Below are 56,470 nucleotides of genomic sequence, written 5' to 3'. Positions count from 1 at the left end.
GGTGGCGTCGGCCATGAGCAGCCCGTACGTCTCGAAGGGGTAGCGCCCGACCTTCTTCTCCATCCAGGCGATCTGGTCCGGCGTCTTCCTCAGCCACGGTTCGAGCGCCGCGCGGTGCTCGGTCGGCACGACGTCCCGTACCGGCAGCCCGTGCGGGCCGGTGCGGTGCAGCACCGTGGAGCGGCCGATGGACACCTGGGCCAGCTCGGTCGCCATGGGGTGCTGGGTCCGGTACGTCCAGGTGGTCGAGCCGCCGGTGCGGTCGACGCCCGCCGGCAGTCCGTTGGCGACGGCCGTGAGCCCGTCGGGCGCGGTGACGCGGAAGGTGAAGCTCGCCTTGTCGGAGGGGTGGTCGTTGCAGGGGAAGACCAGGTGGGCGACGTCGGCCTGGTTGGCCATGGCGAGGCCGTCGGCGGTGCGCACCCAGCCGCCCGGGCGGTCCTCGGCGTACACGGGATCGCTGCTGTGCCGCACGGTGATCCGCGTCCACTCGCCCTCGTCGAGGGCGTCCGCGGGTGTGACGACCAGGTCCTCGCCGGCCGTGGCGAAGTCCGCGGGCTCTCCGTCGACCTCGACGGAGACGACCTCGCCGTGGGCGAAGTCGAGGTTGACCCGGTCCAGGTCGGCCGTCGTCCGGGCGTCGATGGTGGTGACGGCCTTCAGCGGCTTGGTGTTGCTGCCCGAGTAGGTGAAGGAGAGGTCGTACGCCGTGACGTCGTAGCCGGGGTTTCCCAGGTGCGGGTAGAGGCGGTCGCCGACGCCGAGCGGGGCCGGCGGGGCGCTCGCGGCGATCAGGCAGACGGAGACGGCCGAGGCGAGCAGCGCCGCCGCCCTGAGTCGGCGGCGGGAGCGTACGCGGGGCCGTGGGTGCGCGGACTGAGGGGCGCGAGGGGTGCGAGTGGTGTGAGGGGTCTGCGGCATCCCTCACGGCTATCAGCGCGCGCGTGCCCCGCGGCGACGGCGCGCGCCCGGGGCACCCGAACGGGTACGTCCCGCTCAGGCCCCGGTGGGCTGCGGCTGGGACCTGCTGACGTCGTACACACCGGCCACGTCGCGCATCGCGCGCATCAGGGCGGGCAGCCGGGCCGCGTCCGGGAGCAGCACGGTGTAGGTGTGGCGGACCCGCTGGCGGTCCGGGGGCTCGACGGTCGCCGAGACGATCTCGGCGCCTTCGAGGGCCATGGCCTCGGTGAGGTCGGCCAGGAGGTGCGGGCGGCCGAACGATTCGGCGAGCAGGGTGACCCGGCACTCGGTGCTGTCGCCCCAGCGCACATCGACCTCGGGCCGCCCGGCGCTCTTCATGCGGGCCACGGCGGGGCACTCCGCGCGGTGCACGGTCACCACTCCCCCGCGGACGGCGAAGCCGGTGATCCGGTCCGGCGGCACGGGCGTGCAACAGCCGGCCAGGCGGACGGTCGCGCCCGGCGGGTCGACCAACACGTCGGGGGAACCGGAGCCGGAGCCGGGGCGGACCTCCGGCGCGTCGGCCGCCGGGCGGAGGGCGGGCGCGGGGGCGTCGTCGGCCGGGGCGGCGCTGCGGGCCGGAGTCCCGGCCGCTGCTTCTGCCTCTGCCTCTGCCCCTGCCCCTGCCGCCGCCTCGGTCTCCAGGTCGGCGGGCGTGGGTGCCGGACGCGCGGCGAGGCGGCGCTGGATGGCGATCCGCGCGGCGGGCGTGTGGGCGTGCTCCAGCCAGTCGCTGGAGGGCTCGGAGGCGGGGTCCTGGCCCATCAGGAGCTGCACGCCGTCGCCGTCGCGCAGCACCGTGCTCATGGTGGCCAGGCGGCCGTTCACTCGGGCGCCCATGCAGGCGTGCGCGTCCTCGCCGTACTGGGCGTAGGCGGCGTCGACGCAGGTGGCGCCCTCGGGGAGGCCGAGGGTGCCGCCGTCGGGGCGGAAGACGGTGATCTCGCGGTCCTGGGCGAGGTCCTCGCGCAGGGTGGACCAGAAGGTGTCGGGGTCGGGTGCGCCGCGCTGCCAGTCGAGCAGCCGGGAGAGCCAGCCGGGGCGGGTCGGGTCGGCGCGTTCGCCGTCGCCCGCGGTCTGCTCCTCCGGCGGCGTGGCGTAGGGGTTGCCGAGCGCGACGACGCCCGCCTCGGCGACCTTGTGCATCTGGTGGGTGCGGATGAGGACTTCGACGACCTGGCCGTCCCGCGCGCGGGCCACCGCGGTGTGCAGCGACTGGTACAGGTTGAACTTGGGGACGGCGATGAAGTCCTTGAACTCCGAGACGACGGGCGTCATACAGGTGTGCAGTTCGCCGAGGACGGCGTAGCAGTCGGCGTCCTCCTGCACGAGCACCAGGAGGCGGCCGAAGTCGGCGCCGCGGAGCGGATCGCGTTTGCGGGAGACGCGGTGCAGGGAGACGAAGTGGCGCGGCCGGATGAGGACTTCGGCGTTGATGTCGGCCTCGCGCAGCACCTTGCGGACGTCCTCGGCGACCTCGGCCAGCGGGTCGTCCGCGCGGGCGGCGTTCTCGTCGACCAGCTCGCGGGTGTGCTCGTACTCCTCGGGGTGCATGACCGCGAAGACGAGGTCCTCCAGCTCGGACTTGAGCGCCTGGACGCCGAGCCGTTCGGCGAGCGGGATGAGTACGTCCCGGGTCACCTTGGCGATGCGCTCCTGTTTCTCGCGGCGCATGACGCCGAGGGTGCGCATGTTGTGCAGCCGGTCGGCGAGTTTGATCGACATCACGCGGACGTCGTTGCCGGTGGCGAGGAGCATCTTGCGGAAGGTCTCGGGCTCGGCGGCGGCGCCGTAGTCGACCTTCTCCAGCTTGGTGACGCCGTCGACGAGGTAGCGGACCTCGGCTCCGAACTCCTCGCCGACCTGATCGAGCGTCACGTCGGTGTCCTCGACGGTGTCGTGCAGGAGGGAGGCGGTCAGGGTGGTGGTCTCCGCGCCGAGTTCGGCGAGGATCAGGGTCACGGCGAGGGGGTGGGTGATGTACGGCTCGCCGCTCTTGCGCATCTGGCCGCGGTGCGAGGACTCGGCCAGCACGTAGGCGCGGCGCAGCGGGTCGAGGTCGGCGTCGGGGTGGTGGGCGCGGTGGGCCTCGACGACGTGGCCGATGGCGTCGGGCAGCCGGCCGCGGGCGGTGGAGCCGAGCAGGGCGGCGCGGCCGAGGCGGCGCAGATCGATCCGGGGGCGGGCCTTTCTGCGGGCTCCCGCGGGCGCGACCGGGCCGACGCTCGCGGGCGTCACGGGGCCGGGGCTCGCTGGATTCACGGCCTCCGCGTTCATGGGCACCTCCGGCTGCGTAAACCGGCGGACGGGGTATCCCAGGGCGGACACGGCTCAGGGGATGGTGTCGGTCCCCCGTCCGGGCCGGTGCTTGATGCTATCGAGCCCACCACGTGCGGCCGACCGCCTCTCGCCGAGCGTGAAACGGATCACCCATTCGAGCGATGAGCCGAGGGTTTACGTTTTCGTACTGAGTGTCATGGACCGGGCTGTGGTTCACCCGGCCGTCGTGGTGGCGAGTACCCCTTCCAGCCATGCGGAGTCGAACTCTCCCTCCGCGACGATCACTGCCGGACCGGTCATCTCGATCTCGCCGTCGGTGCGCTCGGTGATCACCAGGGTGCCGCCGGGCAGGTCGACGGTGTAGGTCGCCGGGGTGCCGGTGACCGCCGGGTCGGCGCCGTCCCTGCGCGCGGTGGCGACGGCGACGGCACACGCGCCGGTGCCGCAGGAGCGGGTCTCCCCGGAGCCGCGCTCGTGCACGCGCATCGCGACGTGGCGGGGGCCGCGGTCGACGACGAACTCGACGTTGACCCCGTCCGGGTAGGCGGCGGCCGGCCCGACGGGCGGCGCCGTGTACAGGTCGCCCGCGTGGTCGAGGTCGGCGACGAAGGCGACCGCGTGCGGGTTGCCCATGTTCACGTTCCGCGCGGGCCAGTGGCGCTCGCCGACGCGCACCTCGACGTCGCCCTCGGGGAGCAGCGCGCGGCCCATGCCGACGGTGACGTCACCGTTCTTGGCGAGGTGCACGGTCTTCACGCCCCCGCGCGTGGCGACGGCGAGGTCTCCCTCGGTGACGTGCCCGGTGCGCTGGAGGTAGCGCGCGAAGACCCGCACTCCGTTGCCGCACATCTCGGCGACCGAGCCGTCGCCGTTGCGGTAGTCCATGAACCACTCCGCCTCGGCCGCCATGCCCCGGGCGTCGGGGTGCGCCGCGGACCGCACCACGTGCAGCAGTCCGTCGCCGCCGACGCCCGCACGGCGGTCGCACAGGACGGCGACGGCGGCCGGGGGCAGGTCGACGGTGTTCTGCGGGTCCGGGACGATCACGAAGTCGTTCTCGGTGCCGTGACCCTTGAGGAAGGCGATCCGCGTGCTCATTCCTCGATCGTACGGGTTGGGTACGACGAGCCGGGGGCGGGAGCGTGGGGGTGCGCGCGGGCGGGGGTCTCAGCCCCGCAGGCGGGCCACCCGCCACACGGCCAGGACGACGATCGCGACGACCGCCAGGGCGTAGACGGTGATCATCCGCCAGTCGGCACGGCGCCCGGATCCGCGCTGTGGGAGGCCGGGCCAGGTGTAGCCGACGCGGCGGGCGGCCATCATGCCCCAGCCGGCCGCGCACGAGCAGATCAGCAGCCCCAGCATGGCGATCACGGCGCCGCTGTCGCCGAAGTCGAAGGCGAGCGGGAAGGCGAACATCAGGGAGCCGACGGCGGCCAGGCAGACGATGGGCGCGAGCTGCCAGATCCGCAGTCGCCGCTGGGGGCGCAGCTCGACCTCGACCTCGTCCCCGTACATCTCGTCGGGCTCGGGGCCGTCGGCCGCCACGCCCTGCGGAGTCTCGTCGGGGCCGTCGGGGCTCAGAGCGGGTCCGTCCGGCTCCGGGCCACCGGGGCCGGCGGTGCCGTGCTCGGTGCTCGGTGCGGTGTCGCGAGGGCCGGCCTCCATCGCCACGCGCCCTCCCAACTAGGACTCACTCGGTCGATCGAAGCTCGATGATGGCACGCCGTCGGAGGCCGGGATGACGGCCGGGGCGTCCCGATGCCATCACGTGATCAGGCTGTAACCGGTCGTTCGACCAACGACAGGGCGAGCCGCGGAAGTTCCGTGCGATCCGCCACACCCCCACTCAACCAGTGCACCCGCGGGTCGCGCCTGAACCATGAATCCTGACGGCGCGCGAAGCGCTTGGTGGCACGGACGGTCTCCGCGCGCGCCTCGTCGAGCGTGCAGTCACCGGCGAGCGCCGTGAGCACCTGCTGGTAGCCGAGCGCGCGCGACGCCGTACGCCCCTCGCGCAACCCCCGCGCCTCGAGTGCGCGCACTTCCTCGACCAGTCCCGCCTCCCACATCCGGTCGACACGGAGGGCGATGCGCTCGTCCAGTTCGGGGCGCGCCACGTCGACGCCGATCTGCACGGTGTCGTAGACGGAGTCGTGACCGGGGAGGTTGGCGGTGAAGGGCCGGCCGGTGATCTCGATCACCTCGAGCGCGCGCACGATGCGGCGGCCGTTGCCGGGGAGGATGGCCCGCGCGGCCTCCGGGTCGGCGGCGGCGAGCCGGGTGTGCAGCACCCCCGAGCCCAGCTCGGCGAGTTCCTCCTCCAGCCGGGCCCTGACCTCGGGGTCGGTGCCGGGGAACTCCAGGTTGTCGACGGCGCCGCGGACGTAGAGGCCGGAGCCGCCGACGAGGACGGGCCAGCGCCCCTCGGCGAGCAGGGCGTCGATCCGCTCGCGGGCCAGCCGCTGGTACTCGGCGACGGACGCCGTGACCGTCACGTCCCAGATGTCCAGGAGATGGTGCGGGACGCCGCCGCGTTCCCCGGGTGTCAGTTTGGCGGTGCCGATGTCCATCCCACGGTAGAGCTGCATGGAGTCGGCGTTGACGACCTCGCCGCCGAGCCGCTGGGCCAGGAAGACGCCCAGATCGGACTTTCCGGCCGCGGTGGGTCCGACTACGGCGATGACACGGGGGGCGGAGGGTGCGCTGCTCACCGCACCAGTCTCGCAAACCCCGCACCTCGCCCCCGAACGAGTTACGTGACGGTCCGTGGCCGGGGTCGTTGCCCGTTGCGAGGTTCCCGCTCCCCGGACGGCCGGGGCGATGGCCCCGGCCACGCAATCGGACGCACCGGATGCCGCGGGATTTCGCCCGCACGAGTAACGTATGGAGTTGAAATGGGCGTTTTTGCACGGCTTCTCCGGAAGTCGAAGAACACCGAGGAGGCGTCGGCCGCCGAGACCGGGGCCGACGGCACGGAGACCGAGCGGGCCGCGGAGGAGAACACGGCGGAGGCCGCGGAGACGGCCGAGTCCGGCCCTCGGAACACCGCGGAGACCGACGAGGCCGCCACGGCCCCCGAGGCCGCCGACTCGGACGGTGTCGGCATCCCCAAGCAGCAGTCCGCCGGGGAGGCCGTCGACAACGAGACCGACAAGGGCGCCCGCACCTGACCGCCCCGTGAGGGAAGGCGAACCATGGGTCTCCTGGACAACTTGAAGGCCAAACTCGGACCGGCGAAGGGCAAGGTCTCCGACCTCGCGCAGCAGCACGAGGGCAAGATCGATCGCGGCCTCGACAAGATGGCGCGGACCGTCGACGAGAAGACCAAGGGCAAGTACAGCGACCGGATCCAGACCGGCACGGGCAAGGCCAAGGGTGCCGTGGACCGTCTCGCTCACAAGGACGAGGGAACGGGCGGAGGCGGCGGCACGCCGGGCAGCACCCCGGGCGGTACGCCACCGGCCGGACCCCCTCCGGCCTCCTGACCCGGCACTCCGGCGGGTCATCCTCGCCTCGGCGGACGGTCACGGAGCGGATCAGCGCGTCAGCTGACCGGCTCCGTGACCGTCCGCCGAGGCGCTGCCACGACTACGACTACGACCACGCGGCCGCGACGTACCCCACCCCGTACGGGGCGTCCTCGTACAGCAGCGTGCTCGACAGGCCCGTTCCCCCGGCCGCGCCCGCGAGGACCTGCCAGGGAGCCCGGCCGGACACCTTCAGCTCACGGGCGAGGGCGACGTCCAGCCCGGCGAGGGCGGTCACGTCCGCCGCGCCCAGCGCGCGCCCCGCCGCCGCGTCGAAGGGCGCCGCCCGCTCGTCGAGGTAGCCCGGCGCCTTGAGGGTGCGGCACGCGCTGGCGTCGCCGAGCACCAGCAGCGCCATCCGCCCGGCCCGCCCGGCGAGGTCACGGCCGACGGCGGCGCACCGCTCGGCGGGAAGGCCCTCCCCCACTCCGACGCCCTCGACGGGCGCGTGGGACCAGCCGGTACGCGCGAGCAGCCAGGCCCCGACGGCGAAGCCGTACGGCAGTTCGCTCCCGGCCGGCAGCGTTGCCTCCCCGGTGTCCGGGCCCAGCCGCACGTCCAGGTCCACGCCGAAGCCGCGGAACGAGCCCGGCGTCCCCTGCGGGTAGATCTCCGGCCCGGCCGAGTCCGCGGGTCCGACGACCACGAGCCGGTCGGGCCGGGCGGCGGCGAGCACGCCCAGCGCGTCCGTGCACGCCGCGCGGGCGGCGTCCAGCTCGGGTGCGGCGCCCGCGGCGACCTCCGGGACGAGGAGCGGCGGGCAGGGGCAGACGGCGGCGGCGACAAGCATGATCGGCAGCGTAACCCCGCGCCTCGCCCGGGGTCGCACTCCCCCGCGGTCAGTCGCAGCCGCAGCCGCTCGCCACGGCCGGCTGGGGCTCGGGCACGCCGATCTTCGGCAGGCCGAGCATCACGCCCGCGGGCTTGGCCTGCTCGGCCGCGTTGCGCTTCTCCCAGGCGTCGCCCGCGCGGGTGCGGCGCACGTCGAGGACCGCGCCCTCGGCGAGGAGGTGGTGCGGGGCGGCGTAGGTGATCTCGACCGTCACCACGTCGCCGGGGCGGACCTCCTGGCCGGGCTTGGTGAAGTGCACCAGGCGGTTGTCGGGGGCGCGGCCGGAGAGGCGGTGGGTGGTGCCGTCCTTGCGGCCCTCGCCCTCGGCGACCATCAGCTCCAGGGTGCGGCCGACCTGCTTCTTGTTCTCCTCCCAGGAGATCTCCTCCTGGAGGGCGACGAGGCGCTCGTAGCGCTCCTGGACGACCGCCTTGGGGATCTGGCCGTCCATCTCGGCGGCCGGGGTGCCGGGCCGCTTGGAGTACTGGAACGTGTACGCCTGGGCGAACCGGGCCTCGCGCACCACGTGCAGGGTCTGCTCGAAGTCCTCCTCGGTCTCGCCGGGGAAGCCCACGATGATGTCGGTGGTGATCGCCGCGTGCGGGATGGCGGCCCGCACCTTCTCGATGATCCCCAGGTAGCGCTCCTGCCGGTAGGAGCGGCGCATCGCCTTCAGCACCGGGTCGGAGCCGGACTGGAGCGGCATGTGCAGCTGCGGCATGGCGTTCGGCGTCTCGGCCATGGCGGCGATGACGTCGTCGGTGAAGTCGCGCGGGTGCGGGGAGGTGAAGCGGACGCGCTCCAGGCCGTCGATGCTCCCGCAGGCGCGCAGCAGCTTGCTGAACGCCTCGCGGTCGCCGATGTCGGAGCCGTAGGCGTTGACGTTCTGCCCGAGGAGGGTGATCTCCGAGACGCCCTCGGCGACCAGGGCCTCGACCTCGGCGAGGATGTCGCCGGGGCGGCGGTCCTTCTCCTTGCCGCGCAGCGCCGGGACGATGCAGAACGTACAGGTGTTGTTGCAGCCGACGGAGATGGAGACCCAGGCCGCGTAGGCGCTCTCGCGCCGGGTCGGCAGCGTGGACGGGAACGCCTCCAGGGACTCGGCGATCTCGACCTGCGCCTCCTCCTGCACGCGGGCGCGCTCCAGCAGCACCGGGAGCTTGCCGATGTTGTGGGTGCCGAAGACGACGTCCACCCAGGGGGCGCGCTTGACGATGGTGTCGCGGTCCTTCTGCGCGAGGCAGCCGCCGACCGCGATCTGCATCCCGGGCCGGCTCGCCTTCTTCGGGGCGAGGTGGCCGAGGTTGCCGTACAGCTTGTTGTCGGCGTTCTCCCGTACGGCGCAGGTGTTGAAGACGACGACGTCCGCGTCGCCGTCGGCGCCCTCGGCGGCGCGGACGTATCCCGCGTCCTCCAGCAGGCCGGACAATCGCTCGGAGTCGTGGACGTTCATCTGGCACCCGTAGGTGCGTACTTCGTAGGTGCGCGTGCCGCCCACTGTCTGGCTCCGGTCGATGCTGCTCATGGCAATAAGGGTAGGCGGTCGGCGGCGATGGCCCGGGCCGCCTGTGGACAACCCGGATCGGGGCTGGTCAGGGCTCGATCAGGCCCGCGCGGATCGCGTACCGGGTCAGCTCCAGTCGGTCGCGCACGCCCAGCTTCTGCAGGAGGTTGGCGCGGTGGCGTTCGACGGTCTTGGCGCTGATGAAGAGCAGTTCGCCGATCTCCTTGGAGGTGTGGCCCTCGGCGACGAGCTTGAGGATCTCCTCCTCGCGTTCCGTGATGGGCCGCTCCGGCAGGTCGCCGCCCCGGTCCATGCGGTCCAGGTAGGACCGGACGAGGGCGCGTTCGGCGCCGGGGTAGATGAACGGTTCGTCGCGCACGGCGGCCCGGCACGCCTCGACCAGGTCGCGGTCGGCGACGGACTTGAGGACGTATCCGCAGGCGCCGGCCTTGAGGGCCTCGAAGAAGTACTGCTCGTTGTCGTACATGGTCAGGATCAGGATGCGCAGCTCGGGCAGCCTGCGGGAGAGTTCGCGGGCCGCCTGGAGGCCGGTCATGCGGGGCATCGCGACGTCCAGAACGGCCAGGTCGACCTCGGTGGCCCGGGCCGCCGCGACCGCCTCGGCACCGTCACCGGCCTCGGCGACCACCGTGAGGTCCGGTTCGCCGTCCAGGATGAGGCGTACCCCGCGGCGTACGAGGGTGTGGTCGTCGGCGAGCAGGACGCGGATCGGGGGCCGTGCGGACATCAGGGGCTGTCTCCGGTTCGGTCTGCGGAACGCTCCCCGGGCGGGGTGGGGACGCGCAGGCGTACGTCGGTGCCCCCTCCGGGGGCGGGTTCGAAGTGGATCTCGGCTCCTATCAGCAGGGCCCGCTCGCGCATGCCCCGGATGCCGGCGCCCTCGGCGGCCGGGCCGAGACCGGTGCCGTTGTCGCGGACGAGTAGTTCGACACCGTCGGCAAGCGGACGCAGGCTGAGCGCGGCGTGGTCGGCGGCGGCGTGCCGGGCGGTGTTGGTCAGGCCCTCCTGGGCGACGCGGTAGAGCACCAGTTCCGCCTCCGGGGCGAGCGGGGGCAGGTCGCCGGGGACGTGGTGCTCGACGGACAGCCCGTGGTGGGTGAACTCGGCGGCGAGGGAGCGCAGCGCGCTGGGGAGGCCGAGTTCCTCCAGGACGCCGGGGCGCAGCCGGCGGGCGATGCGGCGGATCTCGTCGAGGCCGGACCGGGTGGCCTCCTGCGCCAGCGACACCTCTTCGCGCAGCTCGCCGGGGACCCGGTCGGCGACCCGCTTGAGCTGGAGGAGAACGGCGGTGAGGGTCTGGCCGACCTCGTCGTGCAGTTCGCGGGCGATGCGGTGGCGTTCGCGTTCCTGGGCCTGGAGCGCGCGGCCGGCGCCGGCCGCCCGTTCGGCCTGGAGCCGGTCCAGCATCGTGTTGTACGTGGCGATCAGCTGCGCCGCCTCGGCCGGTCCGGCGACCGCGGGGCGGGCGCCGGGCACCAGCAGGTCGGCGGTGGCCATGGCCCGGCCGAGCCGGTGCAGGGGGTTGAGGCCGATGCGCAGGACGACCGCGTTTCCGGCAAGGAGTGCCGCGAGGCCCACCAGCAGGATCAGTGCCTCGCCGGGCAGGACCGGCGTCGAGACGGTGAGCGGTCCCAGGAGCAGGGCGGTGGCGACGAACAGGCCCGCGGCGTTGAGCGAGAAGATCCGCCAGAAGAGCGACACGGTCCTCTTTCCGCTCCTCTCGGCTTCCGCGCACGACACCGCCGAGGCCAGCCTCCGCGCCCGCGACCGGCCGCGTATATCCGTCACGACACCCATATCGCCACCGTACGTGCGGATGACAGCATGGCGGGGCCGTGAGCACGTCACGTACGTGCGGGAAGTGCGGCAAGGGAAGCAAGACGAATGAGGGGAAAGCTCGTGTCAGCACCACGCCTGAGGGCGACGCCGCTGCCGGGTATCGGGGTCCAGTACGACCTGGTGACCCGGGATCACCGCCATCTGTCGGTGGTGGCACACCGCGACGGCGCCCGCACGGTGAACGTCTACCGGGCCGACGACCCCGACTCGTGCGCCCACTCGCTGCGGCTGACCGGCCCCGAGGCGGGCGCGCTGATCGACGCGCTGAAGCCCTCGCACCACAGCGCGAACCTCCTCTACACCACGGACCTGGGCCTGGTCGCCGAGCGGATCGAGGTGTCCGCCACCTCCCGCTGGAACGGGCGGCTGCTGGGCGAGACGTGCATGCGGACCGAGACCGGCGCGTCGATCGTGGCAGTGCTGCGGAGGGCCGAGGCGATCCCCTCGCCGGCACCGGACTTCCGGCTCGTGGGTGGTGACACCTTGATCGTCATCGGCACCCGTGAGGGCGTCGACGCCGCCGCGGCGATACTCGGGCAGGAGTGAGCCGGTGCACTCCGCGGTCCTCCTGATCGAGTTCGGTTCCATCATCCTGGGGCTGGGGCTGCTCGGCCGGTTCGCCGGGCGCTACCGGCTCTCCCCCATCCCGCTGTATCTGCTCGCCGGTCTGGCCTTCGGCGAGGGCGGGCTGCTCCCGCTCGGCGCGAGCGAGGAGTTCGTCGCCACCGGTGCCGAGATCGGTGTCATTCTCCTGCTGCTGATGCTGGGCCTGGAGTACACGGCCAGCGACCTCGTCACGAACCTCAAGTCCCACTATCCGGCCGGCCTCGTCGACTGCGCGCTCAACGCGGTGCCGGGTGCGGTGGCCGCGCTGCTGCTGGGCTGGGGTCCGGTGGCGGCCGTCGTCCTCGCCGGCGTCACGTGGATCTCGTCGTCCGGTGTCATCGCCAAGGTGCTGGGCGATCTGGGCCGGGTCGGCAATCGCGAGACGCCGGTGATCCTGAGCGTGCTGGTCCTGGAGGACCTGGCGATGGCGGTGTACCTGCCGATCGTCACCGCGCTGGTCGCCGGTGCCGGCCTGATGACCGGCAGCATCACGCTGGCGGTCGCGCTGGCCGCGGCGGGGCTGGTGCTCTTCGTGGCGGTCCGCTACGGCCGGCTCATCTCGCGGTTCGTCTCCAGTGACGACCCGGAGAAGCTGCTGCTGGTGGTGCTCGGCCTGACGATCCTGGTCGCGGGTGTGGCGCAGCAGCTCCAGGTGTCGGCCGCGGTGAGCGCCTTCCTGGTGGGGATCGCGCTGTCCGGCGAGGTCGCGGAGGGCGCGCACACGCTGCTGAGCCCGCTGCGGGACCTGTTCGCCGCCGTGTTCTTCGTCTTCTTCGGCCTGCACACGGACCCGGCCAGCATTCCGCCGGTCCTGCTGCCGGCCCTCGCGCTGGCGCTGCTCACGGCGGTGACGAAGATCGCCACCGGGTACTGGGCGGCACGGCGCGCCGGGATCTCCGTCAAGGGCCGCTGGCGTGCGGGCGGGGCGCTGGTGGCGCGCGGCGAGTTCTCGATCGTCATCGCGGGTCTCGCGGTCTCGGCCGGCATCGAGCCGTCCCTGGGCCCGCTGGCCACGGCCTACGTCCTCATCCTGGTCGTCCTCGGCCCCCTCACCGCCCGTTTCACCGAGCCGCTGGGGATGCGCCTGTTCGGCCGCCGCGACCGTCCCGACCGCCCGGGCGGCGGCGTCCCCGACGGGGCGTCCCGGACGCCGACGGGGGCGGAGGCGTCGGTCGGCGACTGACGGCGGGCTCAGCCGCGCGGGCCTCAGCCGCGCGGCGTCTCCGGCATGTCCGGTGTCCGCGGCGTCTCCGCCGCGTCCGGCGTCCGTGGCGTCCACCCCTGGCGGCGCAGGACGGCGGAGACGTCCGGTGCCTCGTAGTGGTCGCCCTTGAGGACCTTGCCGTCGGCGCGGCGGCTGACGCTGCCGTCGGGGCCGAGCTTGGTCATGTTGGAGCGGTGGATCTCGGCGATCACCTCGTCCAGGTCGATGCCGTGGACGAGGGCCGTGCCGTAGGCGACGTAGACGACGTCGGCCAGTTCGTGCGCGAGCCGGTCGAGCGGTCCCGTCACCGACACCTCCGCGACCTCGGCGGCCTCCTCGGCGAGCAGCTCACCTCTGTGCGCCGCCAGGCCGGGCGGGACCTCGGTCGGGGCGCTGCGGGCGTCCAGCCCGAAGGCGAGGTGGAAGGCGTGGACCAGGTCGGCGGGCGAGGTGTCGCTCATGCCGAGGACTCTAGCGACCGCCACCGACAACGGTCCCCGCGCTCCCGGGGCCGCGGTGTGAGCTCGGCCCTGGTCAGTGCCGGTGCGGGCTGGCAGGATCGGCCCCATGTCCACGCTGCTCTCCCGTATCGGCAGGCGCCGGGCCGCCCAGGGCGCGGTCGCCGGTGCCGTCGTGCTCGGGCTGCTGCTGTGGTGGCTGCTGCCGCTGGGGGAGAAGCCGCCGAGCGGGAGCATCACGTTCAGCACGGGCACCCGCGCGGGCGTCTACCAGAAGTACGGCGAGCTGCTCCGCTCCGAGCTGCGCAAGGACATGCCGGACCTGGACGTGCGGCTGATGACCAGCGCGGGCTCGCAGGAGAACGTCGAGCGGGTCGCGTCCGGAGAGGCCGACTTCACGATCGCCGCGGCCGACGCGGTGGAGACGTACAAGCTGGCCGGCCGTCCCGGGGCCGAGGCGCTGCGGGGCGTCACCCGCCTCTACGACGACTACGTGCAGCTCGTGGTGCCGACCGACTCGGACATCCAGTCGGTCGCCGACCTGCGGGGCAAGCGGGTCGCGATAGGGCTGCCCAACTCGGGCGTACGGCTGATCGCCACCCGGCTCCTGAAGGCCGTCGGCATCGATCCGGAGACGGACATCACGCCCCGCGCGGACGGCATCGACACCGGCCCCGGGCGGCTCGGCGACGAGCTGGACGCGTTCTTCTGGTCGGGCGGCGTGCCGACCGACGGGCTCAGGCAGATCGCGGAGACGTCCGCCTTCCGGTTCGTGCCGATCGGCGACGACCTCGTCACCGAGTTGCACGAGTCGGGCGGCGCGACCCGCTACTACCGCACCACCAACATGCCGGAGTCGGCCTACCCCACCGTGCAGAACGGCGCCGTGGTGCCGACCATGGCGGTGTCCAACCTGCTGGTGACCCGCGCGGACGTCGATCCGCGGCTCACCGAGTGGCTGACCCGGACCGTGCTGGACAGCCGCGACGGCATCGGGGCGCACGTCCACTCCGCGCAGCTGGTGGATCTGCGCACCGCGATCTACACCGACCCGCTGGAGCTGCACGAGGGCGCCCGGCGCTACTACCGGTCGGTCAAGCCGTAGGGCCGCTCGGGCTCCTTGGGCGCCGTGCCCGTCCTCGGCACCGTGACGGTGACCTCCAGGCCGTGCGGCGGGTGGTGGCCGAAGGAGATCGAACCGTCGCCCGCCGCGAGCAGCGCCCGGCAGATGGACAGGCCGAGCCCGGACCCCTTGATGTTCTGATGCCGGCCGCTGCGCCAGAAACGGTCGCCCACGCGCGCGAGCTCCTCGTCGGTGAGCCCGGGACCGTTGTCGGTGACGACGACGGTGGAGGCGTCCCCGGTGGAGGCGACCTCGATCCGGACGGTCTCCTCCGGCGGCGTGAACTTCACCGCGTTGTCGATGACCGCGTCCAGGGCGCTGGAGAGGGCCACCGGGTCGGCCCAGCCCGTGGTCGGCGGGCACTCCCCCACCAGCCGTACGCCCTTGGCCTCCGCCGTCGGCGCCCAGGCCGCCACCCGCTCGGCGGCCAGCGCGCCGACGTCGGTGACCTTCAGGTCGGCCTGGCTGTGCTCGGCCAGCGCCAGGTCGAGCAGGTCGTCCAGGACCCGGGCCAGGCGTTTGCCCTCGGCCTGGACGGAGGCGATCTCCTCGTTGCCGTCCGGCAGTTCCAGGGCGAGCAGTTCGATGCGCAGCAGCAGGGCGGCGAGCGGGTTGCGCAACTGGTGCGAGGCGTCGGCGACGAAGGCGCGCTGCTGCTCCAGCACGTCCTCCACGTGGTCGGCCATCTCGTTGAACGACACGGCGAGGCGTCTCAGCTCGGGTGGCCCGCCGGCCGGCGCGACCCGGGACTTGAGCCGCCCGGTGGCGATGTCGTGGGTGGTGGCGTCGAGGACCCGCACCGGCTTGAGCACCCAGCCGGTCAGCCGGAGCGCGGCGCCGACGGCGAGCAGCATCGCGGCGATCTCACCGGCGCCGATCACCAGCCAGCCGCGCAGGGTGCTCGACCGCATCGAGTCGGTCGGCGACTCCGTCACGACGACCGCGACCACGTCGCCGTCCCGGATGACGGGCGAGGCCACCACCAGCTGTCCGTCCTGCCAGGGCCACACCTGCCGCGGGTCGTGGCTGCGACGGCTGAGCAGCGCCTCGTCGAAGGAGTCGCGCACCTCGCCGGTCTGGGGCAGGAACCAGGTCGTCGGCGCGTTCGCCATCGGGATGTGGTTGCGGTAGAAGACACCCGCCTTGATGCCGTAGACCTCGTAGTAGCTGGTCAGCTCGGTCTGGAGGGTCTCCAGGCGTTCGTCCGTGCTCGTGGGGCGGGAGCCGCCCGGCACGTCCTCGGTGACGAACTGGGCGAGCGCGGCGAAGCGTGCGGTGTCGTCTATGCGGTCGATGACGACCTTCTGCTGCTCCGCGCGTGCGACGCTCACGCCGAGCGGAACGCCGAGCGCGAGCAGTACGGCCGCCATCAGGACGATGAGCAGCGGGAGCAGGCGTGTGCTCACCCGGCCCCGCTATCCGGTGGGCGCGACGAGGCGGTAGCCGACGCCGCGGACGGTCTCGATGAGCGCGGGCATGCGCAGCTTGGCGCGCAGGGAGGCGACGTGCACCTCCAGGGTGCGGCCGGTCCCCTCCCAGCTGGTGCGCCAGACCTCGCTGATGATCTGCTCGCGGCGGAACACCACTCCGGGGCGCTGGGCGAGCAGGGCGAGGAGGTCGAACTCCTTGCGGGTGAGCTGGACGACCGCTCCGTCCACGCTCACCTGGCGCGTCGGCAGCTCGATGCGCAGCGCGCCGAGGCGCACCACGGTCTCGGTGCTCCCGGTGGCGTCCTCCTGGGCGGTGCGCCGGCTGACGGCGTGGATCCGGGCGAGCAGCTCCCCGGTGTCGTACGGCTTGACCACGTAGTCGTCGGCACCGAGGTTGAGGCCGTGGATGCGGGAGCGGACGTCGGAGCGGGCGGTGACCATGATGACCGGCGTGCTGGTGCGCTTGCGGATCTTGCCGCAGACCTCGTAGCCGTCCTGGTCGGGCAGGCCGAGGTCGAGAAGGACGACGCCGAAGCAGTCGACCTCGGGGACGAGCGCCTGGAGCGCCTCCTCGCCGCTGCGCGCGTGGGTGACGTCGAAGCCGTGCCGTGCCAGGATCGCGGACAGGGCGGCGGCCACGTGGTTGTCGTCCTCGACGAGCAGCAGTCTCATCCGGGCTCCCTTCGGTTCATCGGCCGTACGCTCAGGACGCGTAGAAAGTGCGAAAGACGCGTGCACGCGCGTGCACGCCTTGTGCAGTGACGCTGATGCGGAGGGACCGCGTCAAGAGGTCTCCGGTCACGGCCGCTCGAAGTTATCCGGCCGATATGCGCCCTGCTCACAAGTGCTACGACTCGTGTCCGATTGCTATCGGATCGTGATGCTCAGATCTCCCTCAGATGTAGAGACGCAGAGTGTCCCGGGTCACTACTGTCCTCCGAAACCGAGGAGGACGGAGCCCGAGAGCGATGACCGAAGTATCGGTGGCCAAGGAAGACAAGGCCGCGACCGACGAACTGGTCGTCCTGAAGAGTGTCAACAAGCACTTCGGCGCGTTGCACGTGCTCCAGGACATCGACCTGACGATCACCCGCGGCGAAGTCGTCGTGGTCATCGGACCCTCCGGGTCCGGCAAGTCCACCCTGTGCCGCACCATCAACCGTCTGGAGACCATCGACTCGGGGTCGATCGCGATCGACGGCAAGCCGCTTCCCGCGGAGGGCAAGGAACTGGCCAGGCTCCGTGCCGACGTCGGCATGGTCTTCCAGTCCTTCAACCTCTTCGCGCACAAGACGGTGCTGGAGAACGTGACCCTGGGCCAGGTCAAGGTCCGCAAGGTCGACGCCAAGAAGGCCGAGGAGAAGGCCCGCGCGCTGCTCGACCGGGTCGGCGTGGGCGCCCAGGCGGACAAGTACCCCGCTCAGCTCTCCGGCGGTCAGCAGCAGCGCGTCGCCATCGCGCGGGCGCTGGCCATGGACCCGAAGGTCATGCTCTTCGACGAGCCGACGTCGGCTCTCGACCCCGAGATGATCAACGAGGTCCTGGAGGTCATGAAGCAGCTCGCGCGTGACGGCATGACCATGGTCGTGGTCACGCACGAGATGGGCTTCGCCCGCTCGGCGGCCAACCGCGTGGTGTTCATGGCCGACGGCCGCATCGTCGAAGAGGCGACGCCGGACCAGTTCTTCAGCAACCCGCGCAGCGACCGTGCCAAGGACTTCCTGTCGAAGATCCTGCACCACTGAGACTTCGTCTCCCGCGCCTGATCGTCAGATCGTCTGATCACAGCCAAAGGATGTTCACCATGAAGCTTCGCAAGGTCTCCGCCGCCTCGGCCGCCGTGCTCGCCCTCGCCCTGACCGCCACCGCGTGTGGCGGCGACGACAAGGACAGCGGCTCCTCCGGCGGTGACGGCAAGAAGATCACCATCGGCATCAAGTTCGACCAGCCCGGCCTCGGCCAGAAGACCCCGGACGGCTACGCCGGCTTCGACGTGGACGTCGCCACGTACGTCGCCAAGAAGCTCGGCTACACCGAGGACCAGATCGAGTGGAAGGAGTCGAAGAGCGCCGACCGCGAGACCATGCTCCAGCGCGGTGACGTCGACTTCATCGCCGCCACGTACTCGATCACCCCGGAGCGCCAGGAGAAGGTCGACTTCGCCGGGCCGTACCTGCTCGCCCACCAGGACGTGCTGATCCGCGCCGACGACGACAAGATCAAGTCGCCGGAGGACCTGAACAACGCGAAGCTCTGCTCGGTCACGGGTTCGACCTCGGCGCAGAACGTCAAGGAGAAGCTGGCGCCCAAGGCCAACCTGCAGAAGTACCCGACGTACTCCGCCTGCCTGAACGGTCTGCAGACCGGCGCCATCGACGCGCTGACCACGGACGACTCGATCCTCGCCGGTTACGCCTCCCAGTCGCAGTTCAAGGGCAAGTTCAAGCTCGGCGGCTTCAAGATGACCAACGAGAACTACGGCATCGGCGTCAAGAAGGGCAGCGACCTCAAGGCCAAGATCAACGACGCGCTCGAGGCCATGGTCGCCGACAAGGCCTGGGACAAGGCCGTGAAGGACAACTTCGGCCCGGCCAACTACAAGAACGAGCCGGCGCCGAAGATCGGCGACATCAAGAGCTGAGGCCGGGCCCGCCCCGGTGCGCCGCCCTCCGGAAGGGGCGGCGCACCGGGGCGGGCATCCCTACACGCGGAAGCGCGGGAGATCGTGTTCGACTTTCTTCAGGATTACGACCTGCTGGGAGCCTTCTGGACGACGGTGCAGCTCGCTGTACTCTCGGCCGTCGGCTCCCTGATCTGGGGCACCATATTGGCCGCCATGCGCGTCGGCCCGGTGCCGTTGATGCGCGGCCTCGGGACCGCGTACGTGAACACCGTGCGCAACATCCCCCTGACCGTCATCATCTTGTTCGCGTCCCTTGGGCTGAGCCAGACCCTGGGAGTCACGCTCGGCGGCGGCGACGACTTTGAGACCATCAACTTCCGGCTCGCCGTCCTGGGTCTGATCCTCTACACCTCGGCCTTCGTGTGTGAGGCTCTGCGCTCCGGCATCAACACCGTGCCCGTCGGTCAGGCGGAGGCGGCCCGGGCGATCGGGCTCAGCTTCGGCCAGGTGCTCCGCCTGGTGGTGCTGCCTCAGGCGTTCCGGTCCACCGTCGGCCCACTGGCGAACGTACTGATCGCGCTCATCAAGAACACCACGGTGGCCGCGGCCATCGGCGTCGCCGAAGCGGCGGCACTGATGAAGGACATGATCGAGAACGAGGCACAGCTGCTGCTGATCTCCGCGGTCATCGCCGTCGGCTTCGTGATCCTGACGCTGCCGACCGGCCTGATCCTCGGCTGGGTGGGCAAGAAGGTGGCGGTGAAGCGATGAGTTCCGTTCTCTACGACGCGCAGGGACCGCGCGCCAAGCGGCGCAACGTCGTGTTCACGGCCGTCTTCCTGGTCGCCATCGTGGCCCTCCTGTGGTGGGTGTACACGACCCTCGACGAGAAGGGGCAGCTCGACTGGGACAAGTGGAAGATGTTCTTCACCAGCGGCGAGCCCTGGTCGACGTACATCTGGCCCGGCCTGCAGAACACCCTGAAGGCAGCGGCGCTCTCGATGATCATCGCCCTGCCGCTTGGTGCCGTGCTCGGCATCGCCCGGCTGTCGGACCATGCGTGGGTACGGATCCCGGTCTCGGTCGTGGTGGAGTTCTTCCGGTCCATCCCCGTACTGGTTCTGATGATCTTCGGGCTCGCCCTGTTCGCCGAGTACACCAATGTCAGCTCGGAAGACCGTCCGCTGTACGCGGTCGTCACGGGCCTGGTGCTGTACAACGCCTCCGTCCTCGCGGAGATCGTCCGGGCGGGCATCCTCGCGCTGCCCAAGAGCCAGTCCGAGGGCGCCATGGCGATCGGGCTGCGCAAGGGCCAGTCGATGCGGCTGATCCTGCTGCCGCAGGCCGTCACCACGATGCTCCCGGCCATCGTCAGCCAGCTCGTCGTCATCCTGAAGGACACCGCGCTCGGTGGTGCGGTCCTCACCTTCCCCGAGCTGCTCGCGTCGGCCAACACGATGAGCGGCTACTACGGCGCCAACGTGATCGCCAGCTTCACCGTGGTCGCGGTGCTCTACATCGTGCTCAACTTCTCCCTCACCAGCTTCGCGAGCTGGCTGGAGCGCCGGCTGCGCCGGGCGAAGAAGTCGACCGGTGCGGTACTCAAGGCGGACGACGCCGGTATCCCCGGCGGTGCCGGTACCGGTGCCGGTGGCGCCAACTGACGACTGGTCGGTTTACCTGACCATCACGGAGGCAGTGGCATGATCGCCACTGCCTCCGTCACTTGACGCAAGCAGCGGCAATAGGTTGCATACGTTCTGTGACCGTGCACCCTGCTCCAACGTCCTGTTCACCTGCGTCCCCCGGGACACCGCCACGGGCAGGGGGCGCCGCACCGTGGACCCGGTGATCATCACCGGAGCGGGGCCCGTCGGGCTCACGCTCGCCCTGGCGCTGGCGCGGCAGGAGGTGCCCTGTGTCGTCCTCGACGAAGGGCCCGGCAAGGACGAACCACGCCCCGCCCGCACCGTCGTCCTGCGCGCGGACGCCGTCGCGCTCGTCGAGCGGCTGACCGGCGCGTCGCTGACGGGGCTGGGTTCCCGTTGGGCCGGATGGCGGTCCGTGCGGCGCAAGCAGGTGATCCGCGAGGTCGAGTTCGGCGACGCCGAGCCGCCGCCGCTGCACCTCGCCCAGCACGAGCTGACCGAGGTCCTGCGCACGGCACTCGCCCGCGAGTCACTGGTCAAGGTCGCGGTGGACAGCCGTCTGGACAGCGTCGAGCAGGAGAAGTCGGGCGTCACGGCGCACACCCGCGGCCCCGCCGGCACCTGGTGGCGCGGCAGCTACCTGGTCGGCTGCGACGGTCCCCGCTCGACCGTCCGCAAGCTCCAGGACATCCGCTTCCCCGGCCGTACGGCGGTGGAACGATACGCCGTCGCCGCGCTGCGCACCGAACTCCCCTGGGCCGACCAGGCGTTGCTGCACCGGATGCCGCCGTGGCGGATGTCCGGCCCGTCGGCCGGCGAGGTCGTGGCCCGCCCCCTGCCGGACGGCGTCTGGCGTCTGGACTGGCTGCTGCCGCCCGGCAAGGACCTGGTCACGCCCGAGCTGCTGGTGAACCGCGTCCGCGAGACCCTCACCGGCTGGTCCGGCGGCGCGCCGCCGGCGTACGAACTGCTCGACACCGGCGTCCACACCGTCCACCACAGGCTGGCCCGGCGCTGGCGGGTGGGGCGCGTGCTCCTCGCCGGGGACGCCGCCCACCTGCTGGGTGCCCTGGGCACACAGGGCCTGGAGGAGGGGTTGCTGGACGCCGACAACCTCGCCTGGAAACTCGCCCTGGCCTGGCATCACGGGCCGCACGAGGCGCTACTCGACAGCTACCAGACCGAGCGGCGCGCGGCGATCGCCGCGCGGCTGCGCGCCGCCGACCAGGTGCTCCCGCTGCTGCGCGGGGGCGGCGGACTGCGTGCGTACGTCCCCGGATCGTCCCGCGGCCACGACACGCTGCTGGCCGACGGTCACCTGGGGCGCGGCGCGCTGGGTGCGCCGGGAACGTACGCCGACTCGCCCCTCGCCCCCGCGGATCTGGCCGGAGCGGCGGAGGTCGGCACGGCGCCCGGGTCGCCGGTCACCGATGTGCGGGTCACGGCGGAGGACGGCACCTTCGTCCGGCTGCGCGACCGGCTCGGGCGCGGGGCGCTGCTGGTGGTGCTGATCGCGCCGGGCACGGGGGTGTGGGAGCGCAAGCACTGGGTGACGGCCGGGATCATGCCGCGGCTGGCGGCGGCGGTGACGGCGCTGCCCCACCGGGCCGAGCTGCTGGTCGCCGAGAGCTATCCCGGTGCCGCCGCGCACACGGTGCTGCTGGTGCGGCCGGACGGACACCTGGTCACGGCGCTGACCGGGGTGCGCCCGGCCGATCTGTACGCGGCCGCGGAGGCGACGCTGGGCGGGCCGACGGTCACGGCGGCGGCCGCGGCGGAGGAGAGAGGCGCGGGAGCTTCGGCCGGTTCCCGCTGACCGGGCGGTCGTCGTCCGCATGTTGACGGTGAGTTGACCGGTCCGCACCGTCATGGTCTACTCCGGATCGTGACCGACACCTGTGTGCGCCTGTGGCGGAGGGTCCATATGGACCTCGTCCGCTATGCGGGCTGCGTGTGTCGTCCGTCCTGCTGAATTCGCTTCCCTCTTCTTCGGGCGCGCCGCGTCCGTCGTCTGCCGACGGCTCGCCGCGCTCCCCCTCGCGAACTCCCAGGACGGTATCCGTGTCTGTCTCCTCCCCTGCCCCGGCCTCCCCCGCCGCGGCTCCGGCCGCTCCCACGCAGGCCGAACTTCTCGACTTCGCCCGGCGCACCGCCGCCGACGCCGCACTGATCGCCTCCCTGCCGCTCGACCCCGAGGGCCGCACTTGGGTGCGGCTGGAAGGGCCCGGTGGCAGCGAAGCCTGGCTGATCGGCTGGCCGCCCGGCACGGGCACCGGCTGGCACGACCACGCCGAGTCCGTGGGCGCCTTCGTGACCGCCGCGGGCGAGCTCAAGGAGAACGCGCTCGCCGCCCGCCTGCCCACCGACGGCTGGAAGACCCTGGAACTCGCCGACGACGTGGACCGGGAACGCCGGCTCCCGGCCGGCCAGGGTCGTGCCTTCGGCCGGCACCACGTGCACGAGGTGCTCAACGAGTCGCCCGACCGGCACGCGGTCTCCGTGCACGCCTACTACCCGCCCCTGCCGCAGATCCGCCGCTACAGCCGAGGTGGGCAGACCCTGCGCCTGGAGCAGGTCGAGCGCCCGGAGGACTGGCAGTGAGCGAGCCGACCGGGATAGACGAGCTGCTGGAGCGGGTGCGCGCCGGGTACCGGCGGATCGCTCCGCACGAGGCGTACGACGCCGCCGGGGCCGGCACGGCGCTGCTGGTGGACATCCGGTACGCCGCCCTGCGTGAGCGGGACGGCGTGATCCCCGGCGCTCTGGTGGTCGAGCGGAACGAGCTGGAGTGGCGGCTGGACCCGCGGGGCAGCCACCGGCTTCCCGAGGCCACGGGCCATGACGTGCGGGTCGTCGTGGTGTGCAACGAGGGGTACGCCTCCAGCCTGGCGGCGGAGTCGCTGCACCGGCTCGGACTGCACCGGGCCACCGATCTGGTCGGCGGCTTCCAGGCCTGGCGCGCGGCGGGGCTGCCGGTGACGGCCGCGGTTCAGTAGTCGACGGGGCAGTACAGGGGTGCCGTGTCCGCGTTGCCCTTGGTGACCAGGCGGATCGGTGTGTGGTCGACCTTCTCCGCCGTCCTGCCTCGCAGCAGGGCGATGGTGTTGCGGACGGCCAGTTCGCCGGTGTTCCCCGCCGAGTTGGAGACCGTCGCGGAGAACCGGCCGTCCTTCAGCGCGGCCAGGGCCTCGTCGGTGCCGTTGACCGTCACGATCCTGACCCGGTCGGCGCCCGCCGCGTCGAAGGCTTCGCGGGCGGCGAAGGCCATCTGCTCGTTGGCGACGAAGGCGTAGTCGAGGCCGGGATGGGCCCGAGCCATCCTGTCGGCGACCTCCCCGGCCGTCTCGGCGTCGAACATGCCGGGCTGCTCGGCGACGACTTCGGCGTTGTCCGGCAGGGCGTCGGTGAAGCCGCCGACCAGCAGGTCGGAGGCGGCGCCGGGGGCGCCCGCGACGATGCCGACCTGCACGTCCCGGCCGGCCGCGTCGTCGGCGACCCAGCGGGCGTCCAGCCGGCCGACGGCCTCCAGGTCGACGACGACCGCTCCCAGGATGTCGTCCGGGTCGGTGCTCACGGAGGTCAGGAAGACGGGGACGTCCGCCTTCCGGGCCTGCTCGATGTCGCGCTTCAGGGCGTCCGTGTCGACGGTCTGCAGGATGATCGCGTCGACCTCGCGCTCGATCATGTCGGCGATGTTGGACAGCTCGGTCGCCGCGTCCTGTTCGGAGTTGGCGGTGACCAGCCTCGCGAAGTTGTTCTTGGCCGTGATCTCCACGGACCGTTGCAGGCAGGTGTGGAACGTGCTGTCGCCGCCGTTGACGAACCCGAGGGTGAGCGGCCCGTCGTCCGCGGAACCCGGCCCGGAGGAGTGGAGACCGCAGCCGCTCAGCAGCAGGCCGACGCAGAGGGGCAGAACGTGTGTCGCTCTTCGGCGGCGCGCGGGCTTGGGCATGGCGGGGCCGCCTTTCGGGCGTGCTGGAGGGTGTCCGCGGCTCGGGCGGTCACGCGACGGCGCAGACGGTACCGCCGTGCGGAAGGTGTTCACCCCGCCGGGAGCGCAAGGTATTCCTGCGCGATCGTCGCCCCGCGCGGCGGCGACCGTGACGCGTCAGAACCCGTCCTCGCCGAGGAACTCCGTGTCCTCGCCCTCTTCCTCCAGTGCCTGGCGGACCACCCGCAGGGCCATGCCCTCGGGGTAGCCCTTGCGGGCCAGCATGCCCGCGAGGCGGCGCAGTCTCTTGTCGCGGTCGAGCCCTCTGGTGGCGCGCAGCTTCCGGGCGACCAGCTCGCGTGCGGTCTCCTCCTCCTGCTCGGAGTCGAGCTGGGAGACCGCCTCGTCGATGAGGGTGGCGTCTACGCCCTTGGTCCGCAGCTCCCTTGCCAGGGCCCGCCGGGCCAGGCCGCGGCCGTGGTGCCGGGACTCCACCCAGGCTTCCGCGAAGGCGCTGTCGTTGATCAGGCCGACCTCCTCGAACCTGGACAGCACCTTTTCGGCCGCCTTGTCGGGGATCTCCCGCTTGCGCAGGGCGTCGGCGAGCTGGCTGCGGGTGCGCGGGGTCCCGGTCAGCAGGCGCAGGCAGATCGCCCGTGCCTGCTCGACCGGGTCCCGCGGAGGTTCCCCCTTCTCGGCCCTCGACGAGGAAGTGGCACCTCCGTCCTCGGCGAACGGCTCCGCACGCCCGCGCCGCCGGCGTGTGCCGTCCTTCGCACGGGCCCGTCCGCCCCTGCGGCGCGCCTCGCCGTCACCTTGGCGCGCCTGGCCGCCGTCGGGTGAGCCGACGGCGGACTGTTCCGTCTCGTACGGGGCCGCGGTCGCCCCGTACGCGCCGTCGCTCGTCCCGGCGGAGCCGTTGGCGTACTCGGCCCAGTCGGTTCGTCGTGTCACGGGTCAGCTCTTGGCTGCCGCGGCCTTGGACTTGGTGGCCTTGGCGGTCGCGGGGGCGGGCACTGCCGGTGCGGCGTCGGCCGGGGCGGCGTCCGTACCCGGCTCGGCGGCGGGCTCCTCGGGACGCACGCCGACGCCCAGCTTCTCCTTGATCTTCTTCTCGATCTCGTTGGCCAGGTCGGGGTTGTCCTTGAGGAAGTTGCGCGCGTTCTCCTTGCCCTGGCCGAGCTGGTCGCCCTCGTACGTGTACCAGGCGCCGGCCTTGCGGACGAAGCCGTTCTCCACGCCCATGTCGATCAGGCCGCCCTCGCGGCTGATGCCCTGGCCGTAGAGGATGTCGAACTCGGCCTGCTTGAACGGCGGCGCGACCTTGTTCTTGACGACCTTGACGCGGGTGCGGTTGCCGACCGCGTCGGTGCCGTCCTTCAGCGTCTCGATGCGCCGGATGTCGAGTCGCACCGAGGCGTAGAACTTCAGCGCCCGGCCACCGGTCGTGGTCTCCGGGGAGCCGAACATCACGCCGATCTTCTCGCGGAGCTGGTTGATGAAGATCGCGGTGGTCTTGGACTGGTTGAGCGCGCTGGTGATCTTCCGCAGGGCCTGGCTCATCAGGCGGGCCTGCAGACCGACGTGGCTGTCGCCCATCTCGCCCTCGATCTCCGCGCGCGGGACGAGCGCGGCGACGGAGTCGATGACGATGAGGTCGAGGGCGCCGGAGCGGACCAGCATGTCCACGATCTCCAGGGCCTGCTCGCCGTTGTCCGGCTGGGAGAGGATCAGGTTGTCGATGTCGACGCCGAGCTTCTTCGCGTACTCGGGGTCGAGGGCGTGCTCCGCGTCCACGAACGCGACCTGGCCGCCGGCCTTCTGCGCGTTCGCCACGGCGTGCAGGGTCAGGGTCGTCTTGCCCGAGGACTCGGGGCCGTAGACCTCCACGACCCGGCCGCGCGGGATGCCGCCGACGCCGAGGGCCACGTCCAGCGCGGTCGATCCGGTCGGGATGACCTCGATGGGCTCGTTGGTCCGGTCACCCATGCGCATGACCGCGCCCTTGCCGAATTGCCGTTCAATCTGTGCGAGCGCGGCGTCGAGGGCCTTCTCGCGGTCGGTTCCTGCCATGGGTTCCACCCGGTTTGCTTGATTCGATCGCTTCACGTCGAAGACGCTAATGCCTGCCACTGACAATGCCCCGCGACGCGGGTCCGGCCTGTGGATAACTCGGGCGCTTGTCCGTCCAAACCCTGTCGAATCACCCGTCATGAGCCTCGCCGGAGCCTCCATGAGAATGGATGTTCGATTTTCGTGTCAAGCGCACCACGCGGCACTTCCGAGCGTACGTCCGCCCGCACCGGCGGGGGCCTGAACCGGCCGCGCGCACCGAGGTGGACGCTCAGGCGGAGGGGCCGCTCCCGGTCCCTTCCGGTCCGGGGCGTCCCAGTTCCTGCCGCCGGGTCCACAGTTTGCGCATGCGCGTGGTGCCGCCCGGCCCGGACGGACGGTTCCGGCGCCCGTGGACGCGGGGGTCGTCGGTGACGTCGTAGCGCTTGACGTACGCCCCGAGGAACGCCTGGAGCGTGGCGATCGCCGGGATGGCGATCAGCGCGCCGACGGCGCCGAGCAGCGCGGTGCCCGCGACGACCGAGCCGAACGCGACCGCCGGGTGGATGTCCACGGTCTTGGAGGTCAGCTTCGGCTGCAGCACGTAGTTCTCGAACTGCTGGTAGATCACCACGAAGATCAGGACCCACAGCGCGTACCAGGGATTGACCGTGAAGGCGATCAGCATGGGCAGCGCGCCCGCGAGGTACGTGCCGATGGTGGGGATGAACTGCGACACCAGGCCCACCCAGACGGCGAGCGCGGGGGCGTAGGGCACCTCCAGGACTTCCAGCAGTACGTAGTGCGCCGCACCGGAGATCAGCGCCATCAGACCGCGCGAGTACAGGTACCCGCCGGTCTTGTCCACGGCGATCTCCCACGCGCGCAGCACCTCGGCCTGCCGGGCGGGCGGCAGGACGGAGCAGAGCTTGCGGCGCAGCCGGGGGCCGTCGGCGGCGAAGTAGAACGAGAAGAGCAGGACCGTCAGCAGCTGGAAGAGGCCGCCCAGGACCTGGGTCGACACGTCCAGGACACCCGTGGCGCTGTTCTGCACGTAGTTGCGCAGCCAGTCGGAGCGCAGCAGGCCCTCCTGGATGTCGACCCGCCGCAGATCGGTGTGGAAGTGGCCGTTGACCCAGCTGATCACCGAGTCGAGGTAGTCCGGGAAGTCCTCGACCATCTTGACGATCTGGCCCGCGAGCATGGACCCGAGCAGCGTGACGAACCCCGCGGCGGCGACCAGCACGGCGAGGAAGACGAGGAAGGTGGCGAACCCCCGGCGCAAACCGCGTCCGGCCATCCAGCTCACCGCGGGTTCGATGGCGAGCGCCAGGAAGAACGCGATAAGGATGTTGATCAGCAGGCTGGTGAGCTGGTGGAAGGCCCAGCTGCCCAGCTGGAAGGCGGCGATGAGCGCGAGGGCCAGCACCATGGCGCGCGGCAGCCAGCGCGGCATGCGGGCGCCCGGACCCGCGGGCCCCGCGGCGCCGTCGGCCGGGGGGCCGGAGGGCGGCGTCGGGCCGGGCAGGGGAGCGTGCTGCCGGGGCGCCTGCCCGGTCTCGTCAGTGGATGCCACGGAGCAAGTCTCGCCCAAGCCACGGACCCCGAATGACCGTCCGGTGGTCTTCGCGCACCGTCACCGCTGTTCCCGCGGCACGTCCATGACGGTGCAGACCACCCGCCACACCTCCTTGGCGTCCCAGCCCGCGTCCAGCGCCCCGTTCACCGTGCGCCCGCCCAGCTCCGTCATCACGTGATCGCGCGCGAAGGTGTCGGCGTACCCCGGACCGAAGTGATCCGCCATCCGCTCCCAGAAGACCGTCAACCGCATGACACCAGTATCCCGCCCCTGAGAGTGGGCCCTGAGCCGGGACCGGGTACGCGGACCGCTTTCCGGCCTACGGTCTGTGCCATGGCCGAATCCGGAGCTTCCGCACTCACCCCGACCCCGCGCACGCCCGCGCACGCGCCCGCGTCGCACTCGTCGCTCGCACGCGCGGAGCAGTTCGTCTGGCTCACGGCGCGCGTACTGGAGCAGCGCCTCTTCGCGTACCACTTCCGGGGTGGCGACGCCGGTCCGGTGGAGACCGCGCTGGACGCCTACCGCAACGAGGACGGCGGGTACGGCCACGGGCTGGAGCCCGACCTGCGCGGCCCGGTCAGCCGCCCGCCGCACACCGCGCGTGCGCTGCGCGTCCTGGACGCGGTCGGACGCTGTGGCGGACAGCGCGTCGAGCGGATGTGCCGCTATCTGACCTCCGCGTCCACGCCGGACGGCGCCCTGCCCGCGGACCCGCCGGGAGGGGGCGGGTATCCGGCCGCGCCCTCCGGGCCCGTCGTGGACGGCTCTCCGGGCGAGCTGCTCGCCACCGGTCCGGTGGTGGGCCTGCTGCACCGCAACGAGGTCTGGCACGCCTGGCTGTTCCGCGCCACGGACTTCTGCTGGCGGGCGGCCGAGTCGCTGCAGACCCCGCACCCGTACGAGGTCGAGGCCGCCGTGGCCTTCCTGGACTCCGTCCCCGACCGCCCGCGCGCGGAGGCGGCGGCCGGCCGGCTGGGCCGCCTGGTGCGCGATCAGCGGCTCGCCGTGCTGGACCCGGACGACCTCGGCGCGCACCCGGTCTCCCCCGGCCGTGCCCCGGGCGGGCACCGCTTCCCGCACGAATACGCGAGGCACCCGCACTCCCTCGCGCGCGCGTGGTTCACGGACGCCGAGATGACCCGCTCCCTCGACTTCCTCGCGGCGGAGCAGGAGGACGACGGCGGCTGGCCCCTGCGCCGGCCCCGCCAGGCGCCCGCCCCGGCGCTGGAGGCGCGCCCCGCGGTGACGCTGGAGGCCCTGCGCACGCTCCGCGCGTACGGCCGTGCCCTCGGCTGACCCCGGTCAGCCGCCCAGGGCCCGTACGCCCGCGGTGACCACCACGGCGGCCGCGACCACGAGGAGGAACGGCGCGCGCAGCACCAGTGCCACGGCGGCCGCGGCGACTCCCGCGGCCCGTGCGTCCAGGACGAGCGCCTGGCCGTCGGCGAAGGTCTGCTGGGCGGTGAGCGCCGCGAGGAGGGCGACGGGCAGCAGGGCGGCGAGCTTGCGGACCAGCGGCCGCTCCAGGGCTCCGGCGGGCACGAGCAGCCCGGCGAGCTTCACCACATAGCAGCCCACCGCGGTCCCGATGATCGCGATCCAGACGTTCACCGCTCTCCCTCCCCCGCGGACGCCTCGCGGTCGTCACGGTTCTCGACGGCTCCTCCCGCGCGGCGTCCGCGCGCCCACAGGACGAGCGGCGCCGCCAGTGCGGCCACCAGTACGGGCACACCGGCCGGCAGCACCGGCAGCAGACCGAGCCCCAGGAGTACGGCCAGGCCGGCGACGGTGCGCTCGGTGGTGCTCTTCAGCATCGGCGCGAGCAACGCCAGGAAGACCGCGGGTCCGGCCGCGTCGAGCCCCCAGGCGGCGGTGTCTCCGATGGCCTCCGCGCCCAGCGCGCCGAGCAGTGTGGTGAGGTTCCACAGCAGGTAGAGGGTGAGTCCGGTGACGGTGAACCCGATCCGGACGCCGCGCCGCGTGGGCTGGGCCAGGGCCACGGCGGTCGTCTCGTCGATGACCCATTGCGCGGCGAACGGCCGCACCGCGCGCGGGAGGGCCAGCAACTGGGAGAGACGCAGTCCGTAGAAGGCGTTGCGCACGCCCAGGAAGAAGGCGCCCGCAGCCGCCGTGAGCGGGTTGCCGCCGGCCGCGAGCGCCCCGACGAGCGCGAACTGGGACGCTCCGGTGAACACAAGAAGGCTGAGCGCGCAGGTCTGGGCGAGGGTGAGTCCGCTGCCGGCCGAGGTCACCCCGAAGGCGAACCCGGACAGTCCGACGGCGACGCCGACTCCGAGGGCGTCCCGTACGACGGCGGCGTCGGGCTTGCTCTCGACGGCTCCGGTCTCGGGAAGGGCTGTCTGTTCTGTCACGCCTCGGACGGTAGGAGCAGGCGGCGCCGCGCGTCTTGTACGTTCTTGCGCTCCCGCTGGTAGGCGCCGGGCGGCACGCCCACGATCCGCGCGAAGTGCCGGTTCAGGTGCGGCTGGTCGGTGAACCCCACGGCGACGGCGGCCTCGGCCGGTGACGTCCCGGTGTCGAGCAGCCGCCGCGCGCGGCGCACCCGGGCGTCCGTCAGCCAGGTGTGGGGCGGCATGCCATAGGCGTCCCGGAAGGCCCGCAACAGTGCGAACGGGCTGGTGCCGAGCTCCCCGGCGAGCCGCTCCAGGCTCGGCGGTTCGGCCATCCGCTCCTCCAGCACGGCACGCGCGCGTGCCGCGACCCCGCCCCCGGCCGTCGGCACCTCCCGGCGGGGCAGCGGCCCGCCGTTCAGCCGCAGCAGCCGCGTCACCGCGACCCGGAGCAGGGTGTCGGCGGCGAGCGCGTTCCCCTCGTCGGCGGCCCGCAGCACGCGGTGCACCAGCTCGGCGGCGTACGGGTCGTCGAGGACCGGCCGGACGAACCCGGGCGTCCCGCGCATCGTCGTCGTCTCCGCCGCGATCCCGGCCACCAGCTCCGGCGCCGGGTAGACCGCGCCGTACCGCCACCCCTCCGGCACCCCGGCCCGTCCCGTGTGCGGGGTGTCCGGGTTGACCAGGGCCAGTGACCCCGCCCCGGCGTACTGGTCGCCTCCGCCGTGGTGGAAGACCTCCACGCCGTCGGCTATGGCCGCGATGACGAAGTGCTCGTGCGTGTGGCGTACGAAGGTCTTCCGTATGTACCGGGCCCGCAGCAGGTCGACGTCGGGGAGCTCCTCGTACTGCCAGTGCCGTGCCCGCTCGCCCTTTCCCGCCATGCCCCCATTCTCCGTCACCGGGCCGCGGCCTCCACCGACGGCCCCGCACCTGCCCCGCCGCCCGGCCGTCCGCCCGGCTCGGGCCGATTGTCAGTGGCGGGGTGCACGATGGATCCATGGTCAGCTCCGCGCACCGAGCCCTGGACGGCTTCTCCCCCGCGACCCGCGGTTGGTTCACGGGTGCCTTCTCCGCGCCCACCGCCGCACAGGCGGGGGCGTGGCAGGCGATCTCCGCGGGCTCGGACGTCCTGGTGGTCGCCCCCACCGGCTCGGGCAAGACGCTGGCCGCGTTCCTCGCCGCCCTGGACCAGCTCGCCTCGACGCCCCCGCCCGCCGACCCCAAGAAGCGCTGTCGCGTCCTGTACGTCTCCCCGCTCAAGGCGCTGGCCGTCGACGTCGAGCGCAATCTCCGCAGTCCGCTGACCGGCATCCGCCAGGAGTCCGTCCGCCTCGGCCTGCCCGAGCCCGAGGTCAAGGTCGGCATCCGCTCGGGCGACACCCCGGCCGCGGAGCGCCGCGCCCTGTCCACCCGGCCGCCGGACATCCTGATCACCACCCCGGAGTCCCTGTTCCTGATGCTGACGTCGGCCACGCGCGAGGCGCTGACCGGCATCGAGACGGTGATCCTGGACGAGGTGCACGCGGTCGCGGGGACCAAGCGCGGCGCGCATCTGGCGCTCACCCTGGAGCGGCTGGACGAGCTGCTGCCGAAACCGGCCCGCCGCATCGGTCTGTCGGCGACGGTCCGCCCCGTGGACGAGGTCGCCCGGTTCCTCGCCCCGCGCGGCAGGGTGGAGATCGTCCAGCCGGAATCGGGCAAGGAGTTCGACCTGTCCGTCGTCGTCCCGGTCGAGGACCTGGGCGAGCTGGGCGGCTCCCCGGTCGCGGACAAGGACGAGGGCGCCGAACGGCCGTCGATCTGGCCGCACGTCGAGGAGCGGATCACCGACCTGGTCCAGTCGCACCGCTCCACGATCGTCTTCGCGAACTCCCGGCGCCTCGCCGAGCGCCTGTGCAACAGGCTCAACGAGATCGCGTACGAGCGCGCGACCGGCGAGCCCCTGGACGAGCACCACTCCCCCGCCGACCTGATGGGCGGCTCGGGTGCCGCCCAGGGCGCCCCGCCCGTCATCGCCCGCGCCCACCACGGGTCGGTCTCCAAGGAGCAGCGCGCACTCGTCGAGGAGGACCTCAAGGCCGGCCGGCTGCCCGCCGTGGTGGCCACCTCCAGTCTGGAGCTGGGCATCGACATGGGCGCGGTCGACCTCGTCGTCCAGGTCGAGTCGCCGCCCTCCGTCGCCTCCGGACTCCAGCGCGTCGGCCGCGCGGGACACCAGGTCGGCGCGGTCTCCACCGGCGTGGTCTTCCCCAAGTACCGCGGCGACCTCGTGCAGTCGGCCGTCGTGACCGAGCGGATGCGCAGCGGCGAGATCGAGGCCCTCAGGATCCCGGCCAACCCGCTGGACGTCCTCGCCCAGCAGCTCGTGGCGATGACCGCCCTGGACACCTGGCAGGTCGACGACCTCCTCACCACCGTCCGCCGGGCCGCCCCGTTCGCCTCGCTCCCGGAGTCCGCCTTCACCGCCGTCCTGGACATGCTCGCGGGCCGCTATCCCTCCGACGCCTTCGCCGAGCTGCGCCCGCGCGTGGTGTGGGACCGGGTCGCCGGCACGGTCACCGGCCGCCCCGGCGCGCAGCGCCTCGCCGTCACGTCCGGGGGCACGATCCCCGACCGCGGGCTCTTCGGGGTCTTCCTGGCGGGCGCCGATCCCAAGAAGGGCGGCGGCCGGGTCGGCGAGCTGGACGAGGAGATGGTCTACGAGTCCCGCGTGGGCGACGTCTTCACGCTCGGCACCAGCTCCTGGCGGATCGAGGACATCACGCGCGACCGGGTCCTGGTCTCGCCCGCCCCGGGGGTCCCGGGCAGGCTGCCGTTCTGGAAGGGCGACCAGCTGGGCCGCCCGCTGGAGCTGGGACGCGCGCTGGGCGCCTTCCTCCGCGAGGTCGGCTCCCTCTCCAAGGAGGACGCGCGGCTGCGCCTGGTCACCGCCGGCCTCGACGCCTGGGCCGCGGACAACGTCCTCGCCTACCTCGACGAACAGCGCGAGGCCTGCGGTCACGTCCCCGACGACCGCACCATCGTCGTGGAGCGTTTCCGCGACGAGCTGGGCGACTGGCGGGTCGTGGTGCACTCCCCCTTCGGCGCCCAGGTGCACGCCCCCTGGGCCCTCGCCCTCGGCGCCCGCCTGACCGAGCGGTACGGCATGGACGCCCAGGTGATGCACGCCGACGACGGCATCGTGCTGCGCCTGCCGGACGCCGACCTGATGAGCCTGGACCTCCTCGACCAGGACCCTTCGAAGCCGGGCCTGGAGTACGACGCGGAGCAGGCGCCCGTGGGCGCGGCCGACGTCGTCTTCGACAAGGGCGAGGTCGACCGGGTCGTCACCGACCAGGTGGGCGGTTCGGCGCTGTTCGCCTCCCGCTTCCGCGAGTGCGCCGCCCGCGCGCTGCTGCTGCCGCGCCGCAGCCCCGGCAGGCGGACCCCCCTGTGGCAGCAGCGCCAGCGCGCCGCGCAACTGCTGGAGGTGGCGAGCGAGTACGGCTCGTTCCCGATCGTGCTGGAAGCGGTCCGCGAGTGCCTCCAGGACGTCTTCGACGTACCCGGCCTGGTCGAGCTGATGGGCGATCTGGAGGCCCGCAAGGTGCGGCTGGTCGAGGTCACGACCGCGGAGGCGTCCCCGTTCGCCCGGTCCCTGCTCTTCGGCTACGTCGCCCAGTTCCTGTACGAGGGCGACTCACCGCTCGCCGAGCGCCGGGCCGCGGCGCTCTCGCTGGACTCGCGGCTGCTGGCCGAACTGCTCGGCCAGGCGGAGCTGCGGGAGCTGCTCGACGCGGAGGTGCTCACCGAGCTGGAGCGCGAACTCCAGTGGCTGACCGAGGACCGGCGCGTCAAGGACCCGGAGGGCGTCGCGGACCTGCTGCGGCTGCTCGGTCCGCTCACCGACGCCGAGCTGGCCGAGCGGGGCGCCGAGCCGCAGTGGGCGCCGGAGCTGGCCGGAGCCCGCCGCGCGATCAGTGTGCGGATCGCGGGCGCCGACCACTGGGCGGCGATCGAGGACGCGGGCCGGCTGCGCGACGCGCTGGGCACCGCGCTGCCCGTCGGGGTGCCCGAGGCCTTCACCGAGCCGGTCAAGGACCCCCTGGGCGACCTCCTCGCGCGGCACGCGCGTACCCACGGCCCGTTCACGTCGGTCACCGCGGCGGCCCGCTTCGGCCTGGGCGTGGCGGTCACCGAGGGCGCGCTGCAGCGGCTCGCCGGGGCAGGCCGGGTCGTGCAGGGCGAATTCCATCCGGCCGGCATCGGCCAGGAGTGGTGCGACGCGACCGTACTGCGCAGGCTGCGCCGTCGTTCCCTGGCCGCGCTCCGGCACGAGCTGGAGCCGGTGCCGCCGGCCGCGCTCGGGCAGTTCCTGCCCCAGTGGCAGCACATCGGCAAGGGGCACGCGCTGCGCGGCATCGACGGCCTGGTGCGCGCGGTCGAGCAGTTGCAGGGCGCCTCCGTACCCGCGTCCGCCCTGGAGAAGCTGGTCCTGCCCTCCCGGGTGGCGAACTACAACCCCGCGATGCTGGACGAGCTGACGGCCGCCGGTGAGGTGGTGTGGGCGGGAGCGGGTTCACTCCCCGGCAAGGACGGCTGGGTCTCGCTGTACCTCGCGGACGCCGCCCCACTGCTGTTGCCGCCCGCGCATCCGCTGGAAACGACCGCCCTGCACGAGTCCGTGCTGAGCGCCCTCTCGGGCGGGTACGGCATGTTCTTCCGGCAGATCGGCGACCAGGTCCGCGCGACCACCCACCCGGAGGTCACCGATCCGCAGCTGGCCGACGCCCTGTGGGACCTGGCGTGGTCCGGACGGCTGACGAACGACACCCTCGCGCCCCTGCGCTCGCTGCTGGGCTCCGGTCGCACCGCGGGCTCCACCGCCCACCGCGCCAAGCGCGCGGTGCCCCGGGGCCGGTACGGCTCGCTGACCGCCGCCGCCCGCCCGGTCTCCCGCACCGGTCCGCCGACCGTCGCGGGCCGCTGGTCCCTGCTGCCGGCCCGCGAGGCGGACGGCACGGTGCGTGCCCACGCCCTGGCCCGCACACTCCTCGACCGGCACGGCGTGGTGACCCGCGGCGCCGTCGCGGCGGAGGGAGTCGAAGGCGGCTTCTCGGCGGTGTACCGGATTCTGGCCGCCTTCGAGGAGAGCGGCCAGGCCCGGCGCGGCTACGTCGTGGAGGGGCTCGGCGCGGCGCAGTTCGCCATGGAGGGCGCCGTGGACCGGCTGCGCGCGGTGGCGAACGCCCGCGAGCGCGGCGACGGCCCACCCGGGCCGACGGCACCCACCCCGGCCGACGTCCCGCCCTTCGCCGACTTCCCCGACTTCCCCGACTTCGCCCACTCCGACCACCGCGCCTCCGACGGTCAGGGCGAGCCCGGCGCCCTCAGCCCCGACGACGACGTCTTCGCGGACCCCGACCGCCTGGGCCGCTCACCCTCCCGGGGCGACTACATCTCGCCCCGCGACTACGCCGAGCCGGGCGCCGGAGGCCCGCGCGGGGGCGGCGCGCAGGGCGGCTCCGGTGGTTCGCGCGGCCAGTACGGCACCAGCGCGAACGGCACCGTCCCGTACGGAACAGGCCCGTACGACAACGCCTCGTACGACACCGGCCACCCCGGCCGTCGCGGCCGTCCCGCCCCCGGACCGCGGGCCGTCGTCCTGGCCGCCGCCGATCCGGCGAACGCGTACGGCGCCGCCCTCACCTGGCCCGAGCCCCCGGCCGGCGCCACGCACAAACCCGGTCGCAAGGCGGGCTCCCTGGTGGTGCTCGTCGAGGGCGAACCGGCGCTGTACATGGAGCGCGGCGGCAAGACGCTCCTGCTCTGGCCCTCCGAGCCGGACGGCCCGCCCACCGACGACGCGCGTCTGCACGCCGCCGCGGAGGCGCTGGCCGGTGCCGCCCGCGCCGGTTCCCTGGGCACGGTCACGGTGGAGCGGGTCAATGGCGCGGCGGCCCTGACGTCCCCCTTCGGCCCGCTCCTTGAGGCGGCGGGGTTCATCGCCACCCCGCGCGGTCTGCGGATCAGAGCGTGAGCCTGCCACCCTTGTCCCATGCCCGAAGGTGACACGGTCTGGCAGGCGGCGCGACGGCTGCACGACGCCCTCGCGGGCAAGGTGCTGACCCGCAGCGACTTCCGCGTGCCCCGGTACGCGCTGGTCGACCTCACCGGCCGTGCGGTCCTTGACGTCACCCCGCGCGGCAAGCACCTGCTCACCCACGTCGAGGGCGGCCTGACGGTCCACTCGCACCTGCGGATGGACGGTGCCTGGAAGATCTTCGCGCCCGGTCAGCGCTGGAGCGGCGGCCCGGCGCACCAGATCCGCGTCATCCTCGGCACCGCCGACCGCACGGCCGTCGGCTACCGCCTGCCGGTGCTGGACATCCTGCGCACCGCCGACGACCAGCGCGCCGTCGGCCATCTCGGCCCGGACCTGCTGGGCCCCGACTGGGACCCCGATCAGGCGATGGCCAACCTGAGCGCGGACCCCGCCCGCCCCCTCGGCGAGGCCCTGCTCGACCAGCGCAATCTTGCGGGCGTGGGCAATGTCTACAAGAGCGAGATCTGCTTCCTGCTGGGCGTCACACCCTGGCTCCCGGTCGGCGAGCTGCCCCCCGACCGGGCCGCGTACCTGCCCGCGCTGGCGCGGAAGCTGCTGGAGGCCAATCGCGACCGGCCGGTCCGCCGTACCACGGGCCTGCGCGGCCACGACCTCTTCGTGTACGGCCGCGCACCGCGCCCCTGCCTGCGCTGCGGCACGCCGGTCCGGGTGGCCGACCAGGGCGACGGCTCCGGCGAACGCCCCACGTACTGGTGTCCGGCCTGCCAGAGCGGACCCGCGCCGCGGCGGCTCAGCCGGCGAGGAGACCGTCCATCTGGCCGACCGCCTCCCGCAGCCCCTCCTCCATCCCCATGGTCGTGAGCTGGTCCATCTGCTCCCGGGTGTCGAAGACCGCCTGCATCTCCATGCGGGTGCCGCCGTCGCGCTCGGTGAGCGTGACCCGGTTCGTGGTCGTCGGCATGGCGGCGTTCGGCACCCCGTCCGCGTCGGCGAACCCGTCGGTGAACTCCAGCGAAGCGGGCGCGTCGACCGTGGCCACCCGCCACCAGCCGCGGTACTTGTCGCCTTCCGGGCCGGTCATGAAGTACGTGACGTCCCCGCCCGGGGTCAGGTCGTGCTCCTCGACCGTCGCCGGGTAGGTCGGCGGGCCCCACCAGCGCTCCAGCTGCCGGGGGTCGGCCCACAGCTGCCACACCCGCGCCGCGGGGGCGGCGAAGTCGGCGACCAGGGTGAGGGTCAGGCTGTCGAGATCCTTGTCCAGGCTGGTGACACTCATCGGCTCTCTGTCCTTCCGTCGGTTCGGGGTGACCCGCTCATGACCTGCTCATGACCTGCTCACGCCCCGCCCGACCCGGACGCCCTGCCCGGCCCGGACCCCTCGCCCGGCCCGGACGCCCCAGGACCACGCGCCGCGGTACGCAGCGCCCGCCGCCACCGCCCCGTCTCCAGCGCCCCCGCGGCCCGGCGTCGCGGTGCGCAGTGCACCGGCAGCACGCTCAGCCCCCAGCCACCGACCGCGACAGCCCCTTCGAGCACTCCCGCACCGGGCTCCAGCGCCAGCCGCAGCACGGCCCACCACCACAGCCCGCCGAGGCCCAGCGCGGCCGCCCGGCGAGCGGCCCGCGCCGGCACCATCGCGCGTCATCCGTTTTCGGCCTGGAACATCCAGTGCTGCTTCTCGAGATCGGCCGTGATCTGGATGAAGATGTCCTGGCTCACGGGATCCGGGTCACCGGTCGACGTGATCCGCTCGCGCATCCGCCCGATCACCGCGCCGAGCGCGTCCACCATGGTCTGCACGGCGGTGGTGTCGTCGACCCAGCCCTCCGGGGTCACGTCGATGCCGCTGCCGACGGCCACCGTCGCGGCCCGCCCGTCCGGGGACACACCGAGCGCGGAGGCCCGCTCGGCCACGGTGTCCGAGTGGGTGCGCGCGGTGCCGACGAGTTCGTCGAGCTGGAGATGTACGGAGCGGAACCGGGGGCCGACCACGTTCCAGTGGATCTGCTTCGCCACCAGGGCCAGGTCCACGAGGTCGACGAGGGCGCCCTGGAGCGCCTCGGAGACGGTCTTCAGGTCCGCGTCGGACAACGGACTCTTCACGACGTACATCCACACCTCCGGCGGTTCGCCCCCCGGCCATCTCCCTCCACGATGACCGCACCACCACGGACCGGCAACCGGCGGCCGCCCACCCCGGGCAAGCGAAAACCCCGGCCACACCCCTCCGGTCTCCCGGAGAGGCCCCGGCCGGGGTCTCACACGCGCATGTTCCGCGGGTGCTCAGGCGGCGACGACGTCCACTGCTTCGGCGGGTGCCTTGATGGTCACCCGTTCCGGTGGCACGCCGGTCACCGAGACGGAACCCAGCATCGGGCGCACCGGTGCCGGCACGGTCTCGCTGGGCGTCGCCGCAGCGGACTGGGCCAGCTCGGCGAGGGCGAGTTCGTCACTCACTTCCCGCATGAGCTCGGACATCCGTACGTCCAGCGCGTCGCAGATGGCGGAGAGCAGCTCGGAAGAAGCCTCCTTCTGCCCCCGCTCCACCTCGGAGAGATAGCCGAGTGAGACTCGGGCGGACGAGGAGACTTCGCGCAGAGTACGGCCCTGGCGTTGGCGCTGCCGACGCAGCACGTCACCCAGCAGGCGACGGAGCAGAATCATCGGTGGCTCCCTCCTCGGACCGTGTAACCGCATCCTTCACGCCCCACCGTACCGCCTCGCGCCGCGGCCGTGCGGGGAGCGATGTCGTGTTCACTCAGGGCTGCAAACATCAAAACCCCCCGTTCCGTTCCGTATCCTGTGCCCGCTCATTCCCAGTCTGTTCGCCCGCAAGCTCCCTCAGAAGGAGTGCGAGTACGCTCCGTACACTCTCCATACGAATTTCCGCACGGTCGCCGTTCAACCGCAGCGCCTCCACTTTTCCGCCACAGGCGGAACCGTCATCGGCTCCCGGAGGCCCGTCGACGGCCACGAAGACCGTCCCCACGGGCTGCCCGTCCTGCGCGTCCGGACCGGCGACGCCGGTCGTCGCGATGCCCCAGTCGGCGCCCAGAACCTTCCGTGCTCCCGCCGCCATCTGGGCCGCGACCTGGGCGTTCACCGCTCCGCGGGACGCGAGCAGTGAGGCGTCGACGCCGAGGATCTCCCGCTTCAGCTCCGTCGCGTAGGCGGTGACGGATCCCCGGAAGGCCTTGGAGGCCCCGGGCACCGACGTGATCTCGGAGGCCACCATTCCGCCGGTCAGGGACTCGGCGACCGCGAGGGTCTCTCCCCTCACGGTGAGTAGTCGCACCACGTCGGCGGCCGTGGAACTCAAGCTTCCGTCCCCTTCAACGCCGCCCGGCGCTCGGCGATTCCCCGGCGGCGCAGCACAATGGCCTGCTTCACATAGTCCAGCCCGGTCACGACGGTCAGGACGACCGCCGCGGCCATCACCCAGAACCTCAGGGTGGCCAGGGGCCCCGTCAGCGCCAGGACGTACATCCCGACGGCCACGCCCTGGGTGAGGGTCTTGAGCTTGCCGCCGCGGCTGGCGGGGATCACGCCGTACCGGATGACCACGAAGCGGAGCACGGTGATCCCGAGTTCCCGGCCGAGGATCACGGCCGTCACCCACCACGGCAGATCGCCGAGCGCGGACAGACAGATGAGCGCCGCCCCCATGATCGCCTTGTCGGCGATGGGGTCGGCGATCTTCCCGAAGTCGGTGACGAGGTTGTAGGCCCGTGCCAGATGGCCGTCGAAGAGGTCGGTGATCATGGCGACGGCGAAGGCGGCCCAGGCGAAGGAGCGCCAGGCCGGGTCGTACCCGCCGTTGCCGAGCATCAGGGCGACGAAGGCCGGGACCAGCAGCAGCCGGAGCATCGTCAGGAGGTTGGCGACGTTCCAGACGCTCGCCTGGTTGACGGCCGCGGCCGTGATCTTGCCAGCCCGCAGTGCGGCACTGCCTTCGGTCGCTCCCCGCTCGTGGGTGCCTCCCGGGGTCGTCCGCCCGGCCGGTTCCTGCGTGGCTCCGGAGGGGCCGCGCGGGCCGGTCCTGCGCGCGCCGGAGGGGCCACCCGCCGCGGACGCCGGGACTCCGGTCATCTGCCGGCCTCCTCACTCCACTCGGGCGAGCCCACCAGGGGTTCGGCCACCAGGTCGACACCCTCCGTACCGACCACCTTCGCGTCGACCATACGACCGACACTCAGGCCTTCGCCGCTCGTGAGCAGCACCTGGCCGTCCGTCTCGGGCGCCTGGTGCTCCGCGCGGCCCCGGACACCGTCTCCGTCGTCGGCGGACTCCACGGACTCGACGAGTACCCGCACCGTCGCGCCGACGCGCTCCTCGGCCCGCTGCGAGACGAGTTCCTCGGCCAGACGGGACACACGTGCCAGCCGCTCGGCGACGACGTCCTCGTCCAGCTTGTGCTCGTACGTCGCCGCCTCGGTGCCCTCCTCGTCGGAGTAGCCGAAGACGCCGATGGCGTCGAGCCTCGCGTGGTTCAGGAAGCGCTCCAGCTCGGCGAGGTCGGCGGCGGACTCGCCGGGGAAGCCCACGATGAAGTTGGAGCGCACCCCGGCCTCGGGGGCCTTGCTCCGGATGGTGTCCAGCAGTTCCAGGAAGCGGTCGGTGTCGCCGAAGCGGCGCATCGCGCGCAGCACGTTCGGCGCGGAGTGCTGGAAGGAGAGGTCGAAGTAGGGCACGACCTTCGGGGTGGAGGTCAGTACGTCGATGAGGCCGGGGCGCATCTCGGCCGGCTGGAGGTAGCTGACGCGCACGCGCTCGATGCCGTCGACGTCGGCGAGGTTGGGCAGCAGGGACTCCAGCAGGCGGATGTCGCCGAGGTCCTTGCCGTAGGAGGTGTTGTTCTCGGAGACCAGCATGATCTCCTTGACGCCCTGCTCGGCCAGCCACCGCGTCTCGTTCAGCACGTCGCTCGGGCGGCGGGAGATGAAGGAGCCGCGGAAGGAGGGGATGGCGCAGAAGGAGCAGCGCCGGTCGCAGCCGGAGGCGAGCTTCACCGAGGCGACCGGGGAGCCGTCCAGGCGTCGGCGCAGGGGCGCGCGGGGTCCGGAGGCGGGGGCGACGCCCTCGGGGAGGTCGGTCGGGCCGTGCCCCGGCAGGGCGACGGCGGCACCGGCCTCCTGGCGCTCGGCGGGGCTGATCGGGAGCAGCTTGCGCCGGTCGCGCGGGGTGTGCGCGGCGTGGATGCCGCCGCTGAGGATGGTCTGGAGCCGGTCGGAGATGTCGGCGTAGTCGTCGAAGCCGAGCACGCCGTCGGCCTCGGGGAGGGCTTCGGCGAGGTCCTTGCCGTACCGCTCGGCCATGCAGCCCACCGCCACGACGGCCTGCGTTCTTCCGTGCCCCTTGAGGTCGTTGGCCTCCAGGAGGGCGTCCACGGAGTCCTTCTTGGCGGCCTCGACGAAGCCGCAGGTGTTCACGACGGCGACGTCCGCTTCCTCGGCGTCCTCGACGAGCTTCCAGCCGTCCGCCTCCAGACGGCCTGCGAGCTCCTCCGAGTCCACCTCGTTACGGGCGCAGCCAAGGGTGACGAGTGCGACGGTACGGCTTTCAGGCATGGGCTCAAGACTACTTCGTCCCGCCGACAGCCCATGTCGACGGGGTTGGCCGATCCCGGCCAACCCCGTACCGACGCGTTCTCCGGGTCCGCTATCCGACCTGCGGGTCGCCCTTCGTGTAGGTCAGGCGCTCCACGGAGCCCGGCCGGAAGTCGTCCTCGATCTTCTTGCCGTTGACGTACAGCTGGATGACGCCGGCGTCACCGAGGACGAGGTTGACCTTCTCGTTGTCCTGGAAGGTCTTCGAGTCGCCCTGTTCGAGGAGTCCGTCGAAGAGCAGCCGGCCGTTGTGGTCCTTCGCGGAGATCCAGCTGCGTCCCTCGACTGCGCTGACCTTGACGGTCACCTTGTCGCGGGGCGCGGCGGCGATGGCGCTGTCGGAGGGTTCCGGCTTGGGATCGGCCGGCTTCTTCGGTTTGGCGCTCGCCGAGGCGGAGCCGCCGGTCGAGGGCTGGGCGCCCTCGGCGACGCTCGCCTCGTTGCCGCCGTCGTCGCCGCCCTTGACGAACGTGAACCCGACGAAGCCGATCACCGCGACGATCGCGGCGACCATGGCGGCGGTCCAGTTGGGTCCGCGGCGCTCCGGACGGATACGTTCCGCCTCGAAGAGGGGGGCGGCGGGGGTCGGCGCCGGGCGGCCGCCGTGCGCGTCGTCGAACTGCGCGAGCAGCTCGGCCGGGTCGAGCCCGACGGCCTTGGCGAGGGTGCGGATGTGACCGCGCGCGTAGACGTCGCCGCCGCAGGGCGCGAAGTCGTCCGCCTCGATGGCGTGCACGATGGCGATCCGGACGCGGGTGGCGGTGGTGATGTCGTCGACGGTCAACCCGGCGGCGATCCGCGCCTGCTGGAGGGCACGGCCGACGGAGGGGCGGGTTTCCTCGGAGACGTGTTCAGTAACGTCGGGGGAAACGTCTTCGATCGGACGCTCGTCTTCAGGGGAGTTGCCGTTGGACACGGGGGCGCCTTTCGAGCGTTTAGCCGCCTGTGCTGGACTTCAGTCTAGGGGGGTTGCGAACGGGTCGGGCAACCGGGCGGTACGACCTTTTACGCCATCCGAATGGCCCGGCATCCCGATGGTGGACTACCTGTTGTCACTTCCCTCAACTTGACGTACGCCATGGGGAAACGGTTGCTCAATGATCCCTAACGGGTGAGTCACGATCGGCCACCCGGCCGTCCCGGCCCTCCGTCGGCGGAATCCTTGGCCCACGATTCCCTACCCTTCAGACTCCCCCCGGATCACGGCGAGCACTCCGTCCAGCTCATCAGGCTTCACAAGAACGTCACGAGCCTTTGAGCCTTCGCTCGGTCCGACGATGCTCCGCGACTCCATCAGGTCCATCAGCCGCCCCGCCTTGGCGAAGCCGACGCGCAGCTTGCGCTGGAGCATGGAGGTCGACCCGAACTGGGTGGAGACGACCAGCTCGGCCGCCTGGCACAGCAGGTCGAGGTCGTCGCCGATGTCCTCGTCGATCTCCTTCTTCTGCTTGGTCCCCACCGTGACGTCGTCCCGGAAGACGGGTGCCATCTGGTCCTTGCAGTGCTGGACGACGACCGCGACCTCCTCCTCGGTCACGAACGCGCCCTGCATACGGGTCGGCTTGTTCGCGCCCATCGGCAGGAAGAGGCCGTCGCCCTTGCCGATCAGCTTCTCGGCGCCGGGCTGGTCGAGGATGACCCGCGAGTCGGCGAGCGAGGAGGTGGCGAAGGCGAGCCGGGAGGGCACGTTGGCCTTGATCAGGCCGGTGACGACGTCCACGGAGGGCCGCTGGGTGGCGAGCACCAGGTGGATGCCGGCCGCCCGCGCGAGCTGCGTGATCCGCACGATCGCGTCCTCGACGTCGCGCGGCGCCACCATCATCAGGTCGGCCAGCTCGTCCACGATCACCAGCAGGTACGGGTAGGGCTGGAGTTCGCGCTCGCTGCCCTCGGGGGGCTTGGCCTTGCCCTCGCGCACCGCGCGGTTGAAGTCGTCGATGTGCCGGTAGCCGTAGGCGGCGAGGTCGTCGTAGCGCAGGTCCATCTCGCGCACGACCCACTGCAGGGCCTCGGCGGCGCGCTTCGGGTTGGTGATGATCGGCGTGATCAGGTGCGGGATGCCCTCGTACGCGGTCAGCTCGACGCGCTTGGGGTCGACCAGGATCATGCGGACGTCCTCCGGGGTCGCCCGCATCATGATCGAGGTGATCAGGCAGTTGATGCAGGACGACTTGCCGGAGCCGGTGGCGCCCGCGACGAGCATGTGCGGCATCTTCGCCAGCGAGTGCATGACGTAGCCGCCCTCGACGTCCTTGCCGAAGGCGACCAGCATCGGGTCGTCGTCCTCGGCGGACTCGGCGAGGCGCAGTACGTCGCCGAGGTTGACCATCTCCCGGTCGGTGTTGGGGATCTCGATGCCGACCGCGGACTTGCCGGGGATCGGGCTGATGATCCGCACGTCGGGGCTGGCGACGGCGTACGCGATGTTCTTGGTCAGCGCGGTGATCCGCTCGACCTTGACGGCGGGGCCCAGCTCGACCTCGTAGCGGGTCACCGTCGGGCCGCGGGTGAAGCCGGTGACCCGGGCGTCCACCTTGAACTCGGTGAAGACGGTGGTCAGCGACTCCACTATGGCGTCGTTGGCGGCGCTGCGGGACTTGCCGGGGCCACCGCGCGTGAGGAGGTCGAGGGCCGGCAGGGAGTAGGTGATGTCGCCGGAGAGCTGGAGCTGTTCGGCGCGCGGCGGCAGGTCGCGCTCCTGCGGCACCGGCGTCTTGGTGAGGTCGGGGACGGCGCCCGACGTCTCCGGCTCGGAGGCCTTGGCCGGGTCCTTCTTGAGCTTGCCCGGCTGCGGGCGCGCGGCCGGCACAGGCGTCGGGGTCGGTGTCGTCGACTCGCGGTCCCCGGTGTGCACGCCCTGGGTGAGGTCGGCGACAAGCGGCGACGGCGGCATGCCGTGCAGGACGGCGCCGTCGAGCGCGGCGGCGGCCGCCGCGGCGACGTCCACGGCGTCCATCGGCCGGTTCATCTCGGGCTGCGGCACGGCGGACCGGCGGGGGCGGCCACGACGCCTGCCGAGCGCCTCCTGCTCGGCCGCGTCCGGGTCGTACGGCTCGACGGGCGCTCCCCCGCGCCTGCGGGTCCGCTCGGGCAGCGCCTCGCGCCACTGGTCGTCGTACCGCTCGTCGTCGTCGGCGAAGGCGTCGGGGTCGTCGACCACGCCGAGCCGCACGCCGAGCTGCCGCAGCCGCTGCGGGATGGCGTTCACCGGGGTGGCGGTGACGACCAGCAGCCCGAAGACCGTGAGCAGCGCGAGCAGCGGCACGGCCAGGACGTCCGTCATCGTGTACGACAGCGGGGTGGCCGCGCCCCAGCCGATCAGGCCGCCGGCGTCCCTTATGGCCTGCATGCCCTCGCCGCGGGCCGGTGAGCCGCACGCGATGTGCACCTGACCGAGCACGCCGACGACGAGCGCGGACAGGCCGATCACGATCCGCCCGTTGGCCTCGGGCTTCTCGGGGTGCCGGATCAGGCGCACGGCGATGGCGCCGAGCAGGATCGGCACGAGCAGGTCCAGCCGGCCGAAGGCGCCGGTCACCAGGATCTCGACGAGGTCGCCGACGGGGCCCTTGAGGTCGGCCCAGGTGCCCGCGGCGACGATCAGGGCGACGCCGAGCAGCAGCAGCGCGACGCCGTCCTTGCGGTGGGCGGGGTCGAGGTTCTTGGCGCCCTGCCCTATGCCGCGGAAGACGGCACCGACGCCGTGCGCCAGGCCCAGCCAGAGCGCGCGCGCCAACCGGTAGACACCGCCGGTGGGGCTCGGGGCCGGTTTGGGCGCGGGCTTCTTCGCGACGGCCTTCTTGGCGGGCGCCTTCTTCGGGGGTGCCTTCTTGGCAGCGGCCTTCTTGACCGGCCCCTTCGCGGGAGCGGCCGCCTTCTTCGCGGGCTGCTTCTTGGCTGCGGAGGGACGTGAGGCCATAGGTGTGAGGTTACCGGGGGAGACGGCGGTCGACACGTGTGCCTACCGCTTCACCCGTTCGTGTCGTCCGGAGCGGGTTGCGGAACTGACGCCTCCGGTACAGCTCCTGACAAGTCCTCACAGATCGGACCAGGGGAGTCACGAGCTGCCCGGCGGCGGACCCGCAGCGGGCCCACGGCGGGCCTCAGTTGACGGCGGGCTGACCGCCGGACGTGCCGGGCTCCAGGGCGTCCAGGGCCCTGCGCAGTCCGGTCAGCTTGCGTTCCAGGTGCGCCGCGGTGGCCACCGCCGCCGCGTCCGTGGACTCGTCGCCCAACTGCTTGGAGAGCGCCTCCGCCTGCTCCTCAACGGCCGCCAGCCGGGCCGACAGCTCGGCGAGCAGCCCCGCCGGCTCCTTGGCCTCGCCGGCCGCGACCTTGTCGCCGCCCTCCAACTGGAGCCGCAGCAGGGCCGCCTGCTCCCGCAGCTGGCAGTTCTTCATGTACAGCTCGACGAAGACCGAGACCTTCGCGCGCAGCACCCACGGGTCGAACGGCTTCGAGATGTAGTCCACCGCGCCCGCCGCGTACCCGCGGAAGGTGTGGTGCGGACCGTGGTTGATCGCGGTGAGGAAGATGATCGGGATGTCCCGGGTCCGCTCCCGTCGCTTGATGTGCGCGGCGGTCTCGAAACCGTCCATGCCCGGCATCTGGACGTCCAGCAGAATGACCGCGAAGTCGTCCGTGAGCAGTGCTTTGAGCGCTTCCTCCCCGGACGATGCCCGCACCAGCGTCTGATCGAGCGCCGAGAGGATCGCCTCCAGCGCCAGCAGATTCTCCGGCCGGTCATCGACCAGGAGGATCTTGGCCTTCTGCACCATGGCCCGCCCTCCTCGCCCCGGCGTGGGGCCTCCCCTGTCCGCAGGACTTGGCGCGGCACCGGCGGGTGCCACCCCGGGGGACGACTCCCTTGCGTCGCCCGTCCTTGTGCCGGTCATCGTAGCCGCACCCCACCTGTCGCCACACCCTGTCACCGTGATGTCACTGTGCACGTAGCAGAAACGCAGCGGGAGACCAGAAGGTTCCCCGAATCCCGCACTTCTACACGGCTCCGGGCACGCTGAGTCAGCGACTCCGCGCGAGTCCCCGGAGGTTCCCGCCGTTCACGCACACCCCACGTTCGCACACTGCCCGGCCGTGGCGCACGGAAGGTGCCCCTCCGTACCACGGACGCGGTGCCCGAACGTGCCACGCGGTCCTACTCCTCGCGCATCCACTGCTGCATCACCGTCAACAGGTGATCCGGGTCGACCGGCTTCGTCACATAGTCGGACGCGCCCGACTCGATCGCCTTCTCCCGGTCGCCCTTCATCGCCTTGGCGGTCAGCGCGATGATCGGCAGCCCGGCGAACTGCGGCATCCGACGGATCGCCGTGGTCGTCGCGTACCCGTCCATCTCGGGCATCATGATGTCCATCAGGACGACCGCCACGTCCTCGTGCTGTTCCAGCACCTCGATGCCCTCGCGCCCGTTCTCCGCGTACAGCACGGACAGCCCGTGCTGCTCCAGGACGCTGGTCAGCGCGAACACGTTGCGGATGTCGTCGTCGACGATCAGCACCTTCTGCCCGCCGAACCGGATCCCGCGGCTGGACTGCGACGTCGTCTCCTGCTCGGGGCCCGGCTGCCGCTCGCGCACCGCGGGCAGTTCCTCGGTCTCGGCCGAGCGGCGACGACGCCGGAACAGCGCCGCGGCACCGTTCTGCGAGTCCTGGTACGACCGCACCTCGGCCGGCGTCTCGACCTCCGTCTCCGGCAGCTCGTCCGCCGCCCCGGAGCCCGCCGGCAGCTCGCCTCCCCCGGCGGGCGGCAGGGGCTGCGGGTAGCCGTGCGAGGGCAGCTCGCTCGGGCGCAGCGGCAGGTAGAGCGTGAACGTCGAGCCGCGGCCCGGTTCGCTCTGGGCGTGGATCTCACCGCCCAGCAACTGCGCGATCTCCCGCGAGATGGACAGCCCGAGGCCCGTACCGCCGTACTTGCGACTGGTGGTGCCGTCGGCCTGCTTGAACGCCTCGAAGATCACCCGCATCTTGCTGGCCGCGATCCCGATCCCGGTGTCGCTCACGGAGAACGCGATCAGCTCGGCGTCCGGGTCGGTCATCGAACCCGCCTCCAGCAACTGCTCCCGGATGCCCTGCGGAACGTCGTCCCGGGCCGGCCTGATGACCAGCTCGACCGCCCCCGAGTCGGTGAACTTCACCGCGTTGGACAGCAGGTTGCGCAGCACCTGGAGCAGCCGCTGCTCGTCGGTGTGCAGCGTGGCGGGCAGCTCGGGCGACACGCGCACCGACAGGTCCAGGCCCTTCTCCGCGGTCAGCGGCCGGAAGGTGGCCTCCACGTAGTCGACGAGCTGGACGAGCGCGATGCGCGTCGGGGAGACGTCCATCTTGCCCGCCTCGACCTTCGACAGATCGAGGATGTCGTTGATGAGCTGGAGCAGGTCGGACCCGGCCCCGTGGATCGTCTCGGCGAACTCGACCTGCTTGGGCGACAGGTTGGCGTCGGCGTTGTCGGCGAGCAGCTTGGCCAGGATCAGCAGCGAGTTGAGCGGCGTACGCAGCTCGTGCGACATGTTGGCGAGGAACTCGCTCTTATAGCGCATCGAGACCGCCAGTTGCTCGGCGCGCTCCTCCAGGACCTGCCGCGCCTCCTCGATCTCGGTGTTCTTCACCTCGATGTCGCGGTTCTGCTGCGCCAGCAGCTCGGCCTTCTCCTCCAGTTCGGCGTTGGACGACTGGAGCGCCTTCTGCCGCTGCTCCAGCTCCTCGGACCGCTCGCGCAGTTGCTCGGTCAGCTCCTGCGACTGGCTCAGCAGTACCTCCGTCTTGGTGTTGACGGAGATGGTGTTGACGCTGGTCGCGATCATCTCGGCGATCTGGTTGAGGAAGTCCTTCTGGATCTGCGTGAACGGCGTGAAGGACGCCAGCTCGATCACGCCGAGCACCTGCCCCTCGAAGAGCACCGGCAGGACGATCACCTGGGCGGGCGGGGCCTCCCCGAGCCCGGAGGAGATCTTCAGGTAGCCGCTCGGCGCGTTCTCCACGAGGATCGTGCGCTTCTCCTCGGCGGCCGTGCCGACAAGCGCCTCCCCCGGCCGGAAGGACGTGGGCATCGACCCCATCGAGTAGCCGTACGACCCCAGCATGCGCAGTTCGTACTGGTCCTCCTGGGCGCCCGCATGATCCTGGCCGTCGACGACCAGGGGCATCGCGAGGAAGAAGGCCCCGTGCTGCGCGGAGACCACCGGGGTCAGCTCGCTCATGATCAGCGAGGCGACGTCCTGGAGGTCCCGGCGGCCCTGCATCAGACCCGAGATGCGGGCCAGGTTGCCCTTGAGCCAGTCCTGCTCCTTGTTGGCGATCGTGGTGTCGCGGAGGTTGGCGATCATCTTGTTGATGTAGTCCTGAAGCTCGGAGATCTCGCCGGAGGCGTCCACGTCGATCTTCAGGTTCAGGTCGCCGCGCGTCACCGCGGTCGCCACGCGCGCGATGGCGCGCACCTGCCGGGTGAGGTTCCCGGCCATCTCGTTCACGGACTCCGTCAGGTCCCGCCAGGTGCCGTCGACGTCCCGCACGCGCGCCTGACCGCCCAGCTGCCCCTCCGTGCCCACCTCGCGGGCCACCCGGGTGACCTCCTCGGCGAAGGACGACAGCTGGTCGACCATCGTGTTGATGGTCGTCTTCAGCTCCAGGATCTCGCCGCGCGCGTCGATGTCGATCTTCTTGGTCAGGTCGCCCTTGGCGATGGCGGTGGTGACCATGGCGATGTTGCGCACCTGACCGGTCAGGTTGGACGCCATCTGGTTCACCGACTCGGTGAGGTCCTTCCACGTGCCCGACACGCCCGGCACGTGCGCCTGCCCGCCGAGGATGCCGTCCGTGCCCACCTCACGGGCCACCTTGGTGACCTGCTCGGCGAACGAACTCAGCGTCTTCACCATGGTGTTGAACGTCTCGGCCAGCTGGTGGACCTCACCGCGCGCCTCGATCGTCACCGTCCGCGTCAGGTCGCCGTTGGCGACGGCGGCGGCCACCTGGGAGATGTTCCGCACCTGGACGGTGAGGTTCTTCGCCATCAGGTTGACGTTGTCGCTGAGGTCCTTCCAGATGCCCACGACACCCGGCACGTGCGCCTGGCCGCCGAGGATGCCCTCCGTACCCACCTCACGAGCCACGCGCGTGACCTGCTCCGCGAAGGACGACAACTGGTCCACCATCGTGTTGACGGTGGTGACGAGTTCGAGGATCTCGCCCTTGGCGTCGACGGTGATCTTCTTCGACAGATCGCCCTTGGCCACCGCCGTGGTGACCTCGGCGATGTTGCGGACCTGCATGGTCAGGTTGTTGGCCATGCCGTTCACCGACTGCGTGAGGTCCTTCCAGGTGCCGGAGACACCCTGCACCTCCGCCTGGCCGCCGAGGATGCCCTCGGTGCCCACCTCGCGCGCGACGCGCGTGACCTCCTGGGCGAACGACGACAGCTGGTCCACCATCGTGTTCAGCGTGTTCTTCAGCTCCAGGATCTCCCCGCGCGCGTCCACGGTGATCTTCTGGGACAGGTCACCGCGCGCCACCGCCGTGGCGACCTGCGCGATGTTGCGGACCTGCGCGGTGAGGTTGCCGGCCATGCCGTTCACCGAGTCGGTCAGGTCGCGCCACACGCCCGCGACCCCGGGCACCTGGGCCTGACCGCCGAGGCGGCCCTCCGTGCCCACCTCACGGGCCACGCGCGTGACCTGCTCCGCGAAGGACGACAGCTGGTCCACCATCGTGTTGATGGTGTTCTTCAGCTCCAGGATCTCCCCGCGCGCGTCCACGGTGATCTTCTGGGACAGATCACCGCGCGCCACGGCCGTCGTCACCTGCGCGATGTTCCGCACCTGGGAGGTCAGGTTCCCCGCCATCGAGTTGACGGAGTCCGTCAGCTCCTTCCAGGTCCCCGACACGCCGTCGACCCGGGCCTGACCGCCGAGGCGGCCCTCCGTACCCACGTCCCGGGCCATCCGGGTCACCTGGTCGGCGAAGCTGGAGAGCTGGTCGACCATGGTGTTCACGGTGTTCTTCAGCTGGAGCATCTCGCCTGAGACGTCCACGGTGACCTTCTGCGACAGGTCGCCGTTGGCCACCGCCGTCGTCACCTGAGCGATGTTCCGCACCTGACCGGTGAGGTTGCGGAACGCGGTGTTGACGGAGTCCGTCAGGTCCTTCCACGTCCCCGCCGCGCCCGGCACCTGCGCCTGACCGCCCAGCTCGCCCTCGACCCCGACCTCGCGGGCCACCCGGGTCACCTCGGCACCGAAGCTGGAGAGCTGGTCCACCATCGTGTTGACGGTGTTCTTCAGCTCCAGCATCTCGCCGGCCACGTCCACGGTGACCTTCTGCGACAGGTCACCACTGGCCACCGCCGTCGTCACCGCGGCGATGTCGCGCACCTGAGTGGTCAGGTTCCGGAAGACGGTGTTGACGGAGTCCGTCAGGTCCTTCCAGATCCCGGCCGCACCCGGCACGTTCGCCTGGCCGCCCAGCTGGCCCTCGCCACCGGTCTCGTTGGCCACGCGCGTGACCTCGTCCGCGAAGATCCGCAGCGTCTCGGTCATCTGGTTGATCGTCTCGGCGAGCTGCGCGACCTCGCCCCGGGCCGGCACCGTCACCTTCTTCGACAGGTCGCCGTTGGCCACCGCCGTCGTCACGTGCGAGATCTCACGCACCTGGGCCGTCAGGTTCCCGGCCATGGTGTTGACGGAGTCGGTCAGCTCCTTCCACACCCCGGCCACGCCCGGCACCTGGGCCTGCCCGCCCAGGGCCCCCTCGGTGCCCACCTCACGGGCCACCCGCGTCACCTCGGAGGAGAACGCCGAGAGCTGGTCCACCATCGTGTTGACGGTGTTCTTCAGCTCCAGCATCTCGCCGGCCACGTGCACCGTGACCTTCCGCGACAGGTCGCCCTTGGCCACCGCCGTGGTCACCAGCGCGATGTCCCGCACCTGAGCGGTGAGCCGGTACGCCATGGTGTTGACGGAGTCCGTGAGGTCCTTCCACGAACCGGACATACCGCGCACCCGGGCCTGTCCGCCCAGCTTGCCCTCGGTACCGACCTCGCTGGCCACCCGCGTGACCTCGTCGGTGAAGGTCGACAACTGGTCGACCAGGTTGTTCACGGTCCGCCCGACCTTCAGGAACTCACCGCGCAGCGGCTGCCCGGCCCCTTCCTCCACCTGCGTCCGCAGCTCCATGCGCGGCGACAGATCACCGTCCGCCACCGCCGACAGCACCCGGCTGACCTCGGAGACGGGCCGCACGAGATCGTCGACCAGCGCGTTCGAGTTGTCGATCGCGGTCGCCCAGGCACCGTCGCAGGCACCCGTCTCCAGCCGCTCGGTGAGTTTTCCCTCACGTCCGACCACACGCCGCACCCGGGCCAGCTCACCCGTGAGGTGCAGATTGCGGTCGGCCACCTCGTTGAAGACCGCCGCGATCTCGGACATCACGCCGTCGCCGGACACCGTCAGCCGTTTGCGGAAGTTTCCCTCGCGCATGGAGACGAGCGCCGCGAGCAGACGATTCAGCGCGGCCGTGTCCACCGTCGTAGTGCCGCCCCGCGATTTGCCCTTGTTACTCAGGGACTGTCCGCCTTTCGCGCGCGTCTTCGTGGCCCGCGTCGCTGCGCCAGACTCCACTGTGTCCCTCCCGCAGGGGTCGACCAATACTGCTGTGCCCGGCCGCCCACGCTCGGCGGACCGGTTACTGCCGCGTACTTCCCATGATGCCGAGCGATCCGGTCCGGCTCGCCGAACCCGCTCCAGGGGCTGCTGCCCACCCCACTCGGCGCGCATTCACCTGCCCGGACCTCACAAGAAGCCTGCCCAGTGTTTCACCCCGGCCGAACCAGGCCATAACAGTTCGGCAGCTTCGCACATCGTCCGCACACCCTCTGGGCGGAAACACTGCAGACCGGCATCCGCATGGACGGCGAAGGTAAGTAACCTTGCATGCGGCTGTCCAGCCAAGCCGGTGTGTCCGGTCTGGACGGTGGCACGGAGACGAAGCGGGCATCGGAGGGGCGGCCGGAATGACCACCGGACTGATCCCGGGGGAGCAGCCCCCGGATCCCGGGCCGACGGGTGGACTGCCGCAGCAGCGGCACGACCGGGTCGGCCATGAGGCCGTGCACGGGGAGAGAGGGTCGAGGAGTTCTGTGATCACCGCGCGCGCGGCCGCCAGCTTCGAGCCCGTCGGACGGTCCGTGGCGAGTGCCCGGTCCTTCGTCCGCGACACGCTCCAGGGCTGGGGCCATGCCGACATCGTCGACGACGCCGTGGTGCTGACCAGTGAACTGGTGACCAACGCGGTGGTGCACGCCGGCACCACCGCCGACGTCGAGTGCATGCGCAGCGACGACGGTGTACGGATCGAGGTCGCCGACCACTATCCGGAACGCGAGGTCCCGCTCCAGGGCTCCCCCGCCAACATGGGCAGCCCCGACCGCGAGGGCGGCCGCGGCCTCCAGCTGTGCGCGGCCCTGGCCGACCGCTGGGGCGTCGAGTACACGCCCACGCACAAGAACGTCTGGTTCCACCTCCACCTGCCCGAGCGCCCGGTCGGCACCCGCGCCGCCGGCCCCTCGCTCCCCGCCGACCTGCTGCCGCTCGCCGACGGCCGGGTCCGCGTCGCCGTCGTCCAGATCGACCGCACCGGCTCCGTCACGTCCTGGAACGAGGACGCCGAGGAGCTCTTCGGCTACCCCGCCGAGCAGGTCACCGGCAAGCCGCTCACCGACTTCGCGGCCTGGCCGCACACCCCGGGCACCAGCACCGGAATCGCCGAGGCGCTCCAGCTCTCCCGCTGGGAGGGCAGCTACGGCATCAGGGGCGCCAACGGCCGCGTCACCCCGGTGTACGCCTCCCACCTGCGCGTCCGCGACGCCGGCGGCGAGCCGTCCACGGTCTGCCTCCTCGTCCGGGACCACGAACGCGCGGTCCTGCAGACCCCGATGCGCGTACCGTCCGCCGACTCCTCGTCTTCCGAGGGCCAGAGCACCGACCCCTTCGAGGTGTTCATCGGCTCCCCCGCCCCGGACGACCTCGACGGACTCCTCCAGCGCACGGTCGAACGCGCCCGCGACATGCTCGACGCCGACGCCGCCTTCCTGCTGCTGGCGACCGACGACGAGACGGAGCTGGAGGTCCGCGCCTCCACCGGCCTGCCCTCCGCCCGCCAGCGCTTCGCCCGCGTCCCCGTGGAGGCCGGCCCCGGCCGCTACGGCTCCGCGCGCATGCCCGCCGTCCACGACGACCTCGCGGCCGTCCCCGGCGCCGTCCCGCTGCTGAACGGCACCGGCATGCGCTCGGTCGTCACCGTCCCCCTCAAGGTCGAGGGCCGCCTCACCGGCTCCCTCGGAGTCGCCGCCGAGGCCGCCGGCCGGTACTCCAACGAGGAGGCGCTGCGCCTCCAGTTCGCCGCCGACCGCATCGCCCTGGCCGTCGAGTCGGCCCGCCTGGGCGAGCTGGAGCGGCTGCGTCGCGGCTCCCTCAGCTTCCTCGTCGAGGCCTCCGACCTCCTCGCCGGCACCCTGGACCGGGACCAGACGCTGGCCCTGATGGCCCAGATGACGGTCCCCACCCTCGCCACCTGGTGCGCCGTCTACACCATCGCCGACCAGGCCTCCGACCCGTATCTCTCCTACGTCCTGCACGAGGACGAGGAACTCATCGACGGCATCAAGTCCCTGCTGTCCAAGATCGCGCCGCCCGACCCGGTCCCCACCCCGGGCGCCCGCGTCTGGACGGCCCCCGCCGAAATGGCCCACCAGGCCGCGCTGCGCACCTCCATGCGCGACCTCGGCCTGAGCGGCAGCCCGACACACCAGTTGAGCACCGGCATCGGCCCGACCCTCGCCACCGCCTCCGCGGTGGGCGGCGAGACCGTGGTCCTGCCCCTGGTCGCCCGCAACCGCGTCATCGGCATGCTCACCCTCGGCAAGCCCACGGACGACCACTTCCGCCAGGAGATCCTCGAACTCGCCGAGGACCTGTCCCGCCGTGCCGCCCTGGCCCTGGACAACGCCCGCCTGTACTCGGAGCGCACGGCCATCAGCCAGTCCCTCCAGCGCAGCCTCCTGCCGCCCGAACTGCCCCTCATCGACGGCGTCGAGGTCGAGGTCATCTACCGCGCGGCCGGCGAGGGCAACGAGGTCGGTGGAGACTTCTACGACCTCTTCCCGATCAGCGACGGCGCCTACGGCTTCGCCATCGGCGACGTCTGCGGTACGGGCCCGAACGCGGCCGCCGTCACGGGCCTGGCCCGGCACGCCCTGCGCCTGCTCGCCCGCGAGGGTCTCAGCGGCCCGGCGGTCCTGGAGCGCCTCAACTCGGCCATCCTCGACGAGGGCGCCCGCAGCCGCTTCCTCACGCTGCTGTACGGCGAGATGCGCCCGCAGGACGACGGCAGCGCGGAGTTGAAGGTGGTCTGCGCCGGCCACCCGCTCCCGCTCCGGCTGCGCCAGGACGGCTCGGTCGAACCCGCCGCCGAGCCCCAGCCGCTCCTCGGCGTGATCGAGGACCTGGAGCTGTACGAGCAGACGGTCACCCTCGACCCGGGCGACGTGCTGCTCTGTGTCACGGACGGCGTCACCGAACGCCGCGAGGGCACCCGCATGCTGGGCGACGACGGCCTCGCCGACGTCCTCACGTCGTGCACGGGCCTGACGGCGGGTGCGGTGGCCGCGCGCATCATGCGCGCGGTGGAGCGCTTCGCCTCTGACGCCCTGTCCGACGACATGGCGATTCTCGCGATGCGCGTCCCGGAGCCGCACGCGGACTGACCAGGGCATGCGAAAGGCCCCGCCCAATTGGGCGGGGCCTTTGTAGTGGAGCCCCCAAACGGAATCGAACCGTTGACCTTCTCCTTACCATGGAGACGCTCTGCCGACTGAGCTATGGGGGCCTGTCGCTTTCGGGTTTCCCCGCGGCAACGGAATAGATCATACCCCGAACAAGCCGGTGCTCCCAACCACGGACTTCATCCGAACGCGGGTTGCAGAAGTCCGCCCAGGGCATTGCACGCGGACACGATCCGCTGCATGTCCCGCCTGGTCAACGACGCCTCGACCGGCAGCGCGAGGGTCTCGTCGACGGCCCGCTCGGTCTCGGGCAACGACACGCATCGCCGGAATCCCGGCAACCGGTGCACGGGTGTCTTCACCGGCACCCTGCAGTCGACTCCCCGTCCCCGCACGGCACGCGCGAAGGCGTCCCGGTCCGGCCGGCCGTTCCCCGGCACCCGCACCACGTACTGCTGATAGGTGTGCCCGTCGCCCCAGTCGGGGGTCCGCACACCCCTCAGCTTCCCGTCGAGATAGGCCGCCCGCTCCCTGCGCCGCGCTATCTCGTCGTACGGCGCCTCGGACTCGCCCTGCTCCAGCACGAGCAGCCCGTGCCGCTGTCCGATCCCGTGCAGCGGACCCATGTCCGCCGGGTGTCCGAACCGGTGCACGGCGACGATGGCCGCGGTCCGCGACGTCAACGACGCCTCCACCGCGGCGGCGTCCAGGCAGTACGTCCCCGGATCTATGTCGGCGAACACCGGCAGCGCGCCGGCGAGAGCCACGGCCTCGGCGACTTCCACGTTCCCGAAGGCAGGTACGACGACCTCGTCGCCGACTCCTACGCCGGCGGCCCTGAGCATTGCTGAGGTACCCATACGAACGATCGTCGTAGCGCAACGTGAACTTCAAGTGACGGAAAACAAAAAAGGGTTGGACCCAGAACCGAAGTTCTGGGTCCAACCCTTTCAATGATTGTTCGGCGGCGTCCTACTCTCCCACAGGGTCCCCCCTGCAGTACCATCGGCGCTGTAAGGCTTAGCTTCCGGGTTCGGAATGTAACC

General features: G+C 71.9%; 49 protein-coding genes, 1 tRNA gene and 1 rRNA gene (1 of these 51 cut by a window edge). 17 read left to right on the top strand and 34 right to left on the bottom strand.

Annotated features, from left to right (window positions below; all coding sequences use genetic code 11):
• The 5 genes from ACFC1X_RS30120 to miaA all read right to left on the bottom strand — a co-directional run.
• A protein-coding gene (locus ACFC1X_RS30120; RefSeq protein WP_376359435.1) for a M1 family metallopeptidase crosses the window boundary here: on the bottom strand, window positions 1–921 show its 5' portion. It extends 663 nt beyond the left edge of the window; the window shows 921 of its 1,584 coding nt (coding positions 1–921); it begins with the start codon at window positions 919–921; the stop codon falls past the left edge of the window.
• A 75-nt stretch (window positions 922–996) separates the two neighbouring features.
• Window positions 997–3,240 (bottom strand): RelA/SpoT family protein, encoded by a 2,244-nt coding sequence (locus ACFC1X_RS30115; protein ID WP_376359432.1) that lies wholly within the window; start codon window positions 3,238–3,240, stop codon window positions 997–999.
• A 216-nt stretch (window positions 3,241–3,456) separates the two neighbouring features.
• On the bottom strand, window positions 3,457–4,341 hold the full coding sequence (gene dapF / locus ACFC1X_RS30110) for a diaminopimelate epimerase (RefSeq protein WP_376359429.1): 885 nt from the start codon (window positions 4,339–4,341) through the stop codon (window positions 3,457–3,459).
• Window positions 4,342–4,410: 69 nt separating this feature from the next.
• The gene (locus ACFC1X_RS30105) at window positions 4,411–4,911 is read right to left on the bottom strand and encodes a hypothetical protein (protein ID WP_376359559.1); all 501 of its coding nucleotides are present in this window, start codon (window positions 4,909–4,911) and stop codon (window positions 4,411–4,413) included.
• Window positions 4,912–5,018: 107 nt separating this feature from the next.
• Window positions 5,019–5,957: a tRNA (adenosine(37)-N6)-dimethylallyltransferase MiaA gene (miaA, locus tag ACFC1X_RS30100; RefSeq protein WP_376359426.1), complete on the bottom strand. Its 939-nt coding sequence runs from the start codon at window positions 5,955–5,957 to the stop codon at window positions 5,019–5,021.
• A gap of 183 nt (window positions 5,958–6,140) precedes the next feature.
• Between miaA and ACFC1X_RS30095 the strand changes: the two genes are divergently transcribed.
• Both ACFC1X_RS30095 and ACFC1X_RS30090 read left to right on the top strand, forming a co-directional pair.
• Window positions 6,141–6,416, top strand: a complete 276-nt coding sequence (locus ACFC1X_RS30095) for a hypothetical protein (protein ID WP_376359423.1) — start codon at window positions 6,141–6,143, stop codon at window positions 6,414–6,416.
• A 24-nt stretch (window positions 6,417–6,440) separates the two neighbouring features.
• Complete coding sequence (locus tag ACFC1X_RS30090) at window positions 6,441–6,731, top strand: antitoxin (RefSeq protein ID WP_376359422.1); 291 nt, start codon at window positions 6,441–6,443, stop codon at window positions 6,729–6,731.
• A gap of 109 nt (window positions 6,732–6,840) precedes the next feature.
• On the opposite strand, the gene ACFC1X_RS30085 is transcribed toward ACFC1X_RS30090, so the two are convergent.
• The 4 genes from ACFC1X_RS30085 to ACFC1X_RS30070 form a co-directional block, all read right to left on the bottom strand.
• A complete protein-coding gene (locus tag ACFC1X_RS30085; RefSeq protein WP_376359420.1) occupies window positions 6,841–7,563 on the bottom strand; it encodes a class III extradiol dioxygenase subunit B-like domain-containing protein in 723 nt (240 codons plus the stop codon).
• A 49-nt stretch (window positions 7,564–7,612) separates the two neighbouring features.
• A complete protein-coding gene (gene miaB / locus ACFC1X_RS30080) occupies window positions 7,613–9,130 on the bottom strand; it encodes a tRNA (N6-isopentenyl adenosine(37)-C2)-methylthiotransferase MiaB (protein WP_376359417.1) in 1,518 nt (505 codons plus the stop codon).
• Between the two features lie 67 nt (window positions 9,131–9,197).
• Window positions 9,198–9,857, bottom strand: a complete 660-nt coding sequence (locus tag ACFC1X_RS30075) for a response regulator transcription factor (RefSeq protein ID WP_122618520.1) — start codon at window positions 9,855–9,857, stop codon at window positions 9,198–9,200.
• A complete protein-coding gene (locus tag ACFC1X_RS30070; protein WP_376359414.1) occupies window positions 9,857–10,927 on the bottom strand; it encodes a sensor histidine kinase in 1,071 nt (356 codons plus the stop codon). Before ACFC1X_RS30070 ends, ACFC1X_RS30075 begins: the two co-directional genes overlap by 1 nt.
• Before the next feature lie 102 nt (window positions 10,928–11,029).
• Here ACFC1X_RS30070 and ACFC1X_RS30065 point away from each other — a divergent pair, with 102 nt between their 5' ends.
• A complete protein-coding gene (locus ACFC1X_RS30065) occupies window positions 11,030–11,515 on the top strand; it encodes a cation:proton antiporter regulatory subunit (protein ID WP_376359411.1) in 486 nt (161 codons plus the stop codon).
• 4 nt (window positions 11,516–11,519) lie between these two features.
• Window positions 11,520–12,758: a cation:proton antiporter gene (locus tag ACFC1X_RS30060; protein ID WP_376359408.1), complete on the top strand. Its 1,239-nt coding sequence runs from the start codon at window positions 11,520–11,522 to the stop codon at window positions 12,756–12,758.
• Window positions 12,759–12,781: 23 nt separating this feature from the next.
• On the opposite strand, the gene ACFC1X_RS30055 is transcribed toward ACFC1X_RS30060, so the two are convergent.
• On the bottom strand, window positions 12,782–13,240 hold the full coding sequence (locus ACFC1X_RS30055; RefSeq protein WP_376359405.1) for a MazG nucleotide pyrophosphohydrolase domain-containing protein: 459 nt from the start codon (window positions 13,238–13,240) through the stop codon (window positions 12,782–12,784).
• Window positions 13,241–13,346: 106 nt separating this feature from the next.
• Between ACFC1X_RS30055 and ACFC1X_RS30050 the strand changes: the two genes are divergently transcribed.
• Entirely contained in the window at window positions 13,347–14,342 is a 996-nt protein-coding gene (locus ACFC1X_RS30050; protein ID WP_376359402.1) for a TAXI family TRAP transporter solute-binding subunit, read from the top strand.
• Here ACFC1X_RS30050 and ACFC1X_RS30045 read toward each other — a convergent pair.
• Both ACFC1X_RS30045 and ACFC1X_RS30040 read right to left on the bottom strand, forming a co-directional pair.
• A complete protein-coding gene (locus tag ACFC1X_RS30045; RefSeq protein WP_376359399.1) occupies window positions 14,321–15,766 on the bottom strand; it encodes an ATP-binding protein in 1,446 nt (481 codons plus the stop codon). The genes ACFC1X_RS30050 and ACFC1X_RS30045 overlap by 22 nt on opposite strands.
• A 9-nt stretch (window positions 15,767–15,775) precedes the next feature.
• Window positions 15,776–16,462 carry a response regulator transcription factor gene (locus tag ACFC1X_RS30040; RefSeq protein ID WP_376359396.1) on the bottom strand — a complete coding sequence of 229 codons (687 nt, stop codon included), beginning with the start codon at window positions 16,460–16,462 and terminating at the stop codon, window positions 15,776–15,778.
• 296 nt (window positions 16,463–16,758) lie between these two features.
• Between ACFC1X_RS30040 and ACFC1X_RS30035 the strand changes: the two genes are divergently transcribed.
• From ACFC1X_RS30035 to ACFC1X_RS30000, 8 genes are all read left to right on the top strand, one after another.
• Window positions 16,759–17,535: an amino acid ABC transporter ATP-binding protein gene (locus ACFC1X_RS30035; RefSeq protein WP_122618525.1), complete on the top strand. Its 777-nt coding sequence runs from the start codon at window positions 16,759–16,761 to the stop codon at window positions 17,533–17,535.
• Between the two features lie 59 nt (window positions 17,536–17,594).
• Window positions 17,595–18,431, top strand: a complete 837-nt coding sequence (locus tag ACFC1X_RS30030; protein ID WP_376359393.1) for a glutamate ABC transporter substrate-binding protein — start codon at window positions 17,595–17,597, stop codon at window positions 18,429–18,431.
• Between the two features lie 84 nt (window positions 18,432–18,515).
• On the top strand, window positions 18,516–19,184 hold the full coding sequence (locus tag ACFC1X_RS30025; RefSeq protein ID WP_376359391.1) for an amino acid ABC transporter permease: 669 nt from the start codon (window positions 18,516–18,518) through the stop codon (window positions 19,182–19,184).
• Window positions 19,181–20,077, top strand: a complete 897-nt coding sequence (locus tag ACFC1X_RS30020; RefSeq protein ID WP_376359388.1) for an amino acid ABC transporter permease — start codon at window positions 19,181–19,183, stop codon at window positions 20,075–20,077. Before ACFC1X_RS30025 ends, ACFC1X_RS30020 begins: the two co-directional genes overlap by 4 nt.
• 175 nt (window positions 20,078–20,252) lie before the next feature.
• Entirely contained in the window at window positions 20,253–21,878 is a 1,626-nt protein-coding gene (locus ACFC1X_RS30015; protein WP_376359385.1) for an FAD-dependent monooxygenase, read from the top strand.
• A 69-nt stretch (window positions 21,879–21,947) separates the two neighbouring features.
• Complete coding sequence (locus ACFC1X_RS30010) at window positions 21,948–22,034, top strand: putative leader peptide (protein ID WP_313960178.1); 87 nt, start codon at window positions 21,948–21,950, stop codon at window positions 22,032–22,034.
• An 89-nt stretch (window positions 22,035–22,123) separates the two neighbouring features.
• The gene (locus ACFC1X_RS30005; RefSeq protein WP_376359382.1) at window positions 22,124–22,663 is read left to right on the top strand and encodes a cysteine dioxygenase; all 540 of its coding nucleotides are present in this window, start codon (window positions 22,124–22,126) and stop codon (window positions 22,661–22,663) included.
• Window positions 22,660–23,058 (top strand): rhodanese-like domain-containing protein, encoded by a 399-nt coding sequence (locus tag ACFC1X_RS30000; RefSeq protein WP_376359380.1) that lies wholly within the window; start codon window positions 22,660–22,662, stop codon window positions 23,056–23,058. The genes ACFC1X_RS30005 and ACFC1X_RS30000 overlap by 4 nt, the downstream gene beginning before the upstream one ends.
• Here the strand turns inward: ACFC1X_RS30000 and ACFC1X_RS29995 are convergent.
• The 5 genes from ACFC1X_RS29995 to ACFC1X_RS29975 all read right to left on the bottom strand — a co-directional run bounded on the left by ACFC1X_RS29995 (window position 23,052) and on the right by ACFC1X_RS29975 (window position 27,876).
• Window positions 23,052–24,014 carry a sugar ABC transporter substrate-binding protein gene (locus ACFC1X_RS29995; protein WP_376359377.1) on the bottom strand — a complete coding sequence of 321 codons (963 nt, stop codon included), beginning with the start codon at window positions 24,012–24,014 and terminating at the stop codon, window positions 23,052–23,054. The two genes, ACFC1X_RS30000 and ACFC1X_RS29995, sit on opposite strands and share 7 nt — an antisense overlap.
• A 156-nt stretch (window positions 24,015–24,170) precedes the next feature.
• Entirely contained in the window at window positions 24,171–24,947 is a 777-nt protein-coding gene (gene recX / locus ACFC1X_RS29990) for a recombination regulator RecX (protein ID WP_376359374.1), read from the bottom strand.
• A gap of 3 nt (window positions 24,948–24,950) precedes the next feature.
• Window positions 24,951–26,066, bottom strand: coding sequence for a recombinase RecA (gene recA, locus ACFC1X_RS29985; RefSeq protein ID WP_376359371.1), 1,116 nt, complete (start codon window positions 26,064–26,066; stop codon window positions 24,951–24,953).
• A gap of 271 nt (window positions 26,067–26,337) precedes the next feature.
• A complete protein-coding gene (locus ACFC1X_RS29980; RefSeq protein ID WP_376359368.1) occupies window positions 26,338–27,621 on the bottom strand; it encodes an AI-2E family transporter in 1,284 nt (427 codons plus the stop codon).
• A gap of 60 nt (window positions 27,622–27,681) precedes the next feature.
• Window positions 27,682–27,876, bottom strand: coding sequence for a DUF3046 domain-containing protein (locus ACFC1X_RS29975; RefSeq protein WP_376359365.1), 195 nt, complete (start codon window positions 27,874–27,876; stop codon window positions 27,682–27,684).
• An 81-nt stretch (window positions 27,877–27,957) separates the two neighbouring features.
• Here ACFC1X_RS29975 and ACFC1X_RS29970 point away from each other — a divergent pair, with 81 nt between their 5' ends.
• Window positions 27,958–28,923: a hypothetical protein gene (locus ACFC1X_RS29970; RefSeq protein ID WP_376359362.1), complete on the top strand. Its 966-nt coding sequence runs from the start codon at window positions 27,958–27,960 to the stop codon at window positions 28,921–28,923.
• Between the two features lie 6 nt (window positions 28,924–28,929).
• Here ACFC1X_RS29970 and ACFC1X_RS29965 read toward each other — a convergent pair whose 3' ends face one another.
• The 3 genes from ACFC1X_RS29965 to ACFC1X_RS29955 are packed head-to-tail and all read right to left on the bottom strand — an operon-like array spanning window position 28,930 to window position 30,862.
• Window positions 28,930–29,238, bottom strand: a complete 309-nt coding sequence (locus ACFC1X_RS29965; protein ID WP_376359359.1) for an AzlD domain-containing protein — start codon at window positions 29,236–29,238, stop codon at window positions 28,930–28,932.
• The gene (locus tag ACFC1X_RS29960; RefSeq protein ID WP_376359356.1) at window positions 29,235–29,999 is read right to left on the bottom strand and encodes an AzlC family ABC transporter permease; all 765 of its coding nucleotides are present in this window, start codon (window positions 29,997–29,999) and stop codon (window positions 29,235–29,237) included. Before ACFC1X_RS29960 ends, ACFC1X_RS29965 begins: the two co-directional genes overlap by 4 nt.
• A complete protein-coding gene (locus ACFC1X_RS29955) occupies window positions 29,996–30,862 on the bottom strand; it encodes an AraC family transcriptional regulator (RefSeq protein ID WP_376359353.1) in 867 nt (288 codons plus the stop codon). The genes ACFC1X_RS29960 and ACFC1X_RS29955 overlap by 4 nt, the downstream gene beginning before the upstream one ends.
• Window positions 30,863–30,978: 116 nt before the next feature.
• On the opposite strand from ACFC1X_RS29955, the gene ACFC1X_RS29950 reads away from it, so the two are divergent.
• The gene (locus ACFC1X_RS29950; RefSeq protein ID WP_376359350.1) at window positions 30,979–36,000 is read left to right on the top strand and encodes an ATP-dependent helicase; all 5,022 of its coding nucleotides are present in this window, start codon (window positions 30,979–30,981) and stop codon (window positions 35,998–36,000) included.
• Between the two features lie 18 nt (window positions 36,001–36,018).
• Window positions 36,019–36,888 (top strand): Fpg/Nei family DNA glycosylase, encoded by an 870-nt coding sequence (locus tag ACFC1X_RS29945; protein WP_376359347.1) that lies wholly within the window; start codon window positions 36,019–36,021, stop codon window positions 36,886–36,888.
• Here ACFC1X_RS29945 and ACFC1X_RS29940 read toward each other — a convergent pair.
• The 11 genes from ACFC1X_RS29940 to ACFC1X_RS29890 all read right to left on the bottom strand — a co-directional run bounded on the left by ACFC1X_RS29940 (window position 36,818) and on the right by ACFC1X_RS29890 (window position 52,263).
• The gene (locus ACFC1X_RS29940; RefSeq protein ID WP_376359344.1) at window positions 36,818–37,303 is read right to left on the bottom strand and encodes an SRPBCC domain-containing protein; all 486 of its coding nucleotides are present in this window, start codon (window positions 37,301–37,303) and stop codon (window positions 36,818–36,820) included. The two genes, ACFC1X_RS29945 and ACFC1X_RS29940, sit on opposite strands and share 71 nt — an antisense overlap.
• A 59-nt stretch (window positions 37,304–37,362) precedes the next feature.
• Window positions 37,363–37,662: a hypothetical protein gene (locus tag ACFC1X_RS29935; RefSeq protein ID WP_376359341.1), complete on the bottom strand. Its 300-nt coding sequence runs from the start codon at window positions 37,660–37,662 to the stop codon at window positions 37,363–37,365.
• 6 nt (window positions 37,663–37,668) lie between these two features.
• Window positions 37,669–38,139, bottom strand: a complete 471-nt coding sequence (locus tag ACFC1X_RS29930) for a Dps family protein (RefSeq protein ID WP_307015424.1) — start codon at window positions 38,137–38,139, stop codon at window positions 37,669–37,671.
• Between the two features lie 171 nt (window positions 38,140–38,310).
• Window positions 38,311–38,691 carry a helix-turn-helix domain-containing protein gene (locus tag ACFC1X_RS29925; RefSeq protein ID WP_007387871.1) on the bottom strand — a complete coding sequence of 127 codons (381 nt, stop codon included), beginning with the start codon at window positions 38,689–38,691 and terminating at the stop codon, window positions 38,311–38,313.
• Window positions 38,692–38,800: 109 nt separating this feature from the next.
• The gene (locus ACFC1X_RS29920; RefSeq protein WP_376359338.1) at window positions 38,801–39,346 is read right to left on the bottom strand and encodes a CinA family protein; all 546 of its coding nucleotides are present in this window, start codon (window positions 39,344–39,346) and stop codon (window positions 38,801–38,803) included.
• Window positions 39,343–40,116: a CDP-diacylglycerol--glycerol-3-phosphate 3-phosphatidyltransferase gene (pgsA, locus tag ACFC1X_RS29915; RefSeq protein ID WP_376359335.1), complete on the bottom strand. Its 774-nt coding sequence runs from the start codon at window positions 40,114–40,116 to the stop codon at window positions 39,343–39,345. Before pgsA ends, ACFC1X_RS29920 begins: the two co-directional genes overlap by 4 nt.
• The gene (gene rimO, locus ACFC1X_RS29910; RefSeq protein WP_376359332.1) at window positions 40,113–41,594 is read right to left on the bottom strand and encodes a 30S ribosomal protein S12 methylthiotransferase RimO; all 1,482 of its coding nucleotides are present in this window, start codon (window positions 41,592–41,594) and stop codon (window positions 40,113–40,115) included. Before rimO ends, pgsA begins: the two co-directional genes overlap by 4 nt.
• 91 nt (window positions 41,595–41,685) lie before the next feature.
• On the bottom strand, window positions 41,686–42,549 hold the full coding sequence (locus ACFC1X_RS29905; RefSeq protein ID WP_376359329.1) for a helix-turn-helix domain-containing protein: 864 nt from the start codon (window positions 42,547–42,549) through the stop codon (window positions 41,686–41,688).
• Window positions 42,550–42,810: 261 nt separating this feature from the next.
• The gene (locus ACFC1X_RS29900; RefSeq protein WP_376359325.1) at window positions 42,811–45,552 is read right to left on the bottom strand and encodes a DNA translocase FtsK; all 2,742 of its coding nucleotides are present in this window, start codon (window positions 45,550–45,552) and stop codon (window positions 42,811–42,813) included.
• Window positions 45,553–45,736: 184 nt separating this feature from the next.
• A complete protein-coding gene (locus ACFC1X_RS29895; protein ID WP_125491828.1) occupies window positions 45,737–46,411 on the bottom strand; it encodes a two-component system response regulator in 675 nt (224 codons plus the stop codon).
• A gap of 377 nt (window positions 46,412–46,788) precedes the next feature.
• On the bottom strand, window positions 46,789–52,263 hold the full coding sequence (locus tag ACFC1X_RS29890) for a HAMP domain-containing protein (protein WP_376359322.1): 5,475 nt from the start codon (window positions 52,261–52,263) through the stop codon (window positions 46,789–46,791).
• Window positions 52,264–52,655: 392 nt separating this feature from the next.
• Here ACFC1X_RS29890 and ACFC1X_RS29885 point away from each other — a divergent pair, with 392 nt between their 5' ends.
• Window positions 52,656–55,406: a SpoIIE family protein phosphatase gene (locus ACFC1X_RS29885; protein WP_376359319.1), complete on the top strand. Its 2,751-nt coding sequence runs from the start codon at window positions 52,656–52,658 to the stop codon at window positions 55,404–55,406.
• Between the two features lie 46 nt (window positions 55,407–55,452).
• On the opposite strand, the gene ACFC1X_RS29880 is transcribed toward ACFC1X_RS29885, so the two are convergent.
• The 3 genes from ACFC1X_RS29880 to rrf form a co-directional block, all read right to left on the bottom strand.
• Window positions 55,453–55,528 (bottom strand) — tRNA-Thr (locus tag ACFC1X_RS29880).
• A gap of 75 nt (window positions 55,529–55,603) precedes the next feature.
• Complete coding sequence (locus tag ACFC1X_RS29875; RefSeq protein ID WP_376359556.1) at window positions 55,604–56,269, bottom strand: DegT/DnrJ/EryC1/StrS family aminotransferase; 666 nt, start codon at window positions 56,267–56,269, stop codon at window positions 55,604–55,606.
• Window positions 56,270–56,383: 114 nt separating this feature from the next.
• A 5S ribosomal RNA gene (gene rrf, locus ACFC1X_RS29870) occupies window positions 56,384–56,470 on the bottom strand; the annotation flags it as partial.

The sequence above is a fragment of the Streptomyces sp. NPDC056128 genome, assembly GCF_042263835.1.
Lineage (GTDB): Bacteria > Actinomycetota > Actinomycetes > Streptomycetales > Streptomycetaceae > Streptomyces.
The sequence above is the reverse complement of the archived record's forward strand: the minus strand, read 5'-3'. Positions and strand labels throughout refer to the sequence as shown.

What these genes read in the sequence shown, in the direction of transcription:
- ACFC1X_RS30115 (WP_376359432.1), bottom strand. Translation starts at nt 3,240, where the DNA reads ATGAACGCGGAGGCCGTGAATCCAGCGAGCCCCGGCCCCGTGACGCCC.
- dapF (WP_376359429.1), bottom strand. Translation starts at nt 4,341, where the DNA reads ATGAGCACGCGGATCGCCTTCCTCAAGGGTCACGGCACCGAGAACGAC.
- ACFC1X_RS30105 (WP_376359559.1), bottom strand. Translation starts at nt 4,911, where the DNA reads ATGGAGGCCGGCCCTCGCGACACCGCACCGAGCACCGAGCACGGCACC.
- ACFC1X_RS30095 (WP_376359423.1), top strand. Translation starts at nt 6,141, where the DNA reads ATGGGCGTTTTTGCACGGCTTCTCCGGAAGTCGAAGAACACCGAGGAG.
- ACFC1X_RS30090 (WP_376359422.1), top strand. Translation starts at nt 6,441, where the DNA reads ATGGGTCTCCTGGACAACTTGAAGGCCAAACTCGGACCGGCGAAGGGC.
- ACFC1X_RS30085 (WP_376359420.1), bottom strand. Translation starts at nt 7,563, where the DNA reads ATGCTTGTCGCCGCCGCCGTCTGCCCCTGCCCGCCGCTCCTCGTCCCG.
- miaB (WP_376359417.1), bottom strand. Translation starts at nt 9,130, where the DNA reads ATGAGCAGCATCGACCGGAGCCAGACAGTGGGCGGCACGCGCACCTAC.
- ACFC1X_RS30075 (WP_122618520.1), bottom strand. Translation starts at nt 9,857, where the DNA reads ATGTCCGCACGGCCCCCGATCCGCGTCCTGCTCGCCGACGACCACACC.
- ACFC1X_RS30070 (WP_376359414.1), bottom strand. Translation starts at nt 10,927, where the DNA reads ATGGGTGTCGTGACGGATATACGCGGCCGGTCGCGGGCGCGGAGGCTG.
- ACFC1X_RS30055 (WP_376359405.1), bottom strand. Translation starts at nt 13,240, where the DNA reads ATGAGCGACACCTCGCCCGCCGACCTGGTCCACGCCTTCCACCTCGCC.
- ACFC1X_RS30050 (WP_376359402.1), top strand. Translation starts at nt 13,347, where the DNA reads ATGTCCACGCTGCTCTCCCGTATCGGCAGGCGCCGGGCCGCCCAGGGC.
- ACFC1X_RS30040 (WP_376359396.1), bottom strand. Translation starts at nt 16,462, where the DNA reads ATGAGACTGCTGCTCGTCGAGGACGACAACCACGTGGCCGCCGCCCTG.
- ACFC1X_RS30035 (WP_122618525.1), top strand. Translation starts at nt 16,759, where the DNA reads ATGACCGAAGTATCGGTGGCCAAGGAAGACAAGGCCGCGACCGACGAA.
- ACFC1X_RS30030 (WP_376359393.1), top strand. Translation starts at nt 17,595, where the DNA reads ATGAAGCTTCGCAAGGTCTCCGCCGCCTCGGCCGCCGTGCTCGCCCTC.
- ACFC1X_RS30020 (WP_376359388.1), top strand. Translation starts at nt 19,181, where the DNA reads ATGAGTTCCGTTCTCTACGACGCGCAGGGACCGCGCGCCAAGCGGCGC.
- ACFC1X_RS29995 (WP_376359377.1), bottom strand. Translation starts at nt 24,014, where the DNA reads ATGCCCAAGCCCGCGCGCCGCCGAAGAGCGACACACGTTCTGCCCCTC.
- recA (WP_376359371.1), bottom strand. Translation starts at nt 26,066, where the DNA reads ATGGCAGGAACCGACCGCGAGAAGGCCCTCGACGCCGCGCTCGCACAG.
- ACFC1X_RS29975 (WP_376359365.1), bottom strand. Translation starts at nt 27,876, where the DNA reads ATGCGGTTGACGGTCTTCTGGGAGCGGATGGCGGATCACTTCGGTCCG.
- ACFC1X_RS29970 (WP_376359362.1), top strand. Translation starts at nt 27,958, where the DNA reads ATGGCCGAATCCGGAGCTTCCGCACTCACCCCGACCCCGCGCACGCCC.
- ACFC1X_RS29955 (WP_376359353.1), bottom strand. Translation starts at nt 30,862, where the DNA reads ATGGCGGGAAAGGGCGAGCGGGCACGGCACTGGCAGTACGAGGAGCTC.
- ACFC1X_RS29950 (WP_376359350.1), top strand. Translation starts at nt 30,979, where the DNA reads ATGGTCAGCTCCGCGCACCGAGCCCTGGACGGCTTCTCCCCCGCGACC.
- ACFC1X_RS29945 (WP_376359347.1), top strand. Translation starts at nt 36,019, where the DNA reads ATGCCCGAAGGTGACACGGTCTGGCAGGCGGCGCGACGGCTGCACGAC.
- ACFC1X_RS29940 (WP_376359344.1), bottom strand. Translation starts at nt 37,303, where the DNA reads ATGAGTGTCACCAGCCTGGACAAGGATCTCGACAGCCTGACCCTCACC.
- ACFC1X_RS29935 (WP_376359341.1), bottom strand. Translation starts at nt 37,662, where the DNA reads ATGGTGCCGGCGCGGGCCGCTCGCCGGGCGGCCGCGCTGGGCCTCGGC.
- ACFC1X_RS29930 (WP_307015424.1), bottom strand. Translation starts at nt 38,139, where the DNA reads ATGTACGTCGTGAAGAGTCCGTTGTCCGACGCGGACCTGAAGACCGTC.
- ACFC1X_RS29925 (WP_007387871.1), bottom strand. Translation starts at nt 38,691, where the DNA reads ATGATTCTGCTCCGTCGCCTGCTGGGTGACGTGCTGCGTCGGCAGCGC.
- pgsA (WP_376359335.1), bottom strand. Translation starts at nt 40,116, where the DNA reads ATGACCGGAGTCCCGGCGTCCGCGGCGGGTGGCCCCTCCGGCGCGCGC.
- rimO (WP_376359332.1), bottom strand. Translation starts at nt 41,594, where the DNA reads ATGCCTGAAAGCCGTACCGTCGCACTCGTCACCCTTGGCTGCGCCCGT.
- ACFC1X_RS29900 (WP_376359325.1), bottom strand. Translation starts at nt 45,552, where the DNA reads ATGGCCTCACGTCCCTCCGCAGCCAAGAAGCAGCCCGCGAAGAAGGCG.
- ACFC1X_RS29895 (WP_125491828.1), bottom strand. Translation starts at nt 46,411, where the DNA reads ATGGTGCAGAAGGCCAAGATCCTCCTGGTCGATGACCGGCCGGAGAAT.
- ACFC1X_RS29885 (WP_376359319.1), top strand. Translation starts at nt 52,656, where the DNA reads ATGACCACCGGACTGATCCCGGGGGAGCAGCCCCCGGATCCCGGGCCG.
- ACFC1X_RS29875 (WP_376359556.1), bottom strand. Translation starts at nt 56,269, where the DNA reads ATGCTCAGGGCCGCCGGCGTAGGAGTCGGCGACGAGGTCGTCGTACCT.